A 56,547-nucleotide genomic window follows, 5' to 3' on the forward strand; every position below is an offset into this window, starting at 1 on the left:
ACGCGGCGGCTGAACGAGCTGAATGTGCTGCTGAATCTTAACGAGCAGGATCGCCCCGTCATGGCGGATGAGCCGGACGAAGGCGACCGGATCCGACCAAAAAACGCAGAACGGGAGCGATAATTTGCACCTTTGCGCAACCTCAAAAAGCAAGCCTGCGGAGCGAGTTCCGCAGGCTTTGCTCTTGCTTCGATTTGTTTTGAGGGGATCACTTCAGGCAGTGACGGAGACCGCTGAGAACACGTACCCGCCCCGGACCGTGCGGATATAGGTCTGGCTGCCGCCCATCTTCCGACGGAGATTGGAGACGGTATTCGCCACGACCTTCAGGGTGTCCGCGCTGTCCCGGCCCCACACGGCGGAAAACAGGTCCTCCTTGGAAAGCGTGACTCCCGGATTGCTGGCGAGAAGCAGCAGCATATTGAACTCGATCCGGGTCAGCGCCAGCGCGGTTCCGTTTTGAAACGCCTGCTGGGATCGTCCGTCAATGGTTAGTTCCGGGAAGGTAAGCGTGTGCCGGGAACTGAGGGAGACCCGCTCTGCGGCGATGTCCTCCCGCCGCAGAAGGGCCAGGATCTTTTCCTCCAGATCCCCCTCGGCCCCGTTTGCTTGAATGATGATCATAGTGTGTCTGTGTGTTACTCCGTGTCCAGTTCGTGGAGCAAGTTGACCATCTCGATAGCGCTGACTGCACAATCGTAGCCCTTGTTGCCTGCCTTGGTGCCGGCCCGTTCGATGGCCTGCTCGATATTCTCCGTGGTCAATACTCCAAAGAGAACGGGTACGCCGCTTTCCAGAGACACGGCGGCGATCCCCTTGGAGACCTCGTTGCAGACGTAGTCATAATGGCTGGTGGAACCGCGGATCACCGCGCCGAGGCAGATGACGGCGTCATACCTGCCGCTCTTTGCCATCTTGGACGCCACCAGCGGGATCTCAAAGGCTCCGGGAACCCACGCCACATGAACGTCATCCTCCCGAACCTCGTGGCGCAGCAGGCCGTCCAGCGCACCGCTGAGGAGCTTGGAGGTAATGAATTCGTTGAACCGGGCGGCTACGATGCCCACCTTGATGCTTTTGGAGACCAGCTTTCCCTCGAAGGTTTTCATAACTAAGTACCTCTTTCTTTGTTAATATTCCAAAATGTGTCCCATTCGTGCCTGCTTGGTTTTCAGGTAGAACAAATCATGTGCCGTTGCCGCCATCTGGATCGGAACCCGTTCGGAGATTTCCAGGCCGAACTCGGAGAGCTGATACACCTTGTCCGGATTGTTGGTCAACAGGCGCAGGCTCTTGACGCCAAGCTCCCGCAGGATCTGCGCGCCGAGGAAATACTCCCGCTCGTCTCCGTGGAAGCCCAGAGCCAGATTGGCCTCCAGCGTGTCCATGCCCTGCTCCTGCAATTCATAGGCCCGCAGCTTGTTGATGAGGCCGATGCCCCGGCCCTCCTGCCGCATATAGAGCAGGATGCCCCGGCCCTCGTTTTCAATCTGGGTCATGGCGGCGGCCAGCTGCTGTCCGCAGTCACAGCGGAGAGAGCCGAAGGTGTCTCCGGTCAGACATTCGGAGTGGACGCGGCAGAGGATGTCCTTCCCGTCACCGATGTCGCCCTTCACCAGCGCGACATGGTGCTCACCATTCAGACGGCTCACAAAGCCGTAGGCTTTGAAATCGCCGTATTTCGTGGGCATATTCACCGCCGTGACCTGATCCACCAGCTTTTCGTGGCACTTGCGGTACGCCTGCAAGTCCCGGATGGTGATGAACTTGATACCGAACCGCTCCGCCAGCGTCATCAGCTCAGCAGTGCGCATCATGGTGCCGTCCTCCCGCATGATCTCGCAGCACAGGCCACATTCCTTCAGTCCCGCCAGACGGCACAGGTCAACGGTGGCCTCCGTATGACCCTCCCGCTCCAGCACGCCGTTTTTCTTCGACAGAAGCGGGAACATATGGCCCGGTCGGCGGAAATCCTCCGCCCTCGCGCCCTCCTCCACGCAGGCCATCGCCGTCACGGAGCGCTCGGCGGCGGAGATGCCCGTGGAGGTGGATATGTGGTCGATGGACACCGTGAAGGCCGTTTCGTGGTTGTCGGTGTTGTTCTGCACCATCTGGGGGAATTGCAGCTTGCGGACAAAGGCCTCCGACATGGGCATACAGATCAGGCCCTTGCCGTGGGTGGCCATGAAGTTGATGTTCTCCGTGGTGGCAAACTCGGCGGCGCAGATGAAATCGCCCTCGTTTTCACGGTCAGGGTCGTCTGTGACCAGAATGATCTTCCCCTGTCTCAGATCTTCCAGTGCCTCGGGAATGGTATTGAAATTCATAGTAAAAACTCCTTGTTAAAAGCCGCAGCGCAGCAGCATTTCTTTTGTGAGGGTGCTTTCGTTCGTTGTGGTATGCGGTTTCGGTTCTTCCGGACGCAGCAGCTTTTCAATGTACTTGCCCACCACGTCGGTCTCCAGATTCACAGGGTCGCCTCGGCGGCGCTGGTTTAGATTGGTCTGGGCCACCGTATGAGGGATGGTGGACACGGAAAAGCCCTCGCCGTCCACGGCGGCCACTGTCAGGCTGATGCCGTCGATGGTGATGGAGCCTTTTTCCACCACATAGCGCAATATCTCCGGCCCCGCGAGGACGGTGTACCAGACGGCGGTATCGTCTTTTCGGATGTTGGCAATGTGTCCCACGCCGTCCACATGGCCCGCCACGATATGCCCGCCGAAACGGCCGTTGGCAGGCATGGCCCGCTCCAGATTGACCACGCTCCCCGCCGTGAGTCCCGCAAGGGACGAGCGGTTCAGCGTCTCGTGCATCACGTCCGCCGAAAAGCCATCGGGAAAAAGCCGGGTCACTGTCAGGCAGATGCCGTTCACAGCGATGCTGTCTCCGATCCGGGTCTCCTCTAAAACAGTTTTCGCATGGATCGTCAGGACGGCGGAGTGCTGCCCGCGCTTGATGTTCTTGATCGCTCCGACTTCTTCTACGATTCCTGTGAACACGGATATTCCACCTCGCTTTCTATCAGAAGATCCTCGCCCAGCCGTTCCAAACGGCTGTTTTTCAATCGGAAGGCATTGGTCGGAGCGGGGACGCCCACGCCCTCCACGGGGGTTTTCGCATCCCTTCCGCCGAATAGCTTTGGGGCGATATATGCCTGCACCTGCTGCACGATGCCGCATTCCAGCGCGGCCCAGTTCAGCGTTCCACCGCCCTCCAGCAGGATGCTGTCGATCTGTTCCCGCCCCAGCCGCTCCATGAGCTGCCGGAGATCTACATGGCCGTTTTCCTCATTCAGGCAGAGCACCTGGCACCCGGCCATCCGGTAAACCGCCTGTCTTTCTGGGTCGGTGCAGCAGGTGGCGAGGATGGTCGGGATCTGGTCTGCGGTAGTGACCACCTGCGCCTGCGGCGGCGTCCGCAGATGGGTGTCGCAGATGATGCGAACGGGGTTTCGCCCGTTCTCCATACGGCAGGTCAGGAGGGGATCATCCGCCAAAACGGTACCCACGCCTACCATGATGCCCCGGAACCGGTGGCGCTGCTGCTGGACATGGCGCCGGGCCGTTTCACCTGTGACCCATTTGGATGCACCCGTATAGGCCGCGATCTTGCCATCCATCGTCATGGCGTATTTCATGGAAACGAAGGGCCGCCCGGTGGTGATGTAGTGGAAGAAGATCTTGTTCAGTGCGTCACATTCCTGGCGCAGAACGTTTTTCGTCACCTCCACGCCGTGAGACCGCAGGATCGCCACGCCCTTTCCCGCCACCAGCGGATTTGGGTCGGCGGAGCCGATCACCACCCGGCGGATGCCGGATGCCAGGATCGCATCCACGCAGGGCGGCTGCTTTCCGTGGTGGCAGCAAGGCTCCAGCGTCACATACATGGTGGCTCCGGCGGGGTCGGCGGTGCAGGATGCCAGCGCGTTCCGCTCCGCGTGGGGTTCACCGTACCGCTCATGCCAGCCCTGTCCGATAACTGCGCCGTCCTTTACGATCACGGCGCCCACCATGGGATTGGGCGCCGTCCAACCCCGGCCCTGTTCCGCCAGCGCCAAGGCCAGACGCATATATTCTGCATCGTTCATACCGTTACCTCCAAAAGAAAAAGCCCTGAACGAATCGTTCAGGGCAAGGTAGAAAGACACAAGTATCCTTGTGTAAAAGCAAAGCTCCGGAATGTAAACACATCCCAGAGCAACTTCCATAGACGCAAAGCAGTCCCCCTGCGTTGTCATCTTCTTTCATCCAGACTATACTGTCGGCTTCGGAGTTTCACCGAATCATGCCTTGCGGCTCGTGGGCTGTACCACCGGTAGGGAATCACACCCTGCCCTGAAGACTTTCTATTCAATTACGATGGAAGTATAGCACGGCGACAGGTGGATTGCAAGACCATTTTGCAAACCGGGACAAAACCGGGACGGTCAGACTTTCTGGGCGGGAGGTTCTCATGGTGGGATGGCTGGTATACCTTGGCAAACGGGAATTTCCCGTTGACCCACGCCGTGACCCACGAACAGAAAAACCGGGGCGGAAACAGTGGAACAGAGCGTATCTACGGGTATGGAAATCCCGCGGCAAACCCGCTTAACACCACTGAAAGCCCACGGAAGGCGTCCCTATCGAATCTTAGAAGAAATCGGCACAATGTCTACCAGGCAGTTACGAGAACGGAAATGCTTAAAATACTTGGTTTCCGTTTCCTTGCCCTCGCAGATGATATAAATGATAGGTCTACGCTTACGGCGACTGCCTTTATTGGGGTCGTATTCCTTTCTCATTCCTGCCATAAGCCGTCACCTCCGATAAACGGAATCGCACCAAAGCGTCCTTGCAAATACCCCTTGCGGATGTTCTCACCCTTTCTCGGAGAGAAGGACGCCAGCGAATACAACTCAGTCGCACAGGACTTCTCATCCTTTTCCGCAAACCATATCTGATCTCTGCGGAAGAAGGTAAGATCAAGCAGCATAGCATCATGCGTCGTAAACAGAAGCTGTGCTCCCTCTGTGTTGATCGTATTGTCCTGAACCATCTCGATCAGCCGCTTTGTCAGGAGCGGATGCAGACTGTCCTCGATCTCGTCAACGACAAGCAGTGCGCCGTTCTCCAGCGCTTGCAGCCAGCCGCCGATACGAGAGAAAAATCGTTGTGTTCCGGACGACTCCTGATCCATAAGGAGCTGAAAGTGTTCCACACTGCCATCCGCACCGATGACTCGGTGCGTGGTTGTAATTACCGGGGCCTTGCCGGAGATGTTCTTGACGGTCACATCGGAAATACCGAGGTCTGCAAGCAACAGTTCCTTCAGGATACGAGCCTTCTTCTCATCGCCGCTGACGATCTGCGCGACCGTTTCCGAAGTAGCCGGTGCTTCCTCCATCAAGAATGTCAGCTTTTCCAAGAACCACTTGTAGGCGTTTTCCGTTTGCGGCAAGTTCCAGTCATTTGAGGAAACAAGATACAGCTTATTATCCGGCGTGCGGTTACTGAGTGTGATTTGCTCATTAACATTCTCACGGAATTCGTATGCGCCGTTTTCTCTTGAGAAAATCAGTGCCTCGCGCCCGTTCGGCCAATGGTATAGATACTCCGTATAGATCTTCTTGGCATCAAAAGAAAAGCCGTAAGCATACCGAACACCTTGATAAATGAACACGACCTCAAAGGATGTAGGCACTGTGGTGTCACCAAACGGTTCCCATGGCAATTTTTGTCCCTTGGATATTTTGGCCGCTTCTCCGACGACCATATCCTTCATCGTCATCAGTGCGTGCAGCACATTACTCTTGCCGGCGGCATTCGCTCCGTAAATAGCAATAGCCGGTAAAAGTGCTCTCTTTTCGTCCGGGTGCAGCAGATAAGACTCCAAAGACTTATCCTTTGAAGCGGCAAAACTGATCACCGCGCTATCCTTGATAGACCGGTGGTTTTCAATCGAAAACTGTATAAGCATAAGCGGATACCTCCATCCACAGTATAGTTTCTCCATTCTTCGCCTATATTATAGCAGTTAAAATCGTCTGTGTCAATATTTATATCTTGTTTTTGCAGAAATAATGCAAAATCAGATGATAAAATTATTCAAGCGGAAGCGGATATAATTTAGCCATAGGAAAATTGATGGGAAAAATATCTGATAATGGATCGGCTCCTCTGCGCCCTTGCCATATACTATAAACGAGATTATCATAAGTTAATTTATCATATGAGGACACCACAACCGAATAACCCTGATCTGCATAGAGTATGCAGATCCCATACATAGCCGGACGGCTTTCACCGATGTGAAGCCTGTCCGGCTTATTCTATTTCAAGGAGTTGATGAACCGATGGGCTATGTTACAAGAGAGATGATCGACCGGGCAAAGAAAATGGACTTGCTGACCTACCTCCAGACTTATGAGCCGCAGGAGCTGGTGCATTTCGGCGGCAACACTTACTGCACCCGTGAGCATGACAGCCTTAAAATCTCCAATGGAAAGTGGTGCTGGTTCTCACGCGGGATCGGCGGAAAAACAGCGCTGGATTACCTGATTAAGGTCAAAGAGCTCCCTTTTACCGAGGCGGTAGAGCGGATCGTGGGACGGGCGGCGGAAAGACCGTCCGTTTTTCATGCCCGCGCTCAGCCGGAGAAGCCGAAAACGCTGCTCTTGCCGCCCAAAAGTAACAGCAATACCCGCGTTATTGCCTATCTGAAAAGCCGCGGCATTGACGGTGGATTGATCGAGCAGTGTATCCGTTCCGGCCAGCTGTATGAAAGCCTCCCCTACCATAATGCCGTATTCGTCGGCATGGATAGGAACGGAACGCCGCGCTATGCGTGCCTGCGAGGCATCGGAACGGATTTTAAGGGCGAGGCGACCGGCAGCGACAAGAGATTTTCCTTTGCCCTCCCGGCTACGGGCGAAAGTCGGATGCTCTGCGTATTCGAGTCGGCCATCGACCTGTTATCCTATGCCACCATGGCGCAGGCTGGCGGGCTGTCGTGGCGGTCACAGCATTTGTTATCCCTGGCCGGAGTCTATAAGCCGCAAAAGGAAACACAGGAGCACCGTCTGCCGTTGGCACTGACACAGTATCTGAAAGACCATGCGGAGATCAAAACCATTTGCCTGTGCCTGGATAATGACATGACCGGACGCAGCGCCACCGAGACGATCCGACAGCAGTTGGCCGAGCGTTATAAAGTGGCAAGTGCCTTCCCCCGGCAAGGCAAGGATTATAACGATTGGCTTTGTATACGGATGGGATTGCAACCGGCGAAAGAAAATCCGATGACGGAAAGGAGCTTTGCACGATGAGCGAATACAGGGTCATCATTACCGAAACATTGAAACGGGCCGTTACGGTGGAAGCCGAAAGTCGCGAAGAAGCCGAAGAAGCGGTGCGCCGTCAGTATCAAAACAGCGAGCACATTCTTGTGGCCGAGGATTTTGACGGTGTGTCTTTTTCGGCGCAGTATCCCAAACAGCAGGTCGAATTACCCTATGGGAAAATGAAAGAGCTGTTTCGTAAAGCCGAGCGTGCCGGCACTCATGTATGCGGCTATATCACCTTTATGCAGGACTGTTTTACCGTACAATACAGCGAACGCTCCCGCACCTACGCCGTGTCCAGCGGCAATAAAGCGTTTCAGCCGAACATGGGTGGATATTCCGTCTATGGAAGCTGTCTGGACGGAACGGATCCCTGTGTCCGGCTGGAGCAGTATATGGCGGTCGAACGCGGTGGTGAAAAGGGCTGGAGCGTAGAGCGCTGTTATATGCTCCGTGAGGACTATGACCGTGTGATGGCGCTTCCGGAGCGCGGACGGGATCGGGAGCGATGATCGTTTGTCGGCAGGTCGGCTCCGACGCACGACCGCAGGGAGCGTGAGAATGTGCTATACCAGCAAGCAACGCCTTTTGGGGACAAAAGGCAGCTTGACAGGGGCATCCCCCTGTAACCCCTGCGCCGCCGAGCGCGGCAATATTGCTATATGGAGGAATGAACATGACCAAACGAAACATTGAGATCAAGGTGCGGCTAAGTCGCAAGGAAGCGGAAAATCTGAATAAACAGGTAAAAAAATGCCGTCTGTCCCGCGAAGCCTACCTTCGCCATCTGATCACCGGAGAGGTACCCCGTGAAGCACCGCCGCCGGAATACTTTGCCTTTATGCGTGAGATGCACTATGTAGGGCACAACCTTAACCAGATCGCACAGAAAGCCCATGTACTGAATGTGGTGGATGCAAAGCGTTATGACGAGGACAGCAAGCGGCTGGACAAGCTCATCCGGGAGGTTACAGCGGCGGTCGTGCTTCCGGCAAAGCGGGAGTAATGCCATGGCTACCACATCCATCTGGGCGGTCAAGGGCTGGCTGGGCAAGGTGGTGCTGTATATCGAAAACCCGGACAAGACGGATAATCCGAAATTCTATCGCCAAGAGGAACTGACCGATGTGCAGACACAAAGCCTTTCGGATGTGATCGATTATGCTGTCCGTGCGGAGAAAACAACGGTCACACCGGACGATGAGAGTGCAATGGTGGTACGGCAATTTATCAGCGGCATCAACTGCCTGCCGTCCACGGCACGGGACGAGATGCTGGCAGTAAAAAAGCGTTTCGGCAAGGAGGACGGTGTGATCGCCTACCATGGGTATCAGTCCTTCGCGCCCGGCGAGGCCACGCCGGAGTTGGCGCATGAGATCGGCGTGAAGCTGGCGCAGCGGCTTTGGGGCGAACGGTATCAGGTACTGGTGGCGACCCATCTGGATAAGGAAAATCATCTGCACAATCATTTTGTGCTGAATACGGTATCCTTTGTGGACGGCATCAAATACCACCGCACCGAAAAAGATTATCATGATATGCGCACCGTGTCCGACACCCTTTGCCGGGAATATAACTTGTCGGTCATCCAACGGCCGCAAGCCGGGAAGTCAAAGCACTATGGGGAATGGCGTGCAGAGCAGGAGCAGCGTCCCACCTGGCGCGGACTGATCCGCAGCGAGATCGATGAGCTGATCCGGCAGAGCGTCACCGAAAAGCAGTTTTACTATCTGCTTCGCCAAAAGGGCTATGAGGTGAAATTCGGCAAGGATATTTCGGTGCGCCCTCCCGGTAAGGAGCGCTTTGTCCGTCTGACCCGGAATTTCGGAGAGGCTTACACCGCCGAGGCCATCCGGCAGCGTATTTTGCAACAGCCCCTGCCGCAGCCGGAACGGCAAATGACCGATAAACCAAGGCCAAAAACCTACCGCGTCCAAGGCAGCCGGCAAGCTGCGCGCAAGATCACCGGCTTTCGCGCACTGTATTTCTATTACTGCTACAAGCTCGGTATCTTCCCCAAAGGCCGTCCGCAAAACCGGGCGCGGCTCCATTTTCTGCTGCGGGAAGATCTGCTCAAACTGAATAACATCTCACAGGAAGTACGGCTGCTCGCACAGCATCAAATTGATACCGCCGAGCAGCTTGCTTTATATAAAAAGGAACAGGAGGTGAATATCCGAGAATTGTCCGCCAAACGCCGGGTACTGCAAAATGCGCTGCGCACAAAGGCAGTCCGGGACAGTCCCAAACAGGCCGACGCACATCGGGCGCAGATCCGGGAGTTGTCCGAAAGGCTCAAAGCGCTGCGCCGGGAAGTGCATCTGTGCGACGATATTGCCGAGCGCTCCGGCGTGATGGCGGAGAAACTGAAAGCTGTCCGGGAGGACGCACAAAAACAACGACAAAAGGAGGAACAACAGCATGAACACATCCGGAGACGCAGCTGAACAGGTCGTCCGACTGAGCTTGGAGGGCATGGAGGTTGCGGCAAAAATCACCGGCAGTGCGGCAAAGGAGGTGGCGGCGCTTCTGTACGCAGCACTGAAAAACCGGGACAAGAACAAAATCAAAGGACGCCAGCGGCTTACCTCCATGCTGCGCAGCGGCAAGGAGCTGACTATTTTCACCGTCAAAAATAAGGACATGGCCCGCTTTGTGGCTGATGCCAAGCGCTACGGCGTAGTCTACTGCGTTCTGCGGGAGGCAAAGGACAACCCACACGGCGTCAGTGAAATCATGGTACGCGCCGAAGATGCCGCCAAGATCAACCGCATTGTGGAGAACATCAAAATCGCCACGGTATCCGACCCCGAAGTCATCCGTGAAAACGCGGAAACAGGACGGGATAAGAATAAGGATGCCGCCGGGCAGACGGCTCCCGAACAGGAGCGCCCGCAAAAGAGTGAAGACGACCGGCTGCTGGATGAAATGATGGCAGCTCCTGCGCAGAAGCAGGAGGCTGCCCAAGAAAACCCCACGGCGGCTCGGACGGAGAAATCCCGTCCGTCCGAGCCTTCCTCAAAATCCAGAAAGAGATCCGCCGAGGGTACTGCTAAGGAAGATCGTCCATCTGTCCGCGAGGAGCTGAAGGAGATCCGCCGTGAACAGCAGGAGACGGAGGAGCGCAAGCCGACCGAACGCAGCAGACCCGCCAAGAGTACACGACCGCAAAATGAACACCGACAGACTCCGCCGAAAAAGCGGGTCAGAAAAAGTAAGGAGAGATAAGCTATGGCAAACTTCGATGATCTTTTTACCGCCCCCACTGCCACGGAAACGCAGAGCGACCGTCCGCAGCTGACCAAGGAGGAATATGCCGCCAAGAAGAAGGCGGAACGCGACAGCCTGTATGCACTGGCGGATGAAATGGCACAGGAGGTCATGCGGGACGGAGAAGCCTTTCGGGGCTTTTTGGATGTGCAGGCACGATTTGACCGCTATTCGGCCACAAACGCGCTGCTGATCTATGCACAGAACGATGAGGCCACCCGCCTGCGGGACTTTGACGGCTGGAAAGAACGCGGCATCTATGTCCGCAAAAACGAAACAGGCATTTCCATTCTGGAAGCCGGGGACAGCTATGTGACCGAAGATGGCCGCACCGGCTACTACTATAATGTGAAAAAGGTCTTTGACATCAGCCAAACGGATGCCAAACGCCAGCGGCAGCCGCAGGTGCATTATGATGACCGCCTGCTGCTTTCTGCACTGATCGCCAAGCGCCCGGTGCCCATTGAAATGGCCGACAGCGTGCAAAACGGTGCAGTGTATGACTATGAGCGCAAAACCATCTTCGTCCAGCGCGGTATGGACGGGCAAGACCTGTTTCGCAGCGTATCGCTGGCACTGGCTCGTGCCGAGATGGCGCAGCAGGAAAACAGTACCCCGCAGGCTGACGCCTTCAAAAGCTACTGCGTTTCCTATATGCTGTGCCGCAAGTACGGTGTGGACACACAGGGGTATGATTTCAGCCGCTTGCCCGATGAGCTGAAAAATGCGGAGCCGCAGACCATTCGCGGTGAGTTGACCGACATTCGTGACACGCTGCAGACCATGACCGGCAAAATGGCGCGGACGCTGGAGCAAAGCCGCACGGCAGCGCAAAAGGAAACCGGAAAGGAGCGATGATCCATGGAAAAACAGGATATGCGTGTATTGACCCTTGATCCGTATCAGCACGGCGTCGTGATCAATGCACTCAACAACCTGCGTAACGATTTGATCGAGGACAAACGCCCCACCGATATTGTCGATGAAGTTCTCATTAAAACCGTTGACGCACCGAGCAAATCCAAAAGAGTCAAGCAGAAAGATGAACGGTAAACAAAAATGGCTGTGGTATGCGGCGGGGCTGATCCCTGCGGTGTGGCTGGGGCTGCTGATCGCCCCGGCTGCTTCCGGTGGCCTTCCCGAGATCCTTCGGCAATTTCCATCGGCAATGAATGAGCCGTTTCATATCGAGTGGTGCGAGGACAGCCTGAAAACTGTCCTCGTTTTCATTGCCCTGTATGCCATGGTGATCGGGGTCTATCTTTCCACTCGCCGTCATTACCGGCGCGGCGAAGAACACGGCTCTGCCAAATGGGGCGATGCGGAAACCGTGAACCGAAAGTACCGGGCACGCCCACCAAAGCCAAACAAGGTGTTCACACAGCACATCCGTATGGGGCTGAACGGCCGCAAGCACAAGCGCAACCTGAATACCGTTATCATCGGCGGCAGCGGCGCGGGCAAGACCCGTTCGTATGCCAAGCCCTGCCTGTATGAGGCTTGCCTGTCGCCGCAGGGTTCGTCCTTTGTCTGCCTTGACCCCAAAGGCGAGCTGCTTCGCGATTCCGGACGGCTACTGGAGGAATCCGGATATGAGATCCGGGTGCTGGATCTGCTGCACATGGAGAAAAGTCACTGCTATAACCCATTCGTCTATCTGACCGATGACAACGAGGTGCAGATGCTGGTGACGAATCTGTTCAAGGCGACCACACCCAAGGGCAGCCAGACCAATGACCCGTTTTGGGACACGACGGCCGCTATGCTGTTGTCGGCGTTGGTCTACTATCTCTACCACGAAGCGCCGCCCGATGAGCAAAACTTTCCGATGGTCATGGAAATGCTGCGCGCCGGTGAGGTGCGGGAGGAGGATGATTCCTACCAGTCGCCGCTGGATGTGTTGTTTGAGCGGCTGGAAATGCGCGACCCGGAACATATCGCGGTCAAGTATTATAAGGACTATCACTCCGGCAGCGCCAAAACACTGAAAAGCATCCAGATCACACTGGCGGCAAGGCTCGAAAAATTCAATCTCTCGTCTGTGGCGGCGCTGACCGCCACGGACGAACTGAATTTGCAGGATATGGGCGAAAAGCGTGTGGCACTGTTTGCGCTGATCTCGGACAGTGATACGAGCTTCAACTTTTTAGTATCCGTTTTGTATCAGCAGCTCTTTCAGCAGCTTTTTGACAGCGCCGACCATAAGCACGGCGGCAGCCTGCCCGTCCCCGTACACTTTTTAATGGACGAATTTGCGAACATCTCACTGCCGGAGGATTTTGACAAAAAGCTCTCCACCATGCGTTCCCGCAATGTGTTCGTGTCCATCATCCTGCAAAACATTGCGCAGTTAAAGGCGCTGTTTGAAAAGCAGTGGGAGAGTATTTTGGGCAACTGCGACGAGCTGCTGTATCTCGGCGGCAACGAGCAGGGATCCCACAAGTACATCTCGGAACTGCTCGGCAAGGCCACGATCGACACGAACACCTACGGAAGATCGTCCGGGAGAAACGGCAATTACAGCACCAATTATCAGATCACCGGGCGTGAATTGATGACACCGGATGAGGTTCGAATGCTGGACAACGGCAAGGCGCTGCTGTTCATTCGCGGCGAATTACCGGTCTGCGACGACAAGTTTGACATCATGACCCATCCGCTGGTGTCGCACACCCCGGACGGCGGCGCACCGCCTTATATCCACGGAAGCGCCGAGTACGCCATTGCAGCGATCACCATTCACGACCGGCTTCTGCCAACGGATCCCGTGGCAGTTCCGAGCGAAAACGAAACCCAATACGAGCTCCTTTCCAACGAGGAATTGGAGGCAATTTATGAGCTGGAGGAAAAACCCAATGAAGCATCTCAAAAGCACTAAGAAAAGCAAACACACCCACACCCGTCCTCTGCCTATAGGGAAAAAGAGCAGGGGTGTCCTGGCGGTCTATGCCGCTGTTGTGTTCACCGTATGTTGTCTGCCCATGACAGCCTTTGCCGCAGGAAATGACCCGTTGGCGGTCATCAACAATCTGTCTGATTTTATCTTCGGCGTGATCCGCGCGGTCGGTCTGATTCTGCTGGGCTGGGGTATTGTACAGATCGGTCTGTCCTTTCAGAGCCACGATCCCAGCCAGCGCAGCAACGGATTTCTGACACTTGCCGGCGGTGTCGTCGTGACCTTTGCTAAGGAAATCCTGACGCTGATCACGGGTTAATGGAGGAAAGGGTCATGGAAAAGTGCCAATGCTATATCCATTCGCTGAAGCAGGGTGAAAATCATGTGCTCGGAGAGGCGACGATTTTGAAACGCCTCGGAGACAATGACTATCTGGCAGAGTATAACGGCGTAAAATGCCACGCCATATTCAATCCCTTTGCCGGGCGCTACTTTGTGGATGATGTGTATGGAGTAATCCGCAGCACACCCAACCGGGGCGAGCGATAATCAAAATACGGCAGCGAGGGGCAGGCTTCGCACCTGCCCCCTTATGCTGTCGGGAAAGGAGGAAGCTATATGAGTGATAATTGGGTCGTACAGAATCTCGAAAACGCACTTGAAACATGGAACGAAAAGCTGGCGGAGATATGGCAGCTGCTCACACAGTCCCCCGAAAACTTCAAGGGCGGCACAATATGGAATGTGATCAAGACCATTAACGGTACTGTGCAGGCCATCGGCTTGGCGCTGTTGGTGCTTTTTTTCGTGGTAGGTATCGTTAAGACCTGCGGCTCCTTTGCCGAGGTCAAAAAGCCGGAGGTGGCGATCAAGCTGTTTGTCCGCTTTGCATTGGCGAAAGCGGTCGTCACCTATGGGCTGGAGCTGATGATGGCGCTGTTTTCCATTGTGCAGGGCGTTATTTCCACTATAATGACGGCGGCCGGTATGGGCACAGCACAGCAGACCGTGCTTCCGGCAGAGATCGTGACCGCCATTGAGGACTGTGGCTTTTGGGAAAGTATTCCGCTCTGGGCAGTGACCTTGATCGGCGGATTGTTCATCACAATCCTCTCGTTTATCATGATCCTCTCCGTTTACGGGCGCTTTTTCAAGCTCTATATTTACACAGCTATCGCGCCGGTACCGCTGGCTACCTTTGCCGGTGAACCGAGTCAGCAGGTGGGTAAGAGCTTTCTGAAATCCTACGCCGCCGTTTGCCTGGAGGGCGCGATTATTGTGCTGGCCTGTATCATCTTTTCTCTGTTCACATCCACTCCGCCCGTGGTCGATCCGAACGCAGCGGCGGTCACACAGGTGTGGTCTTACATTGGCGAGCTGATTTTTAACCTGCTTGTACTGGTGGGAACGGTAAAAATGGCAGACCGCGTAGTACGCGAAATGATGGGTCTTTAATTTGAAGGAGGAAATACAATGATTCAAAATAATGTAATTCGCAGCGATGATCCCCAGGCGGTGGAAAAGCTGCAAGCGAAGCTCGATAAGCTGACTAAGCAGCACGCACGTATGAAGGAGATCAACGCCTACTTCAAGAAACACGCCACGGCGCTGGGTTGTCCCGGCCTTTCGGACGCGGAGGCGACCAAGCTGGACGAGCGTGTGCAAACCGGCTATTCGTGGGAAAAGCAGCCCTATCCGTCTTATATACTCAGCGGCAACACAGCGGAAATGCGCAGACTTAGGCAGCGCATTGAGGAGGTGTCCCGAACACAAAACACGGAATATGTAGGCTGGGATTTTCCGGGCGGTCATGCCGAGGCAGACAAGGAAGATAATCGCCTGCGCCTGTATTTTGACGGAAAGCCCACGGAGGAACAGCGAAGCAAGCTAAAATATAACGGCTTCAAATGGGCACCGTCTGTCGGCGCATGGCAGCGTCAGCTCAATGACAATGCTATTTATGCTGCCTCGCGGCTGAGTTTTCTCCGCCCGGAGAGCGGTGAAAGCCCCACGGCGCTCCAACCGAAAGCACCGGCTAAAAGCACACCGGAGAGAGGATAACGACTATGGAAATCAAGATTAACCGCGAGATACGCGAATATAAAGAGAATATGTTTTTCGGGCTGTCGCTGCGGCAGCTCGTTTTTTCTGTGCTGGCCTGCGGTGTTGCCGTCGGTATTTATTTCGGTCTGCGGAATGTGCTGGGTACGGAAACGGTCAGCTGGCTGTGTATCCTCGGCGCGGCTCCCTTTGCTGCCATGGGCTTTGTAAAATACCACGGCATGACGGCGGAAAAATTCGTGATCGCATGGGTACGCTCGGAATTTCTGATCCCCAGGCGGCTGACCTTCAAGCCGAAGAATTTATACCGCGAAGCCATGCAGGAAGCGCACGCCAAAGCCCAAAAACGACACTGACATTGGAAACTTGGGTGCATTTTGCCCTAAGTTCAAAACGACATCCGACCACACCCGAAGGAGGCAAAAATGCTGAAAACACTGAAAAACATCCGCCGCAGAGATACGGATAAATTTATGATCCCTCACAGCGTGCAGGAGGTGATCCCCATCCGCACGGTCTGGAAAAGCGGTATTTTGCTTGTGGGGCAGAACCGCTATAGCCGCACCTGGCAGTTTTCCGACATCAACTACGCGCTGGCCGGCGAGGAAGATCAGAAATCCATGCTGCTGGGGTACAGCGCCCTGCTGAACCTCTGCGACAGTAACGCCGACACCAAGTTGAGCATCGTCACCCGAAAGCTCAACCGCCGTGATTTTGAGGAATACATCATGATCCCCTATGAAAACGACGGCCGCGACCATTACCGCAAGGAATATAACGATATGCTGCTGGAAAAAGCATCCCACGCCAGCGGTATGATCCGCGACCTGTATATCACGGTGACGATCACACGCAAAAGCTATAAGGAGGCCGAAAGCTATTTCGCCCGCACCGGTTCAGAGTATACGCTGGCGCTCTCCCGCCTCGGCTCGCGCTACACGGAGCTGGATATGATGGATCGGCTGCGCATTCTGCACGGCTTTTTCCGTCACGGCGAGGAAGCGGACTTTCATTTCGACCCAAAGCTGTCCATGAAGCTGGGTCACAGCTTTAAGGACTACATCTGTCCGGACAGCTTTGAATTTGACCGGGACTGTTTCCGCATGGGCGACCGTTACGGCCGTGTGCTATTCCTCAAGGATTACGCCGCCTATCTGCGGGACGATATTCTCTCGGAGCTGTCCGGTATTGACCGGCCGATGATCCTATCTATTGATGTGGTACCGATCCCCATGGACGAGGCGATCCGCGACGGAGAAAGCCGTCTGCTCGGCGTAGAGAGAAACATCGTGGACTTTTTACGCAAGCAGCAGCAAAACAACAATTTCTCCGGCACAATCCCCTACGACATGGAAAAGCAGCGGGCGGAGATGAAGGAATTTCTTGACGACCTCACCTCCCGTGACCAGCGAATGCTTCTGGGCATGGTGACGCTGGTGCATACGGCGGACAGCAAGCAGCAGCTGGACGCTGACACCGACTACATCCTCACCTCTGCCACACAGCGGATGTGCCAAATGGCCACGCTGCGATTTCAGCAGATGGACGGCCTGAACACAGCACTGCCCATTGGCGTGCGGAAAATTGATATTCTGCGCACCTTCACCTCGGAAGCGCTGGCGGCGCTGATGCCGTTCCGTGTGCAGGAGATCATGGAGCCGGGCGGCATTTATTACGGTGAGAACGCCATCTCCGGCAATCTGCTGCTGTGCAACCGTGCAAATCTGCTCAACCAATCCACCATCATTACCGGCGTACCCGGCAGCGGCAAATCTTTTTCGGCAAAGGAGCTGATCGTCTTTCTGGCGCTGGCCACGAAGGATGATATTTTGGTCTGTGATCCCGAGCGCGAGTATTATGCGCTGGGTCAGGCGCTGGGCGGTGAGGTCATCCGCATTGCGGCGGGCAGCCCCGACCATATCAACGCCATGGACATGGTGGAGGGCTACGGCGATGGCGGCAACCCGGTAGTAGATAAATCCGAGTTTATCCTGTCCCTGTTTGAACAGCTTGACCGCGGCGGCATCGGCCCCTTGCAAAAGAGCATCATCGACCGGTGCGTAGACGCCGTGTATGCGGCCTATAAGCGCGGCGGCCCTGTCCCGACGCTTCGTGTTCTCCGGGAAAAGCTGCTGGCACAGCCGGAGGAAGAAGCCCGCGATCTGGCGCTGGCGCTGGAGTTGTTCACCACCGGCAGCCTGGATGCCTTTGCCCATGAAACCAATGTGGACACCCAAAACCGCATCGTTATCTATGACATTATGGATCTGGGGCGTCAGCTCAAAACCATGGGGCTTCTGATTATCACCGACGCTATGCTCAACCGCGTGACGGAAAACTGGCGCAAAGGCAAGCGGACGCACCTGTTCATCGACGAATTTCATGTGGTCTTTCAGAATCCGTACAGCGCGGATTTCTTTGATTCCGCATGGCGTCGCTTCCGTAAACGCGGTGCCTATCCCACCGCCATTACGCAGAATGTGGAGTATCTGCTGGATTCCGTTCAGGCCAGCACTATGCTGTCGAATTCCGAAATGCTGATCCTGCTCAATCAGGCTCCCAGCGACCGGGAGAAACTGGCAGCACTTTTGAACATTTCCCCGGAGCAGACCGGCTATATCACCAACGCCCCGGCAGGCTGCGGCCTTTTGCGCTACGGCGGCGCACTGGTGCCCTTCAAAAATCAGTTTCCGAAAGATACGGAGCTATACCGCCTTATGACCACCAAACCGGATGAGAGCATTATTGTGGGAGGAAATACGAAATGAGAGGTGCACAGAAACATCATGGCGGATATTAAAACAAAAGAGTCGGTTCGGGGTACGGTCAAGACCATTGACCGTGCTGCCGTTGTCTCTGAACGCATCAAATCTGCCGCCGTTCGCACCAAGGACACTGCGGATACCGCTGAAAAAAACGCCGCTCCTGCGGAGACTTCTCCGCAGGAGTACGGCGCACAGCAGATCAAAGATACCGTGCGCCGATGTGTGGCAGGAACCGAGGTTCAGCTGCAAAAACGCGGACGGCGCGGGTTTTCCGATGCGAAGCGCAATGCCGGTAAAGCACGGGACAACATTCAGAAATGCAAGGATGCGTTCAAGGGAACCCAGCCGAAAAAAGCCACACAGCAAGCGGTTCAGAAAGCCGGAAAGGGTACGCTCAAAACGGCACAGTCTGCCGGAAAGGGCTCCGTAAAGGTCGCACAGAAGGGGGTCAAAACCGCGCAGCAGACCGGGCGGGCAGCAGTAAAAACAGCGCAAACCACGGCTAAGACCGCCAAGGTGACGGCAAAGGCTTCCGCAAAAGCGGCGCAGAAAACCGTACAGGCGGCAAAGGCGGCAGCCAAGGCTACGGTACAGGCCGTTAAGGTTGCCGCAAAAGCCACCGTTGCGGCGGTCAAAGCGATCATTGTCGGAACAAAGGCGCTGATCGCCGCCATTGCCGCAGGCGGCTGGGTCGCGGTAGTCGTCATCCTTGTGCTTTGCGTGGTCGGGCTGATTGCCAGTTCCTGCTTCGGCATCTTCTTCTCCGGCGAGGATAGCGGCACGGGACAGACCATGCGGCAGGTGGTACAGGAGATCAACACCGATTATCAATCGCAGATCGACGATGCAAAAGCAGGCAGCACCTATGACGAACTGGAAATGTCCGGCTCCCGCGCCGTCTGGCCGGAGGTGCTGGCCGTTTATGCGGTGAAAACCACTGCTGACCCCGATGATCCGCAGGAGGTCGCCACGGTGGACGATAGTAAGAAAGTCATCCTCAAGGATATTTTCTGGCAGATGAACGACCTGTCTTCCCGCACGGAGAGCAAGACTGAGGATGTCATCACTGAAACCGACGACGGCCACGGAAACATTGTGGAAACCGTCACGACGGTCACACGCACCTATCTCTATATCACGGTCAGCCACAAGACCGCCGAGGAAATGGCTGAGCAATTCGATTTCACCGCCGACCAGCGGCAGCAGCTTTCCGAACTGCTTGCCGAGGAAAACCGCAAATTGTGGTCATCCGTTCTCTACGGCATCTATTCCGGGGACGATGCCATCGTTACAGTGGCGCTGTCGCAGGTCGGAAATATAGGCGGCGGACCATACTGGTCTTGGTACGGATTCGGCAGCCGTGTGGAGTGGTGCGCCTGCTTTGTCAGCTGGTGTGCCGACCAGTGCGGTTATATCGACACCGGTGTCTGCCCGAAATTTTCCGGTTGCGGAAACGGCGTGCAGTGGTTTCAGGAGCGTGGGCAATGGCTGGACGGCTCCGCCAAGCCTGTTTCCGGCATGGTTATCTTCTTCGACTGGGACAACAAGGGCGGCTCCGGCCCCCAGGATGGGGAGGCTGACCATGTGGGCATCGTCCAGAAGGTGGAGGACGGAATCATCTACACCGTAGAGGGCAATTCCGGAAACCTCTGCCGGGTGAACCGCTATCCCATAGGACATTACGAGATTCTGGGGTATGGTGTTCTGTGCCCGTAACAAAGAAAATGGTGTCACCCCATCGGGTGGCACCATTTTTCTGAAAAGCAACGCAACAAACGAATTGACGATAATGTGCTAAATAGTATAATGAATTTGTAGTAAACTCACGGAAAAGGAAAGCGTCTGTAGATTTCGTAAATTTACCCCATTTGCGATAGCGCTGCCAAAAGCTGTTGATATTGGAGCGTTTCCGGAAAAACTGACGGAGACGGTGACGGCGCAAATTCTGCGGCCAGCGCCGGAGCAAGGAAGCAAATGCTTTGGATCACCCGCATTTTGTGCTCCAGGGACGAATGGACATAGACTTGAAGTGTAGTGCGGACATCCGCATGACCCAGCATCTCGCTCAGGCTCTTTACATCTATCCCACGCTCCACACAGCGGGAGGCGTATGTGTGCCGCAGCGTGTGAAAATTTCGGTACGGGATACCCGCTGCTTTCAGCAAAGCCCGGTACTGATATTGCATTGTCCGTGGCTCCATCGGCACATTTTTCCCAGTCAAGAGATAGTTTTCGCCGTTGGGATGGGACTGGACCAGCTTTTGCAGAAGGGCGGCCATGTCCCCCGGCAGCGGGATAGTACGCCGGGCGCTGTCACTTTTGGGCGGCAGCACCATCAGACTGGTGCGGTCCCCACTGCGGATGCGCTGTACGGTTTTGCGGACATGGACTACCCCATTCCGCAGGTCAATATCCTTATATTGCAGGGCGCACAGCTCCCCAAGACGCAAGCCGGTGTTCAGTGTCAGCAAAATGCCGATACCGGTTGTCGTCGGTTCGTCCATGATCATCTGTGCCAACCGCTGGATCTCGTCCGGATAGAAGATGTCGATCTGCTTTCGTCGATACGCTGGCAGCTCCACAGTCATCCCCGGACTGGGGCAGTCCAGCTTTTTGGCGCTGTATCTCAGGATGGACTTCAATAACACCCCCACGTCTCTGGCGCTCTTCCCGGAAAGACCGTTTTTCTGTAACCGACGAAGAAATTCGGAAATTTGGTTCGCCGTCAGTTGGCTGAGAAGAACGGCCCCAAAAACGGGCAGAATATAGTGTTTCAGTACATAGGTGTACCGGGCAAGGGTGGACCGTTTCAAGTCATCCTGCTTGTCCGCAAGAAACCGCTCCGCAGCCTGATTCAGTGTGAGCGAGGAAGCTGCTACCGGCGCTTCTCGACAGGCGTCCAAACATTTCTGCCGTTTCGCACGGCACTCCCGATAGCTTCCGGCATAAACATAGCCGTACTCGGCCCGGCCGGAGGGCGACCGTCCCCGGATATACCGCCCCTCCCACCGGCCATCTTTTCGCTTGTAAATGTTCTCTCCACGCTTCGGCATATAGGCTCCTCCTTGACGATGTATTTGACGGCGTATTTTACTTGCATTTCCCGTTTTGACCGATACAGTTGGCACAAATGCGCTGAAACCGAGTATAACTATCATGCGTATTTGTAATTTGCATGAGATTTTGCTAAATTCCGGCAATACGGTCATTGACTTTTGCGGTGAGTGCCGATATAATATGGATGGTTAGATAGATTTAGGTATCGCAAATGGGGTAAATTTACGAAACCCCATTTCCGGATTCCTATTCTATCATCCCCAACAAAGACCAAGTTGATTCTCGAAAACAAAATATGCGAGTCCGATGATGCTGCACGGCGGTCATCCGAGCCGGAAACGGTCAGGTGATTGCCTAAAAGGAAAGGGGTGCAATGCCCCATGCGGTCGGCACTGTAAGCGCAAGGATATGATCGAGGCGGAAAACCGCTGGGGCGAAAGCCCGTCATTGCGAGAAAATCGTGAGAAGGTAGATCATAGACGCAGAGGAAACCCATCAAAGCGCAAGTCAGTAGAATTGTGTAGTTAGGACTCAGAGGCAGCGGGCGCTCTCTCCGTGGTGCTGATGGCAGGAGTGTACGCTGATGGCCCATTATGGGTTTATCGGCGTATTATTTTTACCACTTATGAACACGGAGGAGGTATGCCCCTATGGCTAAGGTGGCGGGTGCTCAGAATTTTGACGGCAGGAACTGGCACGAACAGCACATCGCAAAACGGACACGGGCGGCTCTGGAGGAGCAGGACCGGGCCTTTGCGGAGCGTCATGCCGGGGATACGCTGGCGGAATTGGCCTGTTATCTGCGGCGCTGCGCCGGACATTGGCATAAGTCCCCGGCTCCTTGTGAGATCGTCGGCGGAAGCTATATTGCCGAGCGGTTCGGCAGTTGGTCGGATGCTCTGCGGGCGGCGCACCTGAATCCCGTGTATGGGCATCCGCACAATCGGTCGAATGGCCGGTATCAGCGAGAGATGAAGCGCCAGATCGAGTTGTACCGGGCGGAGCGGGACGCAAAACGGGCGGAACGGGAAAAGAAAAATCTGGAGCGCCAGCGGGTCAACACCGCACGGGCGGCAGCCAAGCAGGCGGACGAGCCTTGCGAGGCCGAACGGACGGAAGCGGTCCTTTGAGGGGCGCTGACCGGGAAATTACTTTCGGTAAGCACGTTGCCGAATCGGCAGCGAGTTTATAATAAAAATTCTCTAAGGAGGAAAACATCATGAAGAAAAGACTTTTGTCCCTGATCATGGCTGTCATGATGGTCGTTGTGCTGGTCGTCCCGGCCGCAGCTGCCACCACGGACACGACCAGCAACGGCACGGTGACCGTCTACGTCACCTACGGTATGTTTACCAAGGGTGGCTATGACACGGTTGCGAAGGCTCCCAAGGCTCAGGAGTACAACAGCGACGCAGCACCGACCTCGGACAAAATCAACGCAAACTTCTACATCAACGCTTATACCCTGAGCATCAGCGACATCGAGGCTAACTACATGGAGACCACGCAGAGCCTGTATGGCGCACCTACCGAGAAGCCGGATTATTTCAAGGAGCCGAATCTGCTGGATGCTATTCTGGCTGCGTTCTTCGAGAACGGCATTGACATTACTGATTCCGACACCGTGTATGCAGGCTGGGATGACCACCCTGTGCGTGGCAATCCCGGTGCTTACATCAACTATGTTGCTCCGCAGTACCCCGTTTACAATGGCACCACCCAGAAAACGATGGACGGCGTGCAGTACAATGTGTATAGTGGCGAAGGCTGGAACATTGCCTGCGGCACCAGCGCATCCAACATCAAGGCTCTTGATGCCTATGGCACCAGCACTGCTCTGGAAGACGGTATGATTATCGTCTTTGACTTCAGCCCGTATCTGATTTACGATGTGCTGTAAGTTGTTTCGCTAAAAAGCAATCAATCGTTTTCGGCGGGGTGGGGGCGGTCTCCGCCCTCATCCCGCCATTTTTCAAAGACTATGAAAGTGTAGGTGGTACATAACACATGAAAAAGCGCTTTTTGGCCGGACTATTAACAGCTGTTTTGCTGGTCAGTCTGCTGCCGGTGAGTGCCTTCGCTTCGGAAGATGAGCAGAATAGCGGGCTAACAGCAGCGGAGCAGACGGAGACGACGCAGGCCGCAGAAATACCGGAAGCTGAACCGGACATACAGAATGTCCCGGCAGAAACAGCTTCGTCCGAAAGTTCGTCCGTCGATGTGACGGACTTTTCTTTTTATGCGGTGCGGACTTGGCAGTCAAAGGGCTACTATGATCAGCGTTCAGAAAGCCGGATTCAGCTGACAGAAAAAGACGGCGAGTATATTTTGTATGTGCCTGTGAATGGAATTAATGACCTCGGCAGGCAATGGGATTTGCGTGTGCAGGCCCCGCAAGGTTACACCGATACCTTCTATCTGTATTATATTACCTATCGTGATCTTAGCATTAAAGACGAGGGGACCAGCGCTAAAAGCGATGTTGGCTACTCCGTAAACGCCAGTTCTGAAACCTATACCACTGAGGACGGCGAAACCGTTCAGAGTGTCCAAACAAATCTGATACATACAGCAACAAACACGACCTTTAAGTGGTCTGATACCATGACCCTGACATGGACAAAGGATGGAGAAGAACAACACTGTAAGCTCCACATCGTGCCCTATTGCGATTTGGAGGAACCGACTCATCTGACCGTATCCACCATGAACGGGAATAAGATGGAGGGCTGCCCTCTGGCTCGGGTGGACGAGAACACCTACCGGACCCGGGCAGTTCAGGGCCGTACCACCAATATTAACCTGACACTTACGATGGACCGGTTCAAAGCCACCATCAACGGCACAGACTATGGCAAAGGAACCAGCTTTCCGGTAGATACCTCGGAAATCGGCACCAAGACCTATACTCTGGTCGTCAGCGACACCGGAGAGCAGGCCGAGACCCGAAGCTATGAGATTATCATTGATACCATCAGTGAGGAGGATGACCTTGTTCCTCGTTTGGATACCTCGAAAACGACTAACGGGGGGAAGGGGTCTCTCTACACTATCAAGACCGCCGATCAGGCCGAATTGAAGATGGTGCTGGATGAAACGCAAGCACAGAAGGTGCAGGCAGCAGGCGGAACCACCACCTATAGCTGGCAGGTGGGCGGTCTGGAGGTCTCCACCTCGGACAGCTACACAATAGAGACAAAGTACAAGTTTTCTATGGTGCAGGTGAAATGCTTCATCACCAACACCGTGGATGGAGCAGAATGGACCAATCAATTTTTTATCAATGTAAAGAACTCAGTGCCGGGGGCTATTGACTATACCCCTACCGTCATTGTGACCAACGCCGGTACCGATGAATATACCGTGGGACATCCGGCCGGGAAATTGGAAGCGACTGTGGTAAAAGACGCCAATACGCCCGGTGGCAGCCTTCTGCGCTACCAGTGGTACAGCAAGGCGGAAGGGGCGACCAAATGGACGGCGATTTCCAAAGACGGTACCGCCAGCGTGTACTATCCGCTGACCAACGAAGTGGGTACCACCTCTTATTGCTGTGTGGCCCGTGTGGCCTATGCAAATGCAAAAGTCCCCACCACCGTCCCGGAGGATGCCTGCGCCACCATCACTGTGAAAGCCCGTGAATGGGCCAAGGAAACGGGCATCACCGGCAGCGGCACACAGGATGACCCGTACACCCTCAGCTGTCTGGCGGGTTTTGAAGCCGTGCGGGACGAGGTAAATGCCGGTATCCCCCTGAAGGACGTTTACTTCAAAATGACGGCAGATGTGACCCTGCCTGCGGATTGGGAACCCATAGGCGGGCTCAAGGATCCCAACTATGTGGGGACGCTTATGAACCGTGCAGACATGGGCCGCCAGATGAACCCCTTCAGCGCAACGCTGGACGGTGACGGCCATACGCTGACCATCGCCAAGGGCGGCAAATGTCTCCTGAAATATACCCGTGATGCCGTGATTAAAAACCTGAACATTCAGGGCGAGCGCATCGAGGGCAACGGCCTGCTGCAATACTACACCGTGGACTATGGCGAGGACGGCCTGTACAATACCGGCGTGCCCGATACCATTACCATTGAAAACTGCCATATCGTCGGAAAAACCAATATCACGCAGTCCGGCTTTTTGGGCGGCTATGCCTCTGGAGCAAACCGTATCGTAATCAGCAACTGCTCCGTTGGCGAGGATGTGGTCATTGGCTGCGACAAGGATCAGGACCGTATCGGCTCTCTGGCAGGCGACTTTAACGGAACCATCGTGAACTGCACCAGCGCCGCCACCGTTTACGGCGTGAACCGTGTGGGCGGTCTGGTTGGCGCTAAAGGCCAGTCTATGGGCCTGTGCGATGTCATGAGCAGTTCCTTCACCGGCAAGGTCATCGCCACCGGCGACTATGTGGGTGGCATCATGGGTGTCGGATATGTGGCAAATTCTGCCCCCAACTCCCCTTGGGCGCTTGTTCAGGGCTGCTTTGTCAGCGGCAGCGTGGAAGGCAAGGATTATGTAGGCGGCATTACCGGCGGTGAACCCGGCGTGCTCCAGTGCTGGGGCAACGGCGCAGGCGTTATCAGCGACAATGTGTTCTACGGTACACTTTCCGCCACCGGCAAGAATGTTGGCGCTATCGCCGGTAAGATCCGCTCTCTGAACAAATATACCGAGGTAGATAACAACTACTATCTGGCCGACTGCGGGGCCGAGAAGGGCATCGGTGCCATCGACTTGGTGGACACGACCTGCAAGGATTACCCCGCCGTCGAGGATGGACGGTATATCTGCTCCAGAGAGGGTTACGAGGAGCCGCATTTCATGGCTGGTGATTTCAGCCGTGAGGACGATCCCCTCGGTGCAGATGCGGATAAGCTCGCCAAGGCCGTGACGGCCAAGGAACTGACGGACGGCACCGTTGTGGCGTGGCTGAACGGCTCTGACCACAGCTATCACAACTGGATCCAGGGCGAGAACGGCCCCGTTATCAGCGATAAGCCCGTGGCCTATGCGCTGGCCGTTTCCGGCGATTACAAGACTACCTACACCATTGGCGACGAGCTGGACCTGTCCGGCCTTGTGCTCACCGCCACATGGACGGACGGCTCCACCACGGAGGTCGATCTGGCCGACGTGGAGATCACCGGCTTTGACACCAACCAGCGTGGTGAGCAGACCGTGACGCTGGCCTACGGCGCTGCCAAGGTGACCACCACCGTCACCGTGCTGCTGCCTGCGGGCAAGGATATTACCGTGTCCTTCGCTCTGCTGGGCGACTCCGCCCACGGCGACAGCGGCGACAAGCACACGCTGGCTGACAACAACCTGGAAACCTGGATCGACACCACGAAGGTCACGGTCAGCAACAACGCCACCGTGCTGGATGTGATCCTGGCCGTCGTTGGCGACAGGTTCGACATCAAGAACGAAAGTGGCAACTACATTCAGGCCATCACCCCCAAGGACGGCACGGAACTGGCTGAGTTCACCAACGGAAAGCTCTCCGGCTGGATGTACACCCTCAACGGCGTACACCCCAACCTGGGCGTTGCACAGCAGTACCTCAACGAGGGCGATGTGATCGTGTTCCACTACACGGATGATTACCTGAAGGAATACGAAGCCGAGCAGAACCGCACCAAGACCGCCGAGGAGGTCATCGCCATGATCGACGCCATCGGCACGGTGGACCTCAGCAAGGCCGGTGCCATCAGCGCCGCCCGGTCCGCCTATGACAAGCTGACCGACGCTGAAAAGGCTCTGGTCACAAACTATGATGTTCTGGTGGAAGCCGAGGCGGAATACGCCCGTCTGGCCGCCGAGCAGGGCAAGAAGCTCGACAACATCTACACCACCACCGGCGACTTCATGGCCACCCTGGGCACCCCCACGGTGAACTCCATCGGCGGCGAGTGGATGGTCATCGGCCTGGCCCGCAGCGGTCGCCCCGTACCTGCCGGGTACTATGACAATGTGGTGGAGTATGTGAAGGCCAAGGCTGACGCCAATGAGCGTCTGCACCCGGCCAAAGTTACCGACAACGCCCGGGTAATCCTGGCCCTCACCGCTATCGGCAAGGATGTCACCAATGTGGGCGGCCATAACCTGCTGAAGGGTCTGGATAACATGGATTATGTGCAGACCCAGGGCATCAACGGCCCCATCTGGGCGCTCATCGCTCTGGATAGCCACAACTATCCCACTATGGGCGATGTGACCCGCGAGAAGCTGATTCAGGTGATCCTGGATGCCCAGCTTTCCAACGGCGGCTGGAACCTCAGCGGCAACGACGCAGATCCTGACATGACCGCAATGGCCATTCAGTCTCTGGCTCCCTACTACAAGGAGAACGAGGCTGTGAAGGCCGCTGTGGACAAGGCGCTGGATGTGCTGTCTGAGCTGCAGCTGGCTACCGGTGGCTTCGGCAGCTGGGGCACCGAGAACAGCGAATCCTGTGCTCAGGTCATCGTGGCACTGACCGCTCTGGGCATCGACCCGGCCAAGGACAGCCGCTTCATCAAGAACGGTCTGACGATTCTGGATGCGCTGGCCAGCTACTATGTGGACGGCGGCGGCTTCCGCCACATTGCCAGCGGCGACCGTGACGGCATGGCCACCGAGCAGGGCTACTACGCTTTGGCTGCCTACTATCGCTTCATCAACGGCCAGACCCGGCTCTATGATATGAGCGATGTGACGATCAAGGCAAACGACCAGCCTGTCCAGCCCACCGACCCGACGACCCCCGGGACGCCTGCGACCGGGGATAATCAGCCGGTCATGCTGTGGTTTGGTTCTGTGCTGATTTCCGGTGCTGCGATCCTTCTGCTGGCTCAGAAGAAAAAGAAAGTCCGGTAACCCCATTTAGGGCCTTTGCGCCGGGGCGCACTCATGCGTCCCGGCGCAATTTCAAACAACATGCTGGATTTTAGGAAATGCCTATACAAATGAAGAACGTGAACTATCCCTAAGACCCATCATAGAAATCCATATTGGAATGTAGCGCAAACTGCCCGAATGGTGCGGTTTCTGCACTTACGCTTTGAACCGGCTCTGCTATGCCTTTGGCATGGCAGAGCCGGTTTTTGCTTTTGCGGAAGAAACTCTGAGGTGGTTCCCCAACCGGTTTAGAAAAGGCGTGCTCATTCACACCTTCCGGCGCAGGAGAATCCTTCCGCCTGTGCCGCTCCATGCAGACTGCAGCAAAGGCGGAAAATCTTCTGATTTTTCGGTATTTCGTCCCATAGCAAGCAGAAAATGTGCGGCCAATAGGTGCCGTGGCCCTCCTCCCTCAATATGAAACCCAAAATTCATATTGAAACGGAGGAAAATACTATGGATGGAAACCATCCGAAAAACAAAGGCACGCATCCACGCCGTGCAAAAGCGAAAGACAACCCCTACACGATTTACACAACCGGCTCCGATAACGACCATCCGAAGTACATTCTGGAGTTTACGGACGGCCAGAAGCGGCCGCTGCGGCTTGAAATAGATCAGGCGCTCTACGAGCTGTTTGACCAATTTGAACTGGAGGACAAGCGCTTTCTGAACGAGGTAGACCGGCACTATGAGCACATTGACCTGACCGAAGCCGAGATAGAGCATCGGGCAGCCTTCCCGAAGGAATCTCTGGAGGAAGAAATCGGCCGGGTGCTCCTCTACGAGGAATTACATAAGGGAATTGCACAGCTGACACAAACGCAGCAGCGGAGATTGGCGCTCTACTATTTCCACGGGCTTACCTATGAGCAGATTGCAGCAGCGGAAGGATGCCGGTATCAGGCCGTCCGGGATTCGGTACGGTCCGCAATCCAGAAATTGAAAAACTTCATGAGTGAGTAACCTAACTATGGGGCGGCAGAAATCTTCCGCCGCCCCATCCCTGCATAACGAAAACCAAGAAGGGGCTATCTCACTTAGAGACAGCCCCTTTTCGTATACCTAAATTTGATTGCTATTTAGCCACCGGCAGCATAACCGCCGCCAATATCTTCGCCCAAACCTACGCAGGTATACATCCAGCAAATCTCATCCCCCTGCTGCAGCGCATAGCGGGAGCAGCCGTAGTTGGGGAACCAGCCATTGACCTTATACATCCAGCCGGACTGGCTGCCAACATCGAACTCATACAGATTCGCAATTCCTTCGACATAGGCACTGTTGTAAATCGGCGTCCAACTTGATTCCATGTGTATGCCCCGCTCCCGGCAGGTGCGCTGCAGTACGTCGAAGACGCTTTCGCCCTCGGAGAATGTTACCGTGGTCGTGTCAAGAATGATGCCATCGGAAGGAACGATTCCCTTTTTAGATTCTTTCACCTTGTCCATGTTGTCAAGGATCGTTTTGCAGGTAATGGAGATCGTGCAGGTATATTTCGTCGATGTATCGACTTCGGCATCTTCCGGCTCCGCAGGTGCGGGCTTTCCATCCGGTACCGGGTCGGTTTGGTATTTATCCTTTCCCGTTGAGGGGTCAATCTCCTGTTTACCGCTTGTAGAAGGCGTTTCCTGCGCACTGTCAGACGGCGTCGTATCCTCCGGTTTCTCCGTATCCGTGGATTCATCTGATGGAGTATCCGTATCAGAGGGTGTCTGCACTTCCTCCCGCTGCGGAGGATCAGGGACATTATCAGCAGGCTTACCGCTCTGACCAAACGAAAAGGCCACCACAGACGTGACCAGCACCGCAACGATCAGTGCAGCACCGATTCCAACGGACAGCAGTTTTTTCTTCTTTGGCTTTTCCGGCTCCGGCTGCGGTTCCAGATGCGGTTCTTCAAACAAGCTCATATTGTGTCTCCCTTCGGCAGGTAGATTTTCTGCTACACAGACGCTTTTTCGATTGGACAGCAGTTAGGTATAATAATCAACTATTATTATACATATTCTAATAATAAAATCAATGTTAATGCTGTGGTTTGCAAAGAATTCCTGCCTGTATTGCATGGCAGATAAAAATTTTTCAAATCGTGCCTTGTAAAATGGGCTTTAAGTGAGGAAGAAGGTAGAGAGACAGAAACTCTCTACCTTCTCTCTGCTTGTGCGGCGAGTGGTCAAGTGTACCTTGACAACCCCATACCCATTCATCAAGTACATTCCCATAGGCGATGCGATGAGCAGAAGCTACCTTAGCAGCTGCGCCATGACCTGCCGGATGAAGCAGCCAGACTGCACCTAATGTTGATTTTCTGTCTGCGTTTTGTTTCTGCCGACAGTGAGCGAGAAACAGCCGCTATCATCACACGGCGGCTCCGTGTGTGGCCATGACCGTCTGTGGGGGCGATACTCCTGTCCGGCCATAAAGTCGAGCGTTGAAGCGGTTTCTGCCGTAGTCCGTCGTAACAAGTGGGGGCAGCTCGGAGAGATCCTCGGAGGGGTGCAATTCCCGTGGAGCCGACAGCCATCGGCCGCTTGATGATTTCCTGTGCAGGTGGGGCGTCGAGGACAAATGACCTGCAGCAATGATGTATAACCGGCTGGGAGAAATGCTACTTTCTCCCAGTCTTTACTTAGCCGAAGCGAATACGGCATCATTTGTGAAAGCGGAGGTGAACCAGCTTGACCAACGAAGAACTGAACACGGCCTTATATGAAAAGATGTTTTCCGAACAGGAGACTTACCGGGCGTGGCTGCTTGCCCAACCACCGGAAGAAATTCTGAATCACACCTATGAATATACCGTGCGGGAAGATATTCTGATGTCTCTGGAATACAACAGCCTGCCGAACACACAGGTGCAGGCGTTGCTGAAATCCCCCAGTCCCCTTGCAGATGTGTTTGCGGCATGGGAGGACCGGGAGACAAGCTATATGGAGGAAATCTGGCAGACTGTCACAGGCCGAGCCAAAGAGGAGACACAGAAGTTCCGGAACGCACAAAAAGAGCGATAACAGTAAAGACCGGTTGGGAAAGCCAAGCGGTCTCTTTACATAGCCGCAGCAAACGGCAATGAAGGAGGTTTTACATGAGCCGCAAATATTTACGGGGCGAGATCTACTACGCCGACCTCGACCCCGTTGTCGGATCAGAACAAATGGGGACACGTCCCGTGCTTATCCTTCAAAACAATGTTGGAAACCATTTTGCGAGGACGGTCATCGTTGCACCGATCACCAGCCGCATCCATACAAAATCAAAGATACCCACACACAGCAACATCGGCATGATCGGCAGAATGAAATATCCCTCGGTGGTCATGCTGGAGCAGCTGCGCACCCTGGATAAGCGCCGCATCGGTTACTATATCGGCAAACTTCCCGAAGAAAAAATGCAGGATGTGACCAGAGCGCTGTGCGTCAGCCTTGCCATCCGCCAAAATACGTCGAAAGGAATGTGATCCGCAATGGAAAAATTGTTTACCCGGAAGGAAGCTGCCGAACTGCTGGGGATCAGCATCACGACTCTGGATGCGGCGAGGAACAGCGGCCTCATCGCCTATGTGCAGTATGTTCCCAATGGCTGCGTTTTCTTTACCAGCGCCAGCCTTCAGGAATATGTGGCCAAGTGTACGCACAGAGCAAAGCCCGTGGAGAAGAAAACGACCTACCGCAATGTGCGAAAGGATAATTCGCACATTTGAAGAATTGCCACCCATCTGATAAAACAGAAGCAACGCAGCAATGCGTAATACTCTTGGAGGTGAGATAATGGCAGGAAAAAGAAGCAGGATCCCGAAGTACGGCACGGTCGAAATCAAAGGACACACCTACTATCGGACGACCATAACGGATAGTGAGGGAAAACAGCGCACCCTCTATGCCAAAACATGCGAGGAGCTTTATGACAAGGAGCTGGATGCCCTGTCACAGTTGGACGATGACCGGCAGCGCAGGAAATCGCCTACAGTGGCGGACTACTGCGAAAAGTGGCTGGTGATGCAGTCCGCCCATGTACGCACAACAACGCTGACAGACTATACCTCTAAGGTGCGCCGGAACATTATTCCGTATCTCGGAGAGAAGAAAATCGCAGATGTGACCTTGGATGATATTCAGCTTGCCCTTGTGCCGGTCTCCAAAAAATCCGCCTCGGTGTATAAGTCAGTCATCGTGATCTATAAGTGCATTTTCCGGGCAGCAGAGGAAAGCCGGATCATCAAAAAGAATCCCACGGTGTACCTGTCCCCAAAGGGAGGCGGCGTACCGCAGGCGGAAAAACAGCCTTTGACAGACGAGCAAGTACAGCGGCTGTTGGATGCGGTTCGTGAATTGCCGCCCTATGTTTTTATCATGCTGGGGCTATACGCCGGTTTACGGCGGGAAGAAATTCTCGGTCTGCAATGGGATTCAGTTTACTTGGACACCGAGGCACCGTATTTGACCGTGCGCAGAGCATGGCACACGGAACACAACCGACCCGTCATATCAACAGAGCTGAAAACCGCTGCCGCAGAGAGAAATATTCCGCTGCCGGATCATCTGGCGGCTTGTCTGAGAGAAGCCAAGAAAAAATCAACCTCGGATTTTGTTGTAGCGAATCGGGACGGCGATCCACTCAGCTACACGCAGTTTAAGCGGCTCTGGCAATATGTTGTGACCCGGACGGCAAAGCCGAGGATCGCCCGCAAGCAAGTGGACGGGAAATATGTGAAGTATATGCTTTACCCGGAGCTGGGAGAAAAGGCACGGAATAACGGCCATGTGGTGTATAGTCTGGACTTTGAGGTGACGCCGCATTTGCTGCGGCATACCTATATCACCAACCTGATCCATGCCTCCGTCGATCCCAAGACGGTACAGTATTTGGCAGGTCATGAAAACAGCAGGATCACCATGGACATCTACGCCAAGGTGAAATACAATCGACCTGACGATGTGGTAAAGGCTATGACCAGCGCCTTCGCTGAATGGGACGCTTCATAAATTAAGTTGTACGCACACAGGGCGGGGAAGAAATTCCTCGCTCTGTTTTCATGCCGGTTTGCACCTTTGCGCCCAACGCTGATTTCTGGTAAAACGGATATGCCAATACATAAGGCTAAGAAAGGAAGGTACTTATGGCGAAGAAGAAACAGAAAATACCGGCATACGGCACCGCCGAGATCAACGGTGTCACCTATTTCCGTACCAGGATCACTGACGCCGATGGAAAACGGGTTCCCATTTACGCTTCCACCTGTGAGGAGCTATACAAAAAGGAACAGGACGCACGGCAGCAGGTACAGGACATCCTTTTTCGGAAGCAAAACCCTACCGTAGAAGATTATTGTGAAAGATGGCTGCTCATGCGTTCAGCCACGGTAACACAAGATACGCTGCGGAATTATCGCAGGGAGATGTATAAGTATATTGTCGAGCCGCTTGGGAACCTGTATCTTTCCGATGTGACGGCCGACGACATCAAGCTGGCGCTTGTTCCTGTGTCCAAAAGAGCAAAGCACACTTTTGATACCGTCAATATGCTTATTAAAAGCGTCTTTTACTCGGCAGAGCGCAGCGAGGTCATCGACTACAATCCTGCTGCTAAGATCAGCGCCAAGGGCGGTGTGCCAGGTAAACCGATGGACGCACTGACGGATGAGCAGGTAAAAAAGCTGGTAGATGCAGTCAAGGGCCTTCCCCCGTATGTGTTTGTCATGCTCGGCCTGTACGCAGGTCTACGGCGTGAGGAGAGTCTTGCTTTGCAATGGGACTGTGTGTTCCTGGACACGCCGACCCCATATATTTCTGTCCGGCGTGCATGGCGGGGAAGCCACCGGAAAGAGCCGGAGATCTCTACCGTATTAAAAACTCCGGCATCCCGAAGGGATATTCCCATTCCAAAGTGTTTGGTGGAGTGCCTGCGAGAGGCAAAACGATCTTCCAAATCTGCCTTTGTGATTTCAAATCGTAAGGGTGGCCCCCTTTCTGAGGGCGAATTTGTGGGAGTTTGGTACCATGTTAAGAACCACACCGCAGGAGAGAAAATCAACTACAAGTATGTGAATGGGGAACACATCCGTTATACGACCTGCCCCATTCTCGGAAGCCATCGAAAAGGCTCCCCGAACCATGTGTATAGTCTGGACTTCCATGTGACCCCGCACCAGCTTCGCCACACATACATTACGAACCTCTTATATATGGGGGTAGACCCCAAGACCGTGCAATATCTCGCCGGGCATAAAAACAGTAAAACAACTATGGACATTTATGCAAAAATCAAGTATAATAAGCCCCAAGAACTTCTCCCTGTCGTAAACGCTGCGTTACGGCCTGTCGCAATGTCTTGAAAATACCCGTTTTTAACGATGTTTTCTGTTAATATACGGGCTAAGTCCAGTTGCGACATCCTCAAAAGTGTTGGAATATCAAGGGGAATCGGGATTTTTTTCAGCCCAGTACGGCCTCAAAGCCGCTCGTCGCGCTCCGCAGTTCAGCAAGCGCTGATCGAGACTTCAAAATGCACAAAAGCCCTGGAAACTCAACGGTTTCCAGGGTTTTTCTTTTTTGATTCCGCTGTTCCCCTTTGAGGAAATTTGATGCTCTCTATCCCATTTTTAATGGGTTAACCATAGGGGAAAATCGGGTTTGGAGCGATGAATGGGTTAAAAAATAGGGGAAAATCCTCCTCCATTTTGACCCTTTAAGGTGCACACTTAGAGGCAATTTTTTCCTCTCGGTATCTTTGTTTTGCTTTGAATCCTTTAGGCGAAGTTTATTCCCGTTTATACCATATACGAATGGTTGAGGCCCGGTTACCCATTGCGGTAGCCGGGCCTTTTTTGCGCGGGGATGAAAAAACGATTGACATTCTCAAAAATAAGAATATAATAGAATCGTAGAACAATAAAAGGGGAGAGCACCATATGGAATTGGCGGAGATCGTCATGAATCCCGTGCGGCAGCGGATCTTTCAGTATCTGCTGCTTCACGAAACCGGCACGGTCAAGGAGATCCGGAAGGCCCTGCCGGATGTTCCCGGCGCCAGCCTGTACCGGCACATGAAGCTGCTGACGGAAAGCGGCATTCTCACGGTGGTGGGGGAGAACCGCATCCGCGGCACGGTGGAGAGCATTTACAGCCTGAACAAAAGCGCCCTGGAGATCGACGACGACGGCACGGCGGTGCAGACGGCGCTGCTGGGCCTCAGCGCCTCCTTTGCCAGATATTTTTCCGGCGGCGGGGCCGACCCCAGGCGGGATATGCTGCTGATGACCACCTGCACCCTGACCCTGACGGATGAGGAATTCACCGGCTTTCTGACGGAGATCAACCAGACGGCCCTGAAGTATATGGACATCGGCGTGAAGGAAGGGAGCCGTCAGCGACAGATCACGCTGATCTCCTCCCCCACAGACGGGCCGGGGAGCCGGTGAAACGAGAGAAAGGACGAACGATCATGGTAATTGCATTATTCGGAGACAGCTGCACGGGGAAATCCACCATCGCGGCGGCGCTGGCCCCGTCGCTTTCCGCGGAGGTTTTCAGCGGAAAGGACTATCTGAAGCTGGCCAAAAGCGAAAGCGTGGCGGCGGCCCTGTTCCAGAAGAAGCTGCGCGGCGAGGAGACGATCCTCTACGTCATTTCCGAAAAGGACCAGCTGGCCCTGCTGCCGGAGGGCTGCGTCCGGGTGCTGGTGACGGCGGGCCTTGCCACCATCAAGGAGCGGTTTGCCGCGCGGATGCACGGGAATCTGCCCGCCCCGGTGGCCGCTATGCTGGAGCGGAAATACGGCCGGTTTGAGACGGAGGCCCACGACCTGCGGGTGGACACGGACGCCGTTTCGGCGGAGGAAGCTGCCAACGAAATCCGACTGCTGCTGAATAGAGGAGAACGAGATGCTCAGAATTGAACATTTATCCAAGGCCTACGGCGAGAAAAAGGCCGTGGACGACCTAAACCTGCACATCGCCCCGGGGGAGATTTACGGCTTCATCGGCCACAACGGGGCGGGCAAGACCACCACCCTGAAATCCGTGGCGGGTATCCTGCAATTCGACCAGGGGGAAATCTATGTAGACGGCAAGTCCATCCGGACCCAGCCGCTGGAGTGCAAGCGGACCTTTGCCTACATCCCGGATAACCCTGACCTGTACGACTACATGACCGGCATCAAATATCTGAACTTTGTGGCGGACATCTTCGGCGTCAGCGCTGCCGACCGGCAGGACCGCATCCGCCAATACGCCGGTCTTTTCGAGCTGACGGAGGACCTGGCCCAGCCCATCGCCGCCTATTCCCACGGCATGAAGCAGAAGCTGGCCATTATCTCCGCCTGGCTGCACCGGCCCAGGCTGATCCTCATGGATGAGCCCTTCGTGGGCCTGGACCCCAAGGCGGCCCACCTGCTCAAGGGGATGATGCGCCAGGTCTGCGATGAGGGCGGGGCCATCTTCTTCTCCACCCATGTGCTGGAGGTGGCGGAAAAACTCTGCGATAAGGTGGCCATCATCCAGGGCGGAAGGCTGATCCGCTCCGGCACCATGGAGGAGGTCAAGGGCGACGACTCCCTGGAGGACGTGTTTCTGGAGCTGGAGGGCGAATCATGCTGAAGCTCTTGCTGAAAAAGCAGCTGTTTGAGATTTTCCGGTCCTATTTTTACGACGCCAAGAAGAACAAGGCCCGCTCCCGGCTGGCCACGGCCCTGTATATCGGGCTGTTCGTCCTGCTGATGGCGGGCATCCTGGGCGGCATTTTCACCCTGCTGGCGGTGAAGCTCTGCGGGCCGCTGGCGGCGGCGGGCCTGGATTGGCTCTATTTTGCGCTGACGGGCGGGATCGCCGTGCTGCTGGGAGTCTTCGGCAGCATATTCAACACCTACGCGGGGCTGTACCTGCCCAAGGATAACGACCTGCTGCTGTCCATGCCGGTTCCGGTGTCCAGCCTGGTGGCGGCCCGGCTGTCCGGGGTGTATCTGATGGGCCTGATGTACTCCGCCGTGGTGATCCTTCCGGCGGTGATCATCTATTGGGTCACCGTGGGGGTCACGGCGTCCGCCGTTCTGGGCGGACTGGTGCTGACCCTGCTGATCTCCCTGGCGGTGCTGGTGCTCTCCTGCGCTCTGGGCTGGGTGGCGGCAAAAATCAGCCAGAAGCTCCGGAACAAGAGCCTCGTCGTCGTGCTGGCCTCGCTGGTGTTCATCGGCCTGTATTACTTCGTCTATTTCAAGGCCCAGAGCGTCCTTCAGGACCTGCTGGCCAACGCCGGGACCTACGGCGCCCAGATTCGGAGCCGGGCCTATCCCCTGTACCTGTTCGGCAGCGTGGGCACGGGCAGCGGGGCGGCCATGCTGGCGGTCACGGCGGCGGTGGCGGCGCTGTGCGGCCTGATGTGGGTGCTGCTCTCCCGCAGCTTCCTGCATATCGCCACCTCCACCGGGAAAACCGCCCGCCGGACGTACCGGGAGACTGCCCTGCGGCGGCGCAGCGTGGACGGGGCGCTGCTGCACCGGGAGCTGGCGCATTTTGCCGCCAACCCCGCCTATATGCTCAACTGCGGCCTGGGGACCTTCCTGATGCCCATTTGCGCCGCCGCCGTGCTGTGGAAGGGCGGCAGCCTCTTTGCCATGCTGGACGCCCTGTTTGCGGATACCGAGGGCAGCGTCCCGGTGATGCTGTGCGTGCTGCTGTGCGGCCTGGCGTCCATGAATCTCATGACGGCCCCCTCCGTGTCCCTGGAGGGAAAGAGCCTGTGGCTCATGCAGTCGCTTCCGGTGGAGCCGTGGCAGGCCCTTCGGGCGAAGCTGCGGATGCAGGTGCTGCTGACGGTCCCGCCGCTGCTGCTTTGCGCGGTGTGCGCGGCCATCGTCTATCCCCTGGGCCTGGTGAGACTTCTGGTCATGGCGGTGTTTGCCGCGTCCTATGCCCTGCTGGGGGCCCTGGCGGGCCTGACCCTGGGGGTCAAAATGCCGGTGCTGACCTGGACCGACCAACTGATGCCCATCAAGCAAAGCGCGCCGGTGATGCTGACCCTGTTCGGCGGCATGGGCTACACGATCCTGCTGTTTGCGGGCTTCCTGCTGCTGCCCGGCTGGCGGCTGGGCTTTGCCGGATACGCAGCCTGCTTCGCGGCGGCCAACCTGCTGCTGTGCGCGGTGCTGCACCGGTGGCTGCGGAAAAAGGGCGCGGCGCTGTTTGCCGCCCTGTGACGGGGCCGGTTCCCGGCTTGACTTTTCCGGAGGAATTGCTATAATACCGCTAACTAATACTTGTTAGTGGGGTGCGATGATGAAGCAGGAGGACACGAAGCAGAGAATTCTGGACAAGGCCTTGGAGCTTTTTTCCGCCCGCGGCTATGACGCTGTCAGCGTGGGGGAAATTGCAGAGGCGGTGGGCATCAGGGCTCCCTCGCTCTATAACCATTTTCCGGGCAAGCAGGCGATTTTTGACGCCATTGTGGAGTCCACGGCGGCGCAGTATGAGGCGGACACCGGCAGGCTTGACATCCATGTGCAGAGCGCGTCCCGGGATATCCCGGTTTTTGCGGAGATCACCGAGGACGTGCTTTATGAGAAGGTGCGGCAGATTTTTGCATACTCCCTTCATAATGAGCAGATCAGCCGCTTTCGCCGCATGATGACCATCGAGCAGTTTCGCTCGCCGGAGCTGGCCGCCCTGTATTCCGGGCGCTATGTGGACCGGGTGCTTGCCTATCACGCCGGTATCTTCCGGGCGCTGATGGCGTCCGGCGAGATCGCGGCGGAGGACCCGGACACGCTGGCCATGCTGTATGTGGCCCCGGTGCTGACCCTGATCGGCATCTGCGACCGCCAGCCGGAGCGGGAGGGCGAGTGCCTGGAAAAGCTGCGGCAGCATGTGACGCTCTTTTTCCGGTTGGTCCATGGCGGAAACAACCGGGAGATATAGGGATGGAAAGCCAAACCCTCCGGCGGGGCCGGAGGGTTTGGTTTTCCATTGGAAGGGCGTTTGACATTCCCGGGGCCATGTGTTACAATTTGGTTACAAGTATTTATTAAAAGGAGAAGTGTTATGTCTGAGGTTAAAAAGGGCAACGGCCTTGTTTATAAAAATCATCCCCTGCGCCGCGTTGACAACCTGATCTATTACGGCAGTATGGCCGACAAGTATATCGTCCTGCTGCAGATCCTGGACACCAAGAAGGAGCAGGACATGGACGTGGCCACCCGGGTGTCCGTCCAGCTGCAGATGACCGACCCCGACCTGAAGTCCCGGGATCGGGTGGTGAAGAAGTCCGAGAAGGACAGCCTTTACGCCGCCATGGACGTGGGCTGCATCTGGCTGGAGCGCGCCCTGGCCGGCAAGTAAGCCGATTTATCCACACCCGATAAGGAGTCCTGTTCATGAAGCTCAGCCGCAAGGCGGCTGCCGCTGTGCTGGCGGCGGCCCTGACCCTGTCCCTGTGCGTCATCTCCGCGCTGCCCGGCGGGCAGCCCCGGATGGACGCCATGACCTATAACATCGACATCCTGCCTGCCCGGGACCTACGCCCGGTGGTAGACGGCCCGGAAACGGAGGCGGACTACACGCCCCCGGCCCAGGCCATCCACACTGCCGCCCAGAAGGATGAGGCAGCTGCGGAGGCTTCCGCTGAAGTGCCTGCGCCGGAGGCTCCTGCCCGGGAGAAAACCGAAAGCGCCGCTCCCGCTCAGCCTGCCCAGCCCGCCTCCTCCACGTCCGTTCTGGCCGTGGGCGTCACGGCGGACAGCGTCCGCCTGCGGGCCGCCGCCAACACCGGCAGCGCCATTCTGGCGGAGCTGAACCGGGGCACCGCCGTGTCCATCCTGGGCCGCCAGGACGGCTGGTACAAGGTGAATTATGACGGAAAAACCGGCTATATGTCTGCGGACTATGTGACGGCCCGGTCCTCTGCCGGTGACCTGCGCTGCGTGGCCCGGGTCATCTCCGACGGGCTGAATCTGCGCAGCGGGGCCGCCGCCTCCGGCGCGGTGCTGGCCACCGTCTCCCGGGGCGAATATGTGGACGTGTCCGGCTTTGAAAACGGCTGGTTCCGGGTGCAGTACAGCGGCAAAACCGGCTATATGTCCGGGGATCACCTGACCCTGGCCGCCGCCCGGCCTGCCGCCCCCGCCCCTGCGCCTGCTGCCCCTACCACGCCTGCTGTCCCTGCCTCCGGCACCGGGGCGGAGATCGCCGCCCTGGCCCGGTCCTTTGTGGGCAAGGCCCCCTATGTATACGGCGGCGCAGGCCCCTCCGGCTTCGACTGCTCGGGCTTCACCATGTATATCTATGGCCAGTTCGGCATCCGCCTGCCCCACGGGGCCACGGACCAGATGCGCTACGGCGCCGCCGTGGACCGCAGCCAGCTGCAGCCCGGGGACCTGATCTTCTTCCACGACGACTACTATTCCTCCAGCACCGCCTCCCACTGCGGCATCTATGTGGGCAACGACCAGTTTGTCCACGCCTCTACCTATGGCAGCGGCGGCGTCCTGCTGACGGCGCTGAACGGCAATCCCTACTACTCCGCCCACTATATCGCCGCCCGGCGCATGGGCTGAAACGATACATATTAAAAACGGTCCCCGCCGAAGCGGGGACCGTTTTTTGTTCTGCTTTCACTTGTCGGCGTCATGGTGGGGGAAATCGTCCAGAAGCATCTGCCGCAGATGACGGCCTGCCGGAGGAAAAAGCCCTTGAAAAAGCCGCGTGTGAAATCACCCTTATATCGCGTTTTTACCTCCCAAATACGGCAAAAAGCTGTGTCAGAAATGGCACAGTTTTTTGCCGCTTTTTTTGGAAGGAGCGGTACGTTTCGCTCCGTGAGAAAGCCTTGACTTTCAAGGCTGCTTTTTTTATAATCTTTGCATAAGAAAGGCGTGATCTATCGTGAATGCTCAGATAATCTGCATCCTGTTTTCCGTTCTCCTGGTGCCGTTCAACCTGCTCTGCACCCACTGGATGACCCAGGAGGCCGTGCATCTGACCGGGATGACCTATATGGAATTCAAAGAAGCCACCTCCGGCATCAGTGCGTCGTCCGTTAGAAGAAAGCGGAACTGGTGGTACTACGTCCACTTCTTCAACGAGTACAGCGCCAACCCGGAAAAGTCCATCTGCTTTATGCGGATGCACGTGGCGGCGGTCCTCCCCAGCGTGGCGGCCATGTACCTCTTGGCCCGGGTGTATGCCAGCCCGGACCGGGTGTCCTTCGCCATGACCGGCAACTGCATCCTGCTTGCCGTCAACCTGGTTCTGGCCGCCGGGGGCGCGCTCTACAGGCGGGGCCATCCCCTGGACCCCGTTGCGGCGGAGAAGCTTCGGGAAAAGCACCAGGCGGAGCGGGCATACAGCCGGGCGCACCTGGGGCAGATGACGGCTCGTGTCGCCGTGCCGGTGGGCGTCCTTCTGGCGGTCCTGTATATCTTTGGAAGCGGCGCGGCCTCCGGACGGACGGAAACGCCGGACCCGGTACATTTTGCGCAGATTCTGCAGGAAAAGGGGTACGAAACGGCGGACGTATCCCTGACCTATGGACGGATCGACCGGAACAAGCTCACCCAGGCCATCGCCGGGGCAAAGGGCGGCAGTCGGGTGGAATGCTATCGCTACGCCGACGATAAAACGGTGGACCTGGTGTATAACCAGATATCCTATGAGACAGCCCCGGACCTGGAGCCCAGGGCGCGGGAAAGTCACGAGACTACCCTCTCAGGCGGCGGCAAGATGTTCACCATAGTGGCGGACGGCGTGTACTATCTGGTGCTGTTCCGGGGTGACACGCTGATTTATGCCTGTTCGCCGGATTCTCTGACGGAGATCAACGAAATTCTGGCGGAGACCGGCTATCTGCGGAGGTAAGGGAACATGAAAGCACTGCCAAAACACTGCCTGCCGCACCATGCGGTGCTCCTGCTGGTCTATCTGTCCGCGCTTTTTCTTACAAGCCGCGCGGCCAACCTGCCCAACCTGTTTTACATGGCCTTCAACGGCCTTGTGCTGGGGCTGAGCGCCGCCTATATGCGCTGGGACTTTGACACGGACCTCTTCAGGCTGAAGCGGACTGCCGCCAACGTGGTCCGGCAGGTTCTGACGGGACTGGGGTTGGGGTGCCTGCTGGCGATGGTTTTCGCGGGCGTCGCCATGCTGTTCGAGGACATTTCGCTGTTTCCCCGGCTGGGCATACAGAATGCCGCCGGCTTCATCCTGGTGCAGATGATCGTTGCATTGGCTGAGGAGGCGTATTTCAACTACTACCTGTACGACACCCTGATGCGGTTGTTCAGAGGGAAAGCCGTGTGGAGCATGGCGGCTGCGGCCGCGCTGTTTGCCGGGGTACACTGGGCGATGAACGGCAGCGTGAAGCAGGTGGTCATCGCCTTTGCCTTCCGGCTGGCCGCCCTGCTGGTCCGGCAGATAATCCGCCGGGACAACGCCTTTTACATCTGCGCCGGGATGCACTTTTTCTATAACCTGATGGTATTTTTTGTGATTTCCATCTGATGGAGGAGCACAGGCTCCACTGGTACGAAGCATAAGATCCTGTATGATAAGGCTCTGTTTCAGCGGGAAATGGAGGTGCTGATGGAGCGAAGCAAGGAGGCATAAGAATTAGGAATGTGGAGAAAACAAAATAGAAAATTTTCGCTTTATTTCCGAATCATGGGCTTAGTGATGCTAATCGTGGGCATCGGCCTGATTGTCGACGGAATCGGCAATTATGTTGATCAATCCCGCCAGAAGGACTGGATCACTACATCGGCCACGGTCACAGATGTCTCCAGCGAAGAAGGCAGTTCCTCGTCACTACATAACAGCCACATTACCTACTACATCATGACATATGAGTATGTCGTGGACGGGAAAACCTATACGGGCAGCACAGGACGTATGTCATCACCCCGCCTGGTCGGTGATACCATTACCGTGAAATACGACCCGGAAATGCCGGAAGAGAACACGGCGATTCTCTCTCCCAATACCCGTGATCTGGTGGTACTTCTGATTTTGGGAACGGCCATCGCAGTGGTGGGCTTTTTCCTCTCTGGGGGGGTGGAGCTGTTTCGCAATCTCCTGCGAAAGAAGCACACTGAGGAGCCGAAGGAATCGGTCCCGAAGACAGATATAGGGTTTGATTCAACGGCCATTGCAAAGATCCCGGCAAAGCAGTGGGTTCCCCGACTTGCGGCTTGGCTTCTTGCGTTCGTTGCCGTTATCCTTTTCGTGAAATTTTTCCTTACGTCGGGAGCTGCGGACTTGGATGAGTTCCGCAATGCCGCAGTGGCGACCGGCTACACCGCTGTGGACTCCACGGAGGACGTTCGCCAGAGATGGGGCGTCGGGTCCATGTTGATCCGCTCTGTTTCCGTGCATGAGGACTCCTTGCGGTTAGACTTCTGTAGGCTGGATTCCGCAGACGGCTGCCGCCGCATCTATGCTGCTGCGACCCTCCCAATCACCGGTGAGGTGACGGAGAGCAATACCGCTGCTCGTCAGATCTATGCCGTGGACAGCCCCACGAATTTCGCAGCAAAGATCCGTAGCGGCAGGATGATGCTTTATGTGTATACTACGCAGGAGGATAAGGCCGATGTGCTTGCGTTTCTGGAATCTGTGGGCTACTGGGGCAAATAAGAAAGCGGGAAATTTACCACTGCAGACCTACAAATCCTAATGTCAAAGTAATTGGAGGAGCTATGAAGAGGTTCAAGGGCTTTAATCCCATGCTGTTTGCGGCGGCGGTGATCTTTCTCTGCGTCACGGTCTATAGCCTGGTCAGCAATGTCACCGTCTATGTGCGGCAAAGGAACTGGCCGGTCACCACGGCGACGGTGATCGACGTGGCCGAAAACGGAAAAGAATACAACATCACCTACCAGTACGAGGCCCGGGGCAACGTTTACACCGGGAAGCTGCACCGGGTGCGCTTGCGCTACGGCTTCGGGGAGACCCTTGCCGTCCGGTATGACCCCGACGCGCCGGAGAAGTCCGTCCGGCAGGGGGTCATGACCCGCCGGTCGCTCCTGACGCAGGCGGGGCTATCGGTGGTTTTCTGCCTGGTGGGGTACTGCCTGATCCGGCGGGCCCTGCCCCAAAAGGAGCCGGAGGAGAGCGCTCCGGAGCGGCCCGCCCCCAAGACACCGGCCCGAAAATCCCGGCCCGCCGAAGGAACCGTCAGCGCGGCGGAGGTCCGGCAGGCCGAGGACCGGGTTTTCCGGGAGGTGTGCCAACTGGTGCGGGACGTCCAGGAAAAGCACCCGTCCGTGGGATACGCGGTGCGGCTGGAGCGGTCCGCCCCGCTGGAGGCGGCGGGCTATGCACCAGCCCGCTACGAAGCCTGGCTCATCGTCTCCCTGGCCCGGAACCGGACGATTCTGGAAAGCGGCCCGGACACCGGGGAGTGGCCCGACGCCCGGGACAGGATCACCCGCATCAGAGGCGGGAAGCTGACGGTCTCCGACGACTATGGCTGGCTTTCCCGGGAGCTGGAGGCCATCACCGCCGACTATGAGGCCGGGCCCGACGCCTATGCCGAGAACAAACCGGCCTCCGATGAGATGCTGCGGGAGGCCTGCCGGGTGGAGTGGATCGGATAAGCGGCAGAGCAAAAAAAACTCCCGGCGCGGGTGTCCCGCGCCGGGAGTTGATATTTTCTTGCTGTCAGCTTTTGCCGTGAATTTCCGCGCCGCACTTGGGGCAGGTGATGACGATGCGGCCCTTGCCCCGGGGTACCCGGCACACCGTGCGGCAGTTGGGGCAGGTGAAATACTTGTGCTCCTTGTCCCGGCTGCGGGACAGGGCCTGCCGCAGGGGATAGACCACCTTGTTCATATAAGCCGCATTCTCTGCCCGGCGCTTGGACAGGTTCTTGGAAAACATGCGGAACACCATCCAAATGGTCAGCACCATGGCCACCGCCGACAGAATGCTGTAGGCCACCTGGTTCCGGACAAAGAGGTTGACCACGTCCAGAATAATGGCCGCCCAGAGGGTCACGAACCCCAGCTGGTCCACGCCGTTGCGCCCATACATGAACCGGGCCAGGGAGTTGCCAATTTTTTGGAAGAAATTCATACGAGCGCCTCGTTCTGCAAAAAAATGAGGTCCTTCCGGAAAAGGACGCACTTATTCTACAGGAATCTGCCGCAAACGTAAAGCCTTTCTTTGCAAAATTCACAGAATGGACATGATTTTTTCCGCCGCAGGCCTCTGGGACCGGGGAATCGGCCCTTTTCCTCGTTGCAATCTGCCGGGGGGATTGGTATAATGTATGTGTATTCTTTTGCCCAATTGAGGGCCGGCGAACCGCCGGCCCCCTATCTGAAAAGCGGCGGCCGGCGTCTCCTGCGGGGCGGGAGGGCTGCGCCGGACTGGCCGGAGAGCTTCCGGTCCCGGGCCGCTTGAGCCATCCTATGCCGTCTGCCGCCGCCCCGTCACCCTGCTGATTGAAAGGACCGATTCTCATGATCAAAATTTCCCCCTCTATCCTGTCTGCGGACTTTGCGTATCTGGCCCGGGACATTCAGGCCATCTCCACTGCGGATTACGTCCATGTGGACGTGATGGACGGCCTGTTCGTGCCCAACATCTCCATCGGCATCCCGGTGGTGAAGTGCATCCGTCCGGTGACGGACCTGCCCCTGGACGTGCATCTGATGATTCAGGAGCCGGTGCGCTATGTGGACCAGTTCTGCGACGCCGGGGCGGACATCGTCACCTGCCATGTGGAGGCCGACACCCAGGAGAACATCCTGGCCGCCATCGACAAAATCCACGCCAAGGGCAAGAAGGCCGGCGTGGTGGTGAAGCCCAGGACCCCTGCCAGCGCCGTGCTGCCCTTTATCGACCGGGTGGAGATGATCCTGGTGATGACGGTGGAGCCGGGCTTCGGCGGCCAGAAGTTCATGGCCGACATGATGCCCAAGGTGCAGGAGATCCGCCGGTACATCGACGCCATGAACCCCGGCTGCGAGCTGGAGGTGGACGGCGGCGTGGACCCCGCTACCTGCAAGATCTGCGTGGCCAGCGGCGCAAACGTCCTGGTGGCCGGGTCCGCCGTGTACAAGGCGGCGGACATTCCCGCCCGCATCCGGGAGCTTCGGGGCTGATGCGGCCCGATTTCACTTGAAAAGGAAGATACTATGGAATTTTTTCCCGCCCCTCTTGAAAATCTGGTGGAGCAGTTTGCCCGGCTGCCGGGCATCGGCTCCAAGTCCGCCCAGCGGCTGGCCTTTCATGTGCTGAACCTGCCCCAGGACCAGGCCCGGGCCTTTGCCGACGCCATTCTGGAGGCCAAGCGCAGCGTGACCCTGTGTCCCGTGTGCCAGAACCTCACCAGCGGGGGCCTGTGCCCCATCTGCGCCTCGCCCAAGCGGGACGAGAGTACCATCTGCGTGGTGGCGGACCCCCGGGATGTGGTGGCCATCGAGCGCAGCCGGGAGTATAACGGCCGGTACCATGTGCTGCACGGGGTGCTGTCCCCCATGAACCATGTGGGCCCCGACGATCTGCAGATCAAGTCCCTGGTGGACCGGGTGGCCCAGGGCGGCATTCAGGAGGTCATCATGGCCACCAATCCCGACACCGAGGGGGAGACCACCGCCATGTACCTGGCAAGGCTCTTAAAGCCCTTCGGGGTAAAGGTTACCCGCCTGGCCTACGGCATCCCCGTGGGCGGCCACCTGGAATTTGCCGACGACGCCACGCTGATGCGTGCCCTGGAAGGCAGGCGGGAGCTATGAAGCGTGTATGCTGCGCCGTGCTGGCGGCGCTTCTGCTGTGCCTTTCCGGCTGCGGCGTCCAATCGGAGCCGGAACAGCTGAGCCTGTTCGCCATGGACACCTATATGACCCTGGCCGCCTACGGAGACAAGGCTTCGGAGGCCCTGGCCGCCTGCGGCCAGGAGCTGAACCGCCTGGACGGGACCCTGTCCCGGACCCGGGAGGGAAGTGAAATCTATACCCTGAACGCCCAGGGCAGCGCCGATGTGTCCCAGGAGACGGCGGACCTGATCTCCGCCGCCCTGACCCTGAGCCAGGCCACCGGCGGGGCCTTTGACCCCACCGTTGCCCCGCTTGTGACCCTTTGGGGCATCACCACCGACAGCCCCCGGGTACCGCAGCAGACGGAGATCGACGCTCTGCTTCCCCTGGTGGGGACGGAGCACGTGACCCTGGAGGGTACCCGCGTCACCCTGGATGAGGGCTGCGCCATGGACCTGGGCGGCATCGCCAAGGGCTACGCTTCCGACCGGCTGGCGGACATCTTCGCCCAATACGGGGTGGACAGCGCCCTGGTGAGCCTGGGGGGCAACGTGTACGCCCGGGGCGCAAAGCCAGGAGGCCAGGCCTGGAGCGTGGCGGTGCAGCACCCGGAGCAGGAGGGCTATGCCGCAATGCTGTCCCTGAGCGACGCCTTCGCCGTTACCTCCGGCGGCTATCAGCGGTATTTCACCGGCCCCGACGGAACGGTGTATCAGCACATTCTGAGCCCCAAGACCGGCTGGCCGGTGCAGGGGGACCTGCTGTCCGTCACCATTGTGGCAGACAGCGGCACCATGGCCGACGCTTATTCCACCGCCCTGTATGTCATGGGTTTGGCGGCGGCGGAGGACTTCTGGCGGCAGACCGGGGGCTTTGACATGGTGCTCATCTCCAAGGACGGCCGGGTTCTGTATACCCCGGGCCTGGCGGACCGGCTGACGGAAGTTGAGGGCAGCGGCTATGCGTATGCGTCCATCGAGTCCTGAGCTCCGGCCCACCTGGTGGGACGGACTGGCGGCGGCCATTGTGGCGGCCCTGGCCATTTTCACGGCGGCGTGGTATTACGGCGGTCTGGCCCGGTCCGGTCCGCTGACTGCCGCCATTGTCCACCGGGGGCAGGTGGTGCAGACCGTGGAGCTGGACCGCCTTACAGAGGAGATGACCGTCACCGTGGAGGGGGACTATCACCTGACCATCCTCCTGGACAGAGACGGCGTCCGGGTGGCGGAGAGCGACTGCCCGGGCCAGGACTGCGTCCACACCGGCACCATCACCCGGGCGGGACAGAGCATTGTCTGCCTGCCGGAGCAGGTGGTGGTGCAGCTGTCCGGCGGCGGCAGTGGCCCCGACGCGGTGCTGGGATAGGAGGGACGCCATGAAGATAACCACCCGCCAATTGGCGCTGTGCGCGGTGCTGACGGCCCTGGCCCTGGGCCTGAGCACCCTGGAAAACCTGTTTCCCGTGACGCTGGTGATCCCCCTGCCGGGGGTGAAGCTGGGCCTGGCCAACATCGTCACGGTGTTCGCCCTGTATCAGCTGGGGCCGCTTCCGGCCCTGTGCATCCTGGCGGCCCGGTGCCTGCTGGGCAGTCTCTTTGCCGGAAATGCCTCGGCTCTGCTGTTTTCCCTGCTGGGGGGAACGCTGGCTATGCTGGTGATGCTGGCGCTGTCCCGTCTGCCGGGTTTGTCGGTATACGGCGTGTCCATCGGCGGCGCGGCGGGCCACAACATCGGCCAGATGGCGGCGGCCCTGATCACCCTGGGCAACACCGCCGTGCTGGGATATCTGCCGTTTCTGCTGGCGGTGTCCCTGTTCACCGGAGCCCTGACGGGCTTCGTGTCGGCCCTGCTGCTGCGGGCCATCAGCCATGTGAAGCTATCACATTGAAGGAGAGCGGATAAATGGATAAGAAAGACGAGATCATCCTCCAGCAGCTGGACGTGATCCGCTCCATGACGGAGCGGAACCTGCGCAGCGTCAACAGCGATTTCTGGGGCACGCCCCTGTCCCCGGCGGAAAAGCTCGGGGAGAAGGCGGCCCCCAAGACCCCTGATAAGACCCCCGGCAGGGCCCCGGAGAAGAAGTCCGGCGGCCCGGAGCAGCCGTCGGAGGCCCCGGAGTCTCTGCCCAAGGAGGACATGAAGGACCTGCTGGCGGAGCTGGACGGCTACATCGGTCTGCAGACCGTCAAGGAGGAGGTCCACAACCTCATCAACATGGCCTCGGTGTATCAGCTGCGGCGGCAGCACGACCTGCCCACCACGGATATGTCCCTGCACCTGGTGTTCACCGGCAACCCCGGCACCGGCAAGACCATGATGGCCCGGATGATGGCCCGGATCTACCGCAGTCTGGACATTCTGTCCCGGGGCCAGCTGGTGGAGGTGGACCGCAGCGGCCTGGTGGCGGGCTATGTGGGCCAGACGGCTATCAAGACCCAGAAGGTCATCGAAAAGGCCATGGGCGGCGTGCTGTTCATCGACGAGGCCTACGCCCTGAACGGCCGGTCGGAAAACGACTTCGGCCAGGAGGCCATCGACACTATCCTCAAGGCCATGGAGGACCACCGGGACGACCTGGTGGTGATCGTGGCGGGGTACACGGACCTGATGGACCGGTTCATCCACTCCAACCCCGGCCTGGAATCCCGGTTCAACCGCTTCCTGCTGTTTGACGACTATACCACCGACGAGATGGTGGAGATCTTCCGGATGCAGTGCAAAAAGGGCTGCTATCAGCTGACGGAGGAGGCCCAGCCCCTGATCCGGGACTATATCGCCGAGGAATCGGCGGACGACAGCTTCGGCAACGCCCGGGGCGTCCGCAACCTGTTTGAGCACGTTCTGGTGGCCCAGAACAACCGCCTGGCCGCCATGGAAAAGATCACCCGGGAGGACCTGATGACCATCACCGCCGACGACGTCCTCCGGGCCCGGGGAAAGGTGGACTGACATGAAACGACTGACTGCGGGGCTTCTGGCCCTGATGCTGCTGGCGACCCTGCTGCCCGGCTGCGGGAAGAAGGAGCAGTGGAATGTGGATAACTTCTTCCTGTCCGACGACGGAACCACCTATTCCGTCAGCTATCGCCACGACGACGGCACGGAGGAGGTGGTGGCGGAGATGGGCAGCTATCCCCAGCCCCTGACCATCATCGCCGGGAAGCTGTACTATGTCCATGGCGGCAGCATGGTGGCCGTGGACCTGAAGGACCCCACCCAGCGCCAGACCCTCACGGAGCCGGGGCTGTCGGGGCTTTCCATCGGGTTTATCGACGACGGGGCGGTGTACTGCCCCCTGGCCACCGACACGGAGAAGTGCTATCGGGTGGCCCTGGACCTGTCCGAGTGCACCCGGGTGGCCATCCCCCGGGAGCAGCGGCCCACGGACTATGACGCCCTGCTGGACCAGATCTATGCCGCCGTGGGAGCCATCGACAACCGCATGGCCCTGCGGACCCTGCGGGCCCGGTACTCCGAAACCGGCAGCCTGACCTCCCTGGAGATGACGGTCTGGTCCCTCCAGGAGGAGACGTATTCTCTGAACAGTTGGGCCGATGTACATGTATCCGTCCAGCGCAGCGGCAGCGGCTTCACCGTCACCGCCCAGGACCAGCACCGGCCCCTGCCCATGGATTCGGAAACCGTGGCGGCTATGCTGTCGGTGCAGCGGTTTGTCGAGACCGTGAAGGCCGTGGACAGCGCGGACCTGTGGACCAGCCAGAAAACCGGCCAGCCCCTGTACTATCAGCTGACCTATCACGCCTCGGAGTATGAGGCCGCCGTGGCGGCAGACGGAGGCGTACCCTGCCTGAACCCCGACGGCTCGGCGGCTCAGCTGCCCCAGGGGAGCCTGCTGGTGCTGGCCCAGTGCTATGACCGGGGTGACGCCAACATCGCCCTTACCGACAGCCAGGGCCTGACCACCGGCGCTCTGCGGGTCATCGTCCCTGCGGCGTAAATATGGACCCTCACGCCTGTACACCGATGCCGGAGGGCGGCATTCTTCTGGACCTGACGTCCTGCCGGGACTGGGGGATGGTGCAGGACGCCATCCGGCGGGCCTTCGGTTTCCCGGCTCACTACGGGGAAAACTGGGATGCCATGTGGGACTGTCTGACGGACCTGTTCTGGGTGACGGATGACCACCGCATCGTGGTTCGGGGCCTGGATGACCTGCCGCCGGACCTGCGGGCATATGCCGAACCCCTGCGCCAGGTGCTGGAGGACCTGCGGACCCGCTGTCCCCGTCTGCGGGTGACCTACTGCTGAAAAATGCCCCGGGGCCTGTTATGGGTCCCGGGGCATTTCCCTCTTCCCATTTTCAACGATATGTGGTATACTCTCTGGCGACAGGGACCCGACCTGTCCAAGCGCCGCAAGGCGTTCGTTCGGCCCGGCGGGGCCGTTCTCTAAACAAAACATGGGAGGTACCACATGAAACACAAAAACACGCAAAAGCTGACCCTGGCCGCCATGACGGCGGCCGCCTACGCCGCGCTGTCCCTGCTGGGGGCGGTGTTCGGCCTGACCTTCGGCCCCATCCAGGTGCGCTTCTCCGAGGCGCTGTGCCTGCTGCCGTTCCTGTTCCCGGAAACCGCCTGGGGTTTGGGGGTGGGGTGCCTGATCGCCAACCTGTTCAGCCCCTATGGAGCCCTGGACATCGTGGTGGGGTCTTTGTCCACCCTGATCGCCGCCCTGCTGACCGCCCGGTGCCGCAGTCCCTGGACCGCGGCCCTGCCGCCGGTGGTGTGCAACATGGTGCTGGTGGGGGCCGTGCTGGCCTATGAGACGGCAGGCACTTCCGCCGCCTTCTGGCCGGCCTATGGGCTCAACGCCCTGACCGTGGGCCTGGGGGAGGCCGTCGCCTGCCTGGTGCTGGGGGTGCTGCTGGTGAAGCAGCTGCCGAAAATCCCCTATTTCCGGAACCGGCTTGCGTCATGATTTCAGCTTCTGTAATAAAATAAATGCTGGGGCCAGGCGGATGCCTGGCCCCAGCATTTATTATGAACCCAGCCTGCACAGGCTATCCGGCGGCGCAGTTGGTTGACGGAAAACCGGGGGTGTGGTACACTGAGGAGACTACTATAAAGCGAGGGATCATCATGGAAGAAACCAGGAGCTTCGGCTATATCTGCCCCAAATGCGGACGGGCGGTCATGGCCCGGCGCAGCGCCTTTTCCCTGGCGGCGGCCGCCGCCCATATCGAGTGCCCCTGCGGCCAGTCCGACATGCTCATCGAGACCGACGGCTCCCGCTTCCGCCTGTGGGTGCCCTGCGGCCTGTGCGGCGAAACGCACCAGGCCGAGTGCAGCGCCGACGCAGTGCTGCGGGGCCGGGGCATCGGCCTGGCCTGCCCCAAGACCAGGCAGATCTGCTGCTATGTGGGCCAGGAGGACCAAGTGTCCGCCCAGATGGAGCAGCTGGCCGTCCGGGCCGCCAAGGAGAAGGCGGAGGACCCGGAGGCCTTCACCGACAACATTATTATGTATGAGGTGCTGTCGGAGCTGAAGGACATCGCCGCCCGGGGCGGCATCCGCTGCCGCTGCGGCAGCACCCGCTACGGCATCCAGGTCCACCGGGACTCCGTGGACCTGTGTTGCCAGGACTGCGGCGGCAAGCTGCGTCTGCCCGCCGCCACCGACGAGGATCTGGACCGCCTGTGCTGCCAGATGACCCTGACCATTCCGGGGAGGGCGTGACATGATGGAGCTTCTCTCCCGCTGGTTCATCCGGGACCGGGATAACGTCACGGACCCCCGGGTCCGCCGGGCCTATGGCCAGCTGTGCGGCTTTGTGGGCATCGGGCTGAACATCCTGCTGTTTGCCGGGAAGTTCTTCGCCGGTACCCTCAGCGGCTCCGTGGCCATCACCGCCGACGCCTTCAACAACCTGTCCGACGCCGGGTCCTCGGTGGTGACCCTGCTGGGCTTCCGCCTGGCCGGGAAAAAGCCGGACCCCCAGCACCCCTTCGGCCACGGGCGGCTGGAATATGTCTCGGGCCTGATCGTGGCGGGGCTGATTCTGCTGATGGGCGTGGAGCTGGCCAAGTCCTCGGTGGAGAAAATCCTCCACCCGGCGGCGGTGGATTTCAGCGTCATCGCCCTGGTGATCCTGGCGGTGTCCATCTGCGTGAAGCTGTATATGTGCCTGTATAACCGGCGGATCGGCAAAAAAATCCGTTCCGCCGCCATGGAGGCCACCGCCGCCGACAGCCTGTCCGACACGGCGGCCACCGCCGCCGTGCTGCTGGCCATGCTCATCGCCAAGTGGACCGGCCTGGACATCGACGGCTGGGTGGGCCTGGTGGTGGCGGGCTTCATCCTGTTCTCCGGGGTCAAATCCGCCCGGGAGACCATCAGCCCTCTGCTGGGCCAGCCGCCGGAAAAGGAATTTGTGGACCGGATTCAGGCCATTGTCCTGTCCCATCCGGAGATTCTGGGCCTGCACGACCTGGTGGTCCACGACTACGGCCCCGGCCGGGTGATGGTGTCCCTCCATGCGGAGGTCCCGGCCCACGGGGACCTGCTGGAGCTCCACGACGTGGTGGACAACATCGAAATGGACCTGTCCTGCCAGCTGAACTGCCAGGCGGTGATCCATATGGACCCGGTGGTCACCGACGACGGCCTGACCGGCCCCCTGCGGAGCCGGGTGGCGGAGCTGGTGAAGCAGGTGGACCCCGCCATCACCATCCACGACTTCCGAGTGGTGGCCGGTCCCACCCACACCAATCTGGTGTTTGACGCGGTGGTGCCCTTTGACGAAAAGCTCACCGCCGCCCAGGCGGCGGAGAAAATCCGCGCTCTGGTCCGCACCATGGACGACGGCCGCTACTTCGCCGTGGTGACGGTGGAGAATTCGTACATCTGACCCCGGGAAGCGGCTTGCGCAGCCTAAGACATTTCTCTATCACAAAGAAACTGGCGATTAACGGGCATGACTATGTAAGCCTGGCAAAGGATACCGCCCACCGCCAGTTGGGGACGATACAGGACTATTACGAAACGCCGGAGGACAGCGTAAGAATTGATACGGCAAAAGCGATTGGAAAACTTCTTATCCGCTCTGATGAATCGGATTCTGAATCCCAAGTGACAATCTCACTGGAAGATGAAGATTTTGCAAAAAAGCTTGAGGAAGTGGCTTCTGATTCAGCCGGAAAACAGATGCTTGAGTTTGCTATTGCTATGTACGAAAAAAATAATTCAGACTAACAGCGGTCATTCTACACAAACCGTACGGAATACCGCTAATCACCCAAAAATTCGGCTACTGTACAAAACCGCTGATTTTACTGTATAATAAAAGCGATACGAAATACACGAACCATGATTCCCTTGCAGCAATAAAAGAGAAAAACCTCTCCAAGCGAAGCTTGATTATTTTTTCTTTTGCTGCTCAATAAAAAAACCGAAAACCCTTGAAAACAAAGGCTTTCGGCGTTATTATCTGGCGCGCCAAAAGGGATTCGAACCCCCGGCCTTCCCCTTAGGAGTATGGCTTACCATGTGATACACGGTTCGGATGTAACTTCCAATATCATCCCTTACGCAGAATGACTTGTAGTAAACGAACTTTATGGTGCAAAACACCTATTCTGACGCAGTTTTATGTGTCCGTTGGGTGGTCCTATTAGCAAATTCTTAGCAAGAGGACACCCAGCCAAAGCCGATTGCTACTGCCATTCTTCACTCCCTTAGTCAAAATGACAAGGCAAATACATGGAGGTTACTATGGACAAGAAAGAGAAAAAGTCACTGCCGGAACCGCGCACATACACCGTGGAACAGATTGCAGCCATGCTTAACATTTGTCACTTGATGTAGGGTGGTTCAAAACGAACCACCCCACTTTGCAGGGCAAATTCCGTAAAATGAGCTGTTGGTCACGCCGTGCAGCAGTTGCCATACACACAAAATCAAGTGGTCAAAATGACCTCTTGATTTTCAGAACCTAATTTGGGAGGTATTGAATGAAAGAAACGCCAAACACAGCAAAGGAACACAAGGAAATTCCGGCAGGAACGTTCAACATGAGGATAGGCGGCACCACCTATGTTGTCTGCGTTCATTTCAGCAAGGAGAGCAAGGACACGCTGGAAGATAAGGTGAAACGCCTGATGCGTGAAGATGTAAGAGCCGCTAATTTCTAACGTGAAAATTATCTGTAATATCTCCGTTTTCTATCTTGACAAAACTGTTCCGAAAGGGACCTTGCTGCCGGAGATCGGCACTTTCCTGGAACGGAAGAAATACCGTATCAAGTGCCTCAACCTGATAAACTTCCGAAAATCCATGAAATACAACCCTATTGCCTACATCCGGTCAGAGAAAGATATCTTAAAGCTGGTGAACGCCCTGATTATGAACACGAAGGGCGAAGGCGAAAAATCTTCGGAAGATTTCTGGGTCAAAGCGGAACGCCTCTATTATTCCGCACTGATTGGCTACATCTGGTACGAGGCCACGGAGGAAGAAAAGAACTTCATCACACTTCTGGACCTTATCAATGCCAGTGAAGCCAGAGAAGATGACGAAACCTTTGAAAATCCCGTGGATATCGCGTTCAAGGAGCTGGAAAAGGACAAGCCCAACCACTTCGCGGTGCGGCAATATAAAAAGTACAAATTAGCCGCCGGCAAAACCTTAAAATCCATTCTCATTTCCTGCGGTGCCCGGCTTGCTCCCTTCGATATCAAGGAGCTGCGGGACCTGATGGAGTATGACGAACTGGAACTGGATACCCTGGGCGACCAAAAGACGGCATTGTTTGTGATCCTGTCGGATACGGACAGCACTTTCAATTTCGTGGCCGCCCTCATGTATAGTCAGCTTTTCAATCTGCTCTGCGACAAGGCGGATGACTTCTACGGCGGGCGGCTGCCCGTCCATGTCCGTCTGATCCTGGACGAGTTTGCCAACATCGGCCAGATACCGAACTTCGATAAGCTGATTGCCACCATCCGAAGCCGTGAGATATCGGCTTCTATTATTTTGCAGTCGCAGAGCCAGCTAAAAACCATCTACAAGGACGCGGCAGATACCATACCTAAGTAATTATCAATCCTGCTTTTATCAATGGTACGAATCTGTTCCAGCTGAACAACGGACGCTTCTTTGAATGCAGGATTGTCGTAAATAACAAAGTGCGTCGGCATATTCGCTTTCTTATGGATTCTGGTGGTGACCGTTGCCACAATCAATGTGGGAGCGTGTTTATTACCGGTATCGTTCTGAATGACGATAACCGGACGGATGCCGCCTTGTTCCGACCCAACTACCGGGTCCAGATTGGCGCAATAAATATCACCACGGCAATATACCCAATTTTCTTTCATCATGTGCCATGACCTCCTTTCGTTGGGTATGTAATAACTGACTGCCCGAAAGGAATCAGGCAGTCAGTCCAAAAGTCTATGTGTCCCATATTTGCCACGCACCCCTGGGAAAGAGGGCTTACGCCCTCAGGGAATCACCGAACGACTGATTGCGAATCAGTTCCATAGGAATCTAACCTCTGCCGGGTTCTCCGCCAGCTCCGTA

Annotated in this window: 58 protein-coding genes, 1 pseudogene and 1 riboswitch; of the genes and pseudogenes, 49 read left to right on the plus strand and 10 right to left on the minus strand. The window is 57.0% G+C overall.

The window, feature by feature from the left end; all coding sequences use genetic code 11:
* Positions 1-213: 213 nt before the first annotated feature.
* The 6 genes from LKD37_RS04100 to LKD37_RS04125 form a co-directional block, all read right to left on the minus strand.
* A complete protein-coding gene (locus LKD37_RS04100) occupies positions 214-624 on the minus strand; it encodes a winged helix-turn-helix domain-containing protein (RefSeq protein WP_302928019.1) in 411 nt (136 codons plus the stop codon).
* Between the two features lie 14 nt (positions 625-638).
* Positions 639-1,109 carry a 6,7-dimethyl-8-ribityllumazine synthase gene (ribH, locus tag LKD37_RS04105; protein WP_302928020.1) on the minus strand — a complete coding sequence of 157 codons (471 nt, stop codon included), beginning with the start codon at positions 1,107-1,109 and terminating at the stop codon, positions 639-641.
* A 21-nt stretch (positions 1,110-1,130) separates the two neighbouring features.
* Positions 1,131-2,327, minus strand: a complete 1,197-nt coding sequence (locus tag LKD37_RS04110) for a bifunctional 3,4-dihydroxy-2-butanone-4-phosphate synthase/GTP cyclohydrolase II (protein ID WP_302928021.1) — start codon at positions 2,325-2,327, stop codon at positions 1,131-1,133.
* Between the two features lie 15 nt (positions 2,328-2,342).
* Entirely contained in the window at positions 2,343-3,002 is a 660-nt protein-coding gene (locus tag LKD37_RS04115; protein WP_302928022.1) for a riboflavin synthase, read from the minus strand.
* The gene (gene ribD, locus LKD37_RS04120) at positions 2,984-4,090 is read right to left on the minus strand and encodes a bifunctional diaminohydroxyphosphoribosylaminopyrimidine deaminase/5-amino-6-(5-phosphoribosylamino)uracil reductase RibD (RefSeq protein WP_302928023.1); all 1,107 of its coding nucleotides are present in this window, start codon (positions 4,088-4,090) and stop codon (positions 2,984-2,986) included. The genes LKD37_RS04115 and ribD overlap by 19 nt, the downstream gene beginning before the upstream one ends.
* Before the next feature lie 144 nt (positions 4,091-4,234).
* A riboswitch (FMN riboswitch) is annotated at positions 4,235-4,349 on the minus strand.
* Between the two features lie 433 nt (positions 4,350-4,782).
* Positions 4,783-5,961 (minus strand): AAA family ATPase, encoded by a 1,179-nt coding sequence (locus LKD37_RS04125; protein WP_302928024.1) that lies wholly within the window; start codon positions 5,959-5,961, stop codon positions 4,783-4,785.
* Positions 5,962-6,337: 376 nt separating this feature from the next.
* Here LKD37_RS04125 and LKD37_RS04130 point away from each other — a divergent pair, with 376 nt between their 5' ends.
* The 15 genes from LKD37_RS04130 (at position 6,338) to LKD37_RS04200 (ending at position 20,032) form a co-directional block, all read left to right on the plus strand.
* Positions 6,338-7,309, plus strand: a complete 972-nt coding sequence (locus LKD37_RS04130) for a DUF3991 and TOPRIM domain-containing protein (protein WP_302928025.1) — start codon at positions 6,338-6,340, stop codon at positions 7,307-7,309.
* Positions 7,306-7,836 carry a DpnD/PcfM family protein gene (locus tag LKD37_RS04135; RefSeq protein WP_302928026.1) on the plus strand — a complete coding sequence of 177 codons (531 nt, stop codon included), beginning with the start codon at positions 7,306-7,308 and terminating at the stop codon, positions 7,834-7,836. The genes LKD37_RS04130 and LKD37_RS04135 overlap by 4 nt, the downstream gene beginning before the upstream one ends.
* Positions 7,837-8,000: 164 nt before the next feature.
* The gene (locus LKD37_RS04140) at positions 8,001-8,330 is read left to right on the plus strand and encodes a plasmid mobilization protein (protein WP_302928027.1); all 330 of its coding nucleotides are present in this window, start codon (positions 8,001-8,003) and stop codon (positions 8,328-8,330) included.
* A gap of 4 nt (positions 8,331-8,334) precedes the next feature.
* On the plus strand, positions 8,335-9,771 hold the full coding sequence (locus tag LKD37_RS04145; protein WP_302928028.1) for a relaxase/mobilization nuclease domain-containing protein: 1,437 nt from the start codon (positions 8,335-8,337) through the stop codon (positions 9,769-9,771).
* Complete coding sequence (locus LKD37_RS04150; RefSeq protein ID WP_302928029.1) at positions 9,746-10,552, plus strand: PcfB family protein; 807 nt, start codon at positions 9,746-9,748, stop codon at positions 10,550-10,552. Before LKD37_RS04145 ends, LKD37_RS04150 begins: the two co-directional genes overlap by 26 nt.
* A gap of 3 nt (positions 10,553-10,555) precedes the next feature.
* Complete coding sequence (locus tag LKD37_RS04155; RefSeq protein ID WP_302928030.1) at positions 10,556-11,452, plus strand: ArdC-like ssDNA-binding domain-containing protein; 897 nt, start codon at positions 10,556-10,558, stop codon at positions 11,450-11,452.
* Positions 11,453-11,455: 3 nt separating this feature from the next.
* Positions 11,456-11,647: a hypothetical protein gene (locus LKD37_RS04160; protein ID WP_302928031.1), complete on the plus strand. Its 192-nt coding sequence runs from the start codon at positions 11,456-11,458 to the stop codon at positions 11,645-11,647.
* Entirely contained in the window at positions 11,637-13,472 is a 1,836-nt protein-coding gene (locus LKD37_RS04165) for a VirD4-like conjugal transfer protein, CD1115 family (protein WP_302928032.1), read from the plus strand. Before LKD37_RS04160 ends, LKD37_RS04165 begins: the two co-directional genes overlap by 11 nt.
* On the plus strand, positions 13,450-13,809 hold the full coding sequence (locus tag LKD37_RS04170) for a glutamyl-tRNA amidotransferase (protein WP_302928033.1): 360 nt from the start codon (positions 13,450-13,452) through the stop codon (positions 13,807-13,809). The genes LKD37_RS04165 and LKD37_RS04170 overlap by 23 nt, the downstream gene beginning before the upstream one ends.
* Positions 13,810-13,823: 14 nt before the next feature.
* The gene (locus LKD37_RS04175; protein ID WP_302928034.1) at positions 13,824-14,039 is read left to right on the plus strand and encodes a hypothetical protein; all 216 of its coding nucleotides are present in this window, start codon (positions 13,824-13,826) and stop codon (positions 14,037-14,039) included.
* A 69-nt stretch (positions 14,040-14,108) separates the two neighbouring features.
* Complete coding sequence (locus tag LKD37_RS04180; RefSeq protein ID WP_302928035.1) at positions 14,109-14,945, plus strand: VirB6/TrbL-like conjugal transfer protein, CD1112 family; 837 nt, start codon at positions 14,109-14,111, stop codon at positions 14,943-14,945.
* An 18-nt stretch (positions 14,946-14,963) separates the two neighbouring features.
* Positions 14,964-15,551, plus strand: coding sequence for a DUF8626 domain-containing protein (locus LKD37_RS04185; protein WP_302928036.1), 588 nt, complete (start codon positions 14,964-14,966; stop codon positions 15,549-15,551).
* 5 nt (positions 15,552-15,556) lie between these two features.
* Entirely contained in the window at positions 15,557-15,907 is a 351-nt protein-coding gene (locus tag LKD37_RS04190; protein ID WP_302928037.1) for a PrgI family protein, read from the plus strand.
* A 69-nt stretch (positions 15,908-15,976) separates the two neighbouring features.
* The gene (locus LKD37_RS04195) at positions 15,977-18,319 is read left to right on the plus strand and encodes a VirB4-like conjugal transfer ATPase, CD1110 family (protein WP_302928038.1); all 2,343 of its coding nucleotides are present in this window, start codon (positions 15,977-15,979) and stop codon (positions 18,317-18,319) included.
* Positions 18,320-18,337: 18 nt separating this feature from the next.
* Positions 18,338-20,032, plus strand: coding sequence for a CHAP domain-containing protein (locus tag LKD37_RS04200; RefSeq protein WP_302928039.1), 1,695 nt, complete (start codon positions 18,338-18,340; stop codon positions 20,030-20,032).
* 143 nt (positions 20,033-20,175) lie between these two features.
* Here the strand turns inward: LKD37_RS04200 and LKD37_RS04205 are convergent, their stop codons facing one another.
* Positions 20,176-21,369, minus strand: a complete 1,194-nt coding sequence (locus LKD37_RS04205; protein ID WP_302928040.1) for a tyrosine-type recombinase/integrase — start codon at positions 21,367-21,369, stop codon at positions 20,176-20,178.
* A gap of 654 nt (positions 21,370-22,023) precedes the next feature.
* Between LKD37_RS04205 and LKD37_RS04210 the strand changes: the two genes are divergently transcribed.
* The 4 genes from LKD37_RS04210 to LKD37_RS04225 all read left to right on the plus strand — a co-directional run bounded on the left by LKD37_RS04210 (position 22,024) and on the right by LKD37_RS04225 (position 29,224).
* A complete protein-coding gene (locus tag LKD37_RS04210) occupies positions 22,024-22,503 on the plus strand; it encodes a homing endonuclease associated repeat-containing protein (RefSeq protein ID WP_302928041.1) in 480 nt (159 codons plus the stop codon).
* An 89-nt stretch (positions 22,504-22,592) separates the two neighbouring features.
* Positions 22,593-23,273: a hypothetical protein gene (locus tag LKD37_RS04215; protein ID WP_302928042.1), complete on the plus strand. Its 681-nt coding sequence runs from the start codon at positions 22,593-22,595 to the stop codon at positions 23,271-23,273.
* A 320-nt stretch (positions 23,274-23,593) separates the two neighbouring features.
* A complete protein-coding gene (locus LKD37_RS17710) occupies positions 23,594-28,237 on the plus strand; it encodes a bacterial Ig-like domain-containing protein (protein ID WP_302928044.1) in 4,644 nt (1,547 codons plus the stop codon).
* Between the two features lie 477 nt (positions 28,238-28,714).
* Positions 28,715-29,224, plus strand: a complete 510-nt coding sequence (locus tag LKD37_RS04225) for an RNA polymerase sigma factor (protein ID WP_302928045.1) — start codon at positions 28,715-28,717, stop codon at positions 29,222-29,224.
* Positions 29,225-29,340: 116 nt separating this feature from the next.
* On the opposite strand, the gene LKD37_RS04230 is transcribed toward LKD37_RS04225, so the two are convergent.
* Entirely contained in the window at positions 29,341-30,171 is an 831-nt protein-coding gene (locus LKD37_RS04230; protein WP_302928046.1) for a DUF4430 domain-containing protein, read from the minus strand.
* A 768-nt stretch (positions 30,172-30,939) separates the two neighbouring features.
* Here LKD37_RS04230 and LKD37_RS04235 point away from each other — a divergent pair.
* The 16 genes from LKD37_RS04235 (at position 30,940) to LKD37_RS04310 (ending at position 44,836) form a co-directional block, all read left to right on the plus strand.
* The gene (locus LKD37_RS04235) at positions 30,940-31,272 is read left to right on the plus strand and encodes a DUF3848 domain-containing protein (protein WP_302928047.1); all 333 of its coding nucleotides are present in this window, start codon (positions 30,940-30,942) and stop codon (positions 31,270-31,272) included.
* 74 nt (positions 31,273-31,346) lie between these two features.
* A complete protein-coding gene (locus tag LKD37_RS04240; protein WP_302928048.1) occupies positions 31,347-31,718 on the plus strand; it encodes a type II toxin-antitoxin system PemK/MazF family toxin in 372 nt (123 codons plus the stop codon).
* A 6-nt stretch (positions 31,719-31,724) separates the two neighbouring features.
* Positions 31,725-31,961 carry a helix-turn-helix transcriptional regulator gene (locus LKD37_RS04245; RefSeq protein ID WP_302928049.1) on the plus strand — a complete coding sequence of 79 codons (237 nt, stop codon included), beginning with the start codon at positions 31,725-31,727 and terminating at the stop codon, positions 31,959-31,961.
* Between the two features lie 67 nt (positions 31,962-32,028).
* Positions 32,029-33,243, plus strand: a complete 1,215-nt coding sequence (locus LKD37_RS04250) for a tyrosine-type recombinase/integrase (protein ID WP_302928050.1) — start codon at positions 32,029-32,031, stop codon at positions 33,241-33,243.
* Between the two features lie 134 nt (positions 33,244-33,377).
* Positions 33,378-34,592: a tyrosine-type recombinase/integrase gene (locus tag LKD37_RS04255; RefSeq protein WP_302928051.1), complete on the plus strand. Its 1,215-nt coding sequence runs from the start codon at positions 33,378-33,380 to the stop codon at positions 34,590-34,592.
* A gap of 576 nt (positions 34,593-35,168) precedes the next feature.
* Positions 35,169-35,678, plus strand: coding sequence for a helix-turn-helix domain-containing protein (locus LKD37_RS04260; RefSeq protein ID WP_302928052.1), 510 nt, complete (start codon positions 35,169-35,171; stop codon positions 35,676-35,678).
* Positions 35,679-35,701: 23 nt separating this feature from the next.
* Positions 35,702-36,154 (plus strand): hypothetical protein, encoded by a 453-nt coding sequence (locus LKD37_RS04265; RefSeq protein ID WP_302928053.1) that lies wholly within the window; start codon positions 35,702-35,704, stop codon positions 36,152-36,154.
* Positions 36,141-36,854 carry an ABC transporter ATP-binding protein gene (locus LKD37_RS04270; protein WP_302928054.1) on the plus strand — a complete coding sequence of 238 codons (714 nt, stop codon included), beginning with the start codon at positions 36,141-36,143 and terminating at the stop codon, positions 36,852-36,854. Before LKD37_RS04265 ends, LKD37_RS04270 begins: the two co-directional genes overlap by 14 nt.
* Positions 36,848-38,449: a hypothetical protein gene (locus LKD37_RS04275; RefSeq protein WP_302928055.1), complete on the plus strand. Its 1,602-nt coding sequence runs from the start codon at positions 36,848-36,850 to the stop codon at positions 38,447-38,449. Before LKD37_RS04270 ends, LKD37_RS04275 begins: the two co-directional genes overlap by 7 nt.
* 76 nt (positions 38,450-38,525) lie before the next feature.
* Complete coding sequence (locus LKD37_RS04280) at positions 38,526-39,167, plus strand: TetR/AcrR family transcriptional regulator (protein ID WP_302928056.1); 642 nt, start codon at positions 38,526-38,528, stop codon at positions 39,165-39,167.
* 123 nt (positions 39,168-39,290) lie between these two features.
* Positions 39,291-39,587, plus strand: coding sequence for a hypothetical protein (locus LKD37_RS04285; RefSeq protein WP_302928057.1), 297 nt, complete (start codon positions 39,291-39,293; stop codon positions 39,585-39,587).
* 35 nt (positions 39,588-39,622) lie between these two features.
* Complete coding sequence (locus LKD37_RS04290; protein WP_302928058.1) at positions 39,623-40,801, plus strand: C40 family peptidase; 1,179 nt, start codon at positions 39,623-39,625, stop codon at positions 40,799-40,801.
* A gap of 328 nt (positions 40,802-41,129) precedes the next feature.
* The gene (locus tag LKD37_RS04295) at positions 41,130-42,101 is read left to right on the plus strand and encodes a hypothetical protein (protein WP_302928059.1); all 972 of its coding nucleotides are present in this window, start codon (positions 41,130-41,132) and stop codon (positions 42,099-42,101) included.
* Between the two features lie 6 nt (positions 42,102-42,107).
* The gene (locus tag LKD37_RS04300) at positions 42,108-42,743 is read left to right on the plus strand and encodes a CPBP family glutamic-type intramembrane protease (RefSeq protein WP_302928060.1); all 636 of its coding nucleotides are present in this window, start codon (positions 42,108-42,110) and stop codon (positions 42,741-42,743) included.
* A 114-nt stretch (positions 42,744-42,857) separates the two neighbouring features.
* Positions 42,858-43,874, plus strand: a complete 1,017-nt coding sequence (locus tag LKD37_RS04305; RefSeq protein ID WP_302928061.1) for a DUF3592 domain-containing protein — start codon at positions 42,858-42,860, stop codon at positions 43,872-43,874.
* A 62-nt stretch (positions 43,875-43,936) separates the two neighbouring features.
* Positions 43,937-44,836, plus strand: coding sequence for a DUF3592 domain-containing protein (locus LKD37_RS04310; protein WP_302928062.1), 900 nt, complete (start codon positions 43,937-43,939; stop codon positions 44,834-44,836).
* 64 nt (positions 44,837-44,900) lie between these two features.
* Here the strand turns inward: LKD37_RS04310 and LKD37_RS04315 are convergent, their stop codons facing one another.
* Complete coding sequence (locus LKD37_RS04315; protein ID WP_302928063.1) at positions 44,901-45,314, minus strand: ribonuclease P Rpr2/Rpp21/SNM1 subunit family protein; 414 nt, start codon at positions 45,312-45,314, stop codon at positions 44,901-44,903.
* 389 nt (positions 45,315-45,703) lie between these two features.
* Here LKD37_RS04315 and rpe point away from each other — a divergent pair, with 389 nt between their 5' ends.
* The 14 genes and pseudogenes from rpe to LKD37_RS04385 form a co-directional block, all read left to right on the plus strand.
* Complete coding sequence (gene rpe, locus LKD37_RS04320; protein ID WP_302928064.1) at positions 45,704-46,348, plus strand: ribulose-phosphate 3-epimerase; 645 nt, start codon at positions 45,704-45,706, stop codon at positions 46,346-46,348.
* Positions 46,349-46,381: 33 nt separating this feature from the next.
* A complete protein-coding gene (gene recR / locus LKD37_RS04325) occupies positions 46,382-46,981 on the plus strand; it encodes a recombination mediator RecR (RefSeq protein ID WP_302928065.1) in 600 nt (199 codons plus the stop codon).
* Positions 46,978-47,988 carry an FAD:protein FMN transferase gene (locus LKD37_RS04330; protein WP_302928066.1) on the plus strand — a complete coding sequence of 337 codons (1,011 nt, stop codon included), beginning with the start codon at positions 46,978-46,980 and terminating at the stop codon, positions 47,986-47,988. The genes recR and LKD37_RS04330 overlap by 4 nt, the downstream gene beginning before the upstream one ends.
* Positions 47,969-48,367: a NusG domain II-containing protein gene (locus LKD37_RS04335; protein WP_302928067.1), complete on the plus strand. Its 399-nt coding sequence runs from the start codon at positions 47,969-47,971 to the stop codon at positions 48,365-48,367. The genes LKD37_RS04330 and LKD37_RS04335 overlap by 20 nt, the downstream gene beginning before the upstream one ends.
* Before the next feature lie 10 nt (positions 48,368-48,377).
* Positions 48,378-48,890: a Gx transporter family protein gene (locus tag LKD37_RS04340; protein ID WP_302928068.1), complete on the plus strand. Its 513-nt coding sequence runs from the start codon at positions 48,378-48,380 to the stop codon at positions 48,888-48,890.
* Positions 48,891-48,904: 14 nt separating this feature from the next.
* On the plus strand, positions 48,905-49,954 hold the full coding sequence (locus LKD37_RS04345; protein ID WP_302928069.1) for an AAA family ATPase: 1,050 nt from the start codon (positions 48,905-48,907) through the stop codon (positions 49,952-49,954).
* 1 nt (position 49,955) lies between these two features.
* On the plus strand, positions 49,956-50,963 hold the full coding sequence (locus LKD37_RS04350) for a hypothetical protein (RefSeq protein ID WP_302928070.1): 1,008 nt from the start codon (positions 49,956-49,958) through the stop codon (positions 50,961-50,963).
* A gap of 2 nt (positions 50,964-50,965) precedes the next feature.
* Positions 50,966-51,274, plus strand: a complete 309-nt coding sequence (locus LKD37_RS04355) for a barstar family protein (RefSeq protein ID WP_302928071.1) — start codon at positions 50,966-50,968, stop codon at positions 51,272-51,274.
* A 165-nt stretch (positions 51,275-51,439) separates the two neighbouring features.
* Complete coding sequence (locus LKD37_RS04360) at positions 51,440-51,946, plus strand: QueT transporter family protein (protein ID WP_302928072.1); 507 nt, start codon at positions 51,440-51,442, stop codon at positions 51,944-51,946.
* 62 nt (positions 51,947-52,008) lie between these two features.
* Positions 52,009-52,704 (plus strand): hypothetical protein, encoded by a 696-nt coding sequence (locus tag LKD37_RS04365; RefSeq protein WP_302928073.1) that lies wholly within the window; start codon positions 52,009-52,011, stop codon positions 52,702-52,704.
* Between the two features lies 1 nt (position 52,705).
* Positions 52,706-53,875: a cation diffusion facilitator family transporter gene (locus tag LKD37_RS04370; RefSeq protein WP_302928074.1), complete on the plus strand. Its 1,170-nt coding sequence runs from the start codon at positions 52,706-52,708 to the stop codon at positions 53,873-53,875.
* A 14-nt stretch (positions 53,876-53,889) separates the two neighbouring features.
* Positions 53,890-54,219: a hypothetical protein gene (locus LKD37_RS04375; protein ID WP_302928075.1), complete on the plus strand. Its 330-nt coding sequence runs from the start codon at positions 53,890-53,892 to the stop codon at positions 54,217-54,219.
* Between the two features lie 758 nt (positions 54,220-54,977).
* Positions 54,978-55,157 (plus strand): transposon-encoded TnpW family protein, encoded by a 180-nt coding sequence (locus tag LKD37_RS04380; protein ID WP_302928076.1) that lies wholly within the window; start codon positions 54,978-54,980, stop codon positions 55,155-55,157.
* 43 nt (positions 55,158-55,200) lie between these two features.
* Positions 55,201-56,052 (plus strand): annotated as a pseudogene (locus tag LKD37_RS04385) (VirD4-like conjugal transfer protein, CD1115 family); the annotation flags it as partial.
* On the opposite strand, the gene LKD37_RS04390 reads toward LKD37_RS04385, so the two are convergent.
* A complete protein-coding gene (locus tag LKD37_RS04390) occupies positions 56,028-56,345 on the minus strand; it encodes a type II toxin-antitoxin system PemK/MazF family toxin (RefSeq protein WP_302928077.1) in 318 nt (105 codons plus the stop codon). The pseudogene LKD37_RS04385 and the gene LKD37_RS04390 sit on opposite strands and share 25 nt — an antisense overlap.
* Positions 56,346-56,547: the final 202 nt, after the last annotated feature.

This window comes from Brotocaccenecus cirricatena, from assembly GCF_020687045.1.
GTDB lineage: Bacteria > Bacillota > Clostridia > Oscillospirales > Oscillospiraceae > Vescimonas > Vescimonas cirricatena.

Excerpts from the sequence above, each read along its gene's own strand:
- LKD37_RS04100 (WP_302928019.1), bottom strand. The coding sequence starts at position 624 with ATGATCATCATTCAAGCAAACGGGGCCGAGGGGGATCTGGAGGAAAAG.
- ribH (WP_302928020.1), bottom strand. The coding sequence starts at position 1,109 with ATGAAAACCTTCGAGGGAAAGCTGGTCTCCAAAAGCATCAAGGTGGGC.
- LKD37_RS04110 (WP_302928021.1), bottom strand. The coding sequence starts at position 2,327 with ATGAATTTCAATACCATTCCCGAGGCACTGGAAGATCTGAGACAGGGG.
- ribD (WP_302928023.1), bottom strand. The coding sequence starts at position 4,090 with ATGAACGATGCAGAATATATGCGTCTGGCCTTGGCGCTGGCGGAACAG.
- LKD37_RS04125 (WP_302928024.1), bottom strand. The coding sequence starts at position 5,961 with ATGCTTATACAGTTTTCGATTGAAAACCACCGGTCTATCAAGGATAGC.
- LKD37_RS04130 (WP_302928025.1), top strand. The coding sequence starts at position 6,338 with ATGGGCTATGTTACAAGAGAGATGATCGACCGGGCAAAGAAAATGGAC.
- LKD37_RS04135 (WP_302928026.1), top strand. The coding sequence starts at position 7,306 with ATGAGCGAATACAGGGTCATCATTACCGAAACATTGAAACGGGCCGTT.
- LKD37_RS04140 (WP_302928027.1), top strand. The coding sequence starts at position 8,001 with ATGACCAAACGAAACATTGAGATCAAGGTGCGGCTAAGTCGCAAGGAA.
- LKD37_RS04145 (WP_302928028.1), top strand. The coding sequence starts at position 8,335 with ATGGCTACCACATCCATCTGGGCGGTCAAGGGCTGGCTGGGCAAGGTG.
- LKD37_RS04150 (WP_302928029.1), top strand. The coding sequence starts at position 9,746 with ATGAACACATCCGGAGACGCAGCTGAACAGGTCGTCCGACTGAGCTTG.
- LKD37_RS04155 (WP_302928030.1), top strand. The coding sequence starts at position 10,556 with ATGGCAAACTTCGATGATCTTTTTACCGCCCCCACTGCCACGGAAACG.
- LKD37_RS04160 (WP_302928031.1), top strand. The coding sequence starts at position 11,456 with ATGGAAAAACAGGATATGCGTGTATTGACCCTTGATCCGTATCAGCAC.
- LKD37_RS04165 (WP_302928032.1), top strand. The coding sequence starts at position 11,637 with ATGAACGGTAAACAAAAATGGCTGTGGTATGCGGCGGGGCTGATCCCT.
- LKD37_RS04170 (WP_302928033.1), top strand. The coding sequence starts at position 13,450 with ATGAAGCATCTCAAAAGCACTAAGAAAAGCAAACACACCCACACCCGT.
- LKD37_RS04175 (WP_302928034.1), top strand. The coding sequence starts at position 13,824 with ATGGAAAAGTGCCAATGCTATATCCATTCGCTGAAGCAGGGTGAAAAT.
- LKD37_RS04180 (WP_302928035.1), top strand. The coding sequence starts at position 14,109 with ATGAGTGATAATTGGGTCGTACAGAATCTCGAAAACGCACTTGAAACA.
- LKD37_RS04185 (WP_302928036.1), top strand. The coding sequence starts at position 14,964 with ATGATTCAAAATAATGTAATTCGCAGCGATGATCCCCAGGCGGTGGAA.
- LKD37_RS04190 (WP_302928037.1), top strand. The coding sequence starts at position 15,557 with ATGGAAATCAAGATTAACCGCGAGATACGCGAATATAAAGAGAATATG.
- LKD37_RS04195 (WP_302928038.1), top strand. The coding sequence starts at position 15,977 with ATGCTGAAAACACTGAAAAACATCCGCCGCAGAGATACGGATAAATTT.
- LKD37_RS04200 (WP_302928039.1), top strand. The coding sequence starts at position 18,338 with ATGGCGGATATTAAAACAAAAGAGTCGGTTCGGGGTACGGTCAAGACC.
- LKD37_RS04205 (WP_302928040.1), bottom strand. The coding sequence starts at position 21,369 with ATGCCGAAGCGTGGAGAGAACATTTACAAGCGAAAAGATGGCCGGTGG.
- LKD37_RS04210 (WP_302928041.1), top strand. The coding sequence starts at position 22,024 with ATGGCTAAGGTGGCGGGTGCTCAGAATTTTGACGGCAGGAACTGGCAC.
- LKD37_RS04215 (WP_302928042.1), top strand. The coding sequence starts at position 22,593 with ATGAAGAAAAGACTTTTGTCCCTGATCATGGCTGTCATGATGGTCGTT.
- LKD37_RS04225 (WP_302928045.1), top strand. The coding sequence starts at position 28,715 with ATGGATGGAAACCATCCGAAAAACAAAGGCACGCATCCACGCCGTGCA.
- LKD37_RS04230 (WP_302928046.1), bottom strand. The coding sequence starts at position 30,171 with ATGAGCTTGTTTGAAGAACCGCATCTGGAACCGCAGCCGGAGCCGGAA.
- LKD37_RS04240 (WP_302928048.1), top strand. The coding sequence starts at position 31,347 with ATGAGCCGCAAATATTTACGGGGCGAGATCTACTACGCCGACCTCGAC.
- LKD37_RS04245 (WP_302928049.1), top strand. The coding sequence starts at position 31,725 with ATGGAAAAATTGTTTACCCGGAAGGAAGCTGCCGAACTGCTGGGGATC.
- LKD37_RS04250 (WP_302928050.1), top strand. The coding sequence starts at position 32,029 with ATGGCAGGAAAAAGAAGCAGGATCCCGAAGTACGGCACGGTCGAAATC.
- LKD37_RS04255 (WP_302928051.1), top strand. The coding sequence starts at position 33,378 with ATGGCGAAGAAGAAACAGAAAATACCGGCATACGGCACCGCCGAGATC.
- LKD37_RS04260 (WP_302928052.1), top strand. The coding sequence starts at position 35,169 with ATGGAATTGGCGGAGATCGTCATGAATCCCGTGCGGCAGCGGATCTTT.
- LKD37_RS04265 (WP_302928053.1), top strand. The coding sequence starts at position 35,702 with ATGGTAATTGCATTATTCGGAGACAGCTGCACGGGGAAATCCACCATC.
- LKD37_RS04270 (WP_302928054.1), top strand. The coding sequence starts at position 36,141 with ATGCTCAGAATTGAACATTTATCCAAGGCCTACGGCGAGAAAAAGGCC.
- LKD37_RS04275 (WP_302928055.1), top strand. The coding sequence starts at position 36,848 with ATGCTGAAGCTCTTGCTGAAAAAGCAGCTGTTTGAGATTTTCCGGTCC.
- LKD37_RS04280 (WP_302928056.1), top strand. The coding sequence starts at position 38,526 with ATGATGAAGCAGGAGGACACGAAGCAGAGAATTCTGGACAAGGCCTTG.
- LKD37_RS04285 (WP_302928057.1), top strand. The coding sequence starts at position 39,291 with ATGTCTGAGGTTAAAAAGGGCAACGGCCTTGTTTATAAAAATCATCCC.
- LKD37_RS04290 (WP_302928058.1), top strand. The coding sequence starts at position 39,623 with ATGAAGCTCAGCCGCAAGGCGGCTGCCGCTGTGCTGGCGGCGGCCCTG.
- LKD37_RS04300 (WP_302928060.1), top strand. The coding sequence starts at position 42,108 with ATGAAAGCACTGCCAAAACACTGCCTGCCGCACCATGCGGTGCTCCTG.
- LKD37_RS04305 (WP_302928061.1), top strand. The coding sequence starts at position 42,858 with ATGTGGAGAAAACAAAATAGAAAATTTTCGCTTTATTTCCGAATCATG.
- LKD37_RS04310 (WP_302928062.1), top strand. The coding sequence starts at position 43,937 with ATGAAGAGGTTCAAGGGCTTTAATCCCATGCTGTTTGCGGCGGCGGTG.
- LKD37_RS04315 (WP_302928063.1), bottom strand. The coding sequence starts at position 45,314 with ATGAATTTCTTCCAAAAAATTGGCAACTCCCTGGCCCGGTTCATGTAT.
- rpe (WP_302928064.1), top strand. The coding sequence starts at position 45,704 with ATGATCAAAATTTCCCCCTCTATCCTGTCTGCGGACTTTGCGTATCTG.
- recR (WP_302928065.1), top strand. The coding sequence starts at position 46,382 with ATGGAATTTTTTCCCGCCCCTCTTGAAAATCTGGTGGAGCAGTTTGCC.
- LKD37_RS04330 (WP_302928066.1), top strand. The coding sequence starts at position 46,978 with ATGAAGCGTGTATGCTGCGCCGTGCTGGCGGCGCTTCTGCTGTGCCTT.
- LKD37_RS04335 (WP_302928067.1), top strand. The coding sequence starts at position 47,969 with ATGCGTCCATCGAGTCCTGAGCTCCGGCCCACCTGGTGGGACGGACTG.
- LKD37_RS04340 (WP_302928068.1), top strand. The coding sequence starts at position 48,378 with ATGAAGATAACCACCCGCCAATTGGCGCTGTGCGCGGTGCTGACGGCC.
- LKD37_RS04345 (WP_302928069.1), top strand. The coding sequence starts at position 48,905 with ATGGATAAGAAAGACGAGATCATCCTCCAGCAGCTGGACGTGATCCGC.
- LKD37_RS04350 (WP_302928070.1), top strand. The coding sequence starts at position 49,956 with ATGAAACGACTGACTGCGGGGCTTCTGGCCCTGATGCTGCTGGCGACC.
- LKD37_RS04355 (WP_302928071.1), top strand. The coding sequence starts at position 50,966 with ATGGACCCTCACGCCTGTACACCGATGCCGGAGGGCGGCATTCTTCTG.
- LKD37_RS04360 (WP_302928072.1), top strand. The coding sequence starts at position 51,440 with ATGAAACACAAAAACACGCAAAAGCTGACCCTGGCCGCCATGACGGCG.
- LKD37_RS04365 (WP_302928073.1), top strand. The coding sequence starts at position 52,009 with ATGAACCCAGCCTGCACAGGCTATCCGGCGGCGCAGTTGGTTGACGGA.
- LKD37_RS04370 (WP_302928074.1), top strand. The coding sequence starts at position 52,706 with ATGATGGAGCTTCTCTCCCGCTGGTTCATCCGGGACCGGGATAACGTC.
- LKD37_RS04380 (WP_302928076.1), top strand. The coding sequence starts at position 54,978 with ATGAAAGAAACGCCAAACACAGCAAAGGAACACAAGGAAATTCCGGCA.
- LKD37_RS04390 (WP_302928077.1), bottom strand. The coding sequence starts at position 56,345 with ATGATGAAAGAAAATTGGGTATATTGCCGTGGTGATATTTATTGCGCC.